This window comes from Microcystis sp. M_QC_C_20170808_M9Col, from assembly GCF_007095495.1.
In the GTDB taxonomy this organism is placed as follows: Bacteria; Cyanobacteriota; Cyanobacteriia; order Cyanobacteriales; family Microcystaceae; genus Microcystis; species Microcystis aeruginosa.
Genome location: NZ_SFBZ01000268.1, coordinates 1 through 57,671, shown reverse-complemented (window position 1 = coordinate 57,671; position 57,671 = coordinate 1). Strand labels below are relative to the sequence as shown.

Here is a 57,671-nt window from a genome sequence, read left to right as displayed (position 1 = left end):
TTGGTGGTCATGGCGGCATTAGTGGCAAATCCCTCTAAACCTATCCCCGGTTTTAATAGCAACGCCGTGGCCATGCCGATTAACAGAGCAAGTGTACTGGTTAGCAGATAGCCAGTCATCAATCTGAGTAAATATCTACCGATCCGCGCCGCATTCTGTACCCGGGTTAATCCTAAAATAAGGGAAGAAAAAACGATCGGAACCACCACAAATTGAATTAAGCGCAGAAAAACCTGTCCCACCGGCGCGAGAATATAGTCATCTAAAGGTAGGATTAGGGCGGGAAAAAAACCATTGAGCAGCGCACCGAAAACAATTCCCGCACCCAGGGCGACTAAGATCAGAGTAGATAAATTCATGGCGTTAAGTTGAGAATTCCGAGACCAATTTGGGGCAGTATAGCACTAGGCTAATCTCATCGAACCCTTCTGTCATTTTTTGCCACAAAAGGGAGAGATGAGCCAATAAAAGCCCATCTCTTGCTAATTTATCGCTCTACTTTAGTGACAGCCAAGAAGACTTTACTTGTTACCATTACCCTGCATAGCTAAAACCGCATCGCGCAGTTTATCCGGCACTTCTTGCAGGTGATCCTCATCCCACTGGAAGAAACCGACACCCATAGTCAAAGAACGCAATTCAACGATAAAATCGTGCATTTCCGCTTGGGGGAGATGGGCCGTTACCTGATCCCAACCTTTCCACTCCGCAGAAGCTTCAAAACCCTGAATTTGACCGCGTTTACCACTGATTAACTGCAAAACCTTGGCGGTGTATTCTGAGGGAGCGAGAACTGTCACCGATAGAATTGGTTCTAATAAGACCGGATGACATTTAGGCAGTCCTTCCGTCATCGCTAGACGGGCCGCTTGTTTAAAAGCTTGTTCGGAACTATCGACACTGTGATAGGAACCATCGGTGAGAGTAACATCGATATCCACCACGGGGAAACCCAAAGGACCATGACCGAGATATTCCCGCACTCCCGTTTCCACCCCAGGGATATACTGTTTGGGGACGACACCACCGACGATGGTTTCATGGAAGTGGAAACCTTCCCCCCGAGCCAAGGGTTTAATATCGAGATACACATCACCAAAAGCACCGTGGCCGCCGGTTTGGTGTTTATAACGTCCGTGGGATTTGGTGCTGGCCTTGATCGTTTCCTTGTAGGGAACTTGGGGTAAATGGGTGGTCATCGGTAAATTATACTTGCGTGCTAGGCGATCGAGAGCCACTTGCAGATGAATTTCTCCCTGTCCCCAAAGAATCACTTCTTTAGTATCACCGTGTTGTTCCCAGTAGAGGGAAGGATCTTCTTCGATCAGTTTTGTCAAAGCTGAACTTAATTTCACTTCATCCTTGCGATTGGCGGCAGCAATGGCCAAGGCAAAGACGGGTTTGAGTTGTAAACCTTTGGGAAGATCGGGTTTTTGACTGCCGCTGCTCACCACGTCTCCGGTGGCGATTCCCTCCAAACGACCGAGAGCGACAATTTCCCCCGCTTGGGCCTGCTGTAAGGGTTGTTGTTGTTGTCCCATGAGACGATAGATACCACCAATCCGCACACCGTTCAAGGCCATGCCATCGTTAAGGGTTCCCTGCCAGATTCGCGCTAGGGACAGGCGACCGCCCTGGGGAGTAAAATAGGTTTTGAGGATTTGTACCACTGCATCTCCATCCGCACTGGGATCGAGACCGCGACGGTTGGCAGTAATTGTCGGGGCCGGTGTTTCTTCCACTAAAGCGGTGAGGAGATGACGCACACCATAGTCCCGTTCCGCCATACCGAAGAACACAGGTACTATCTGATCGGCTCCCAGTTCTTGTTTTAAGTCTTGGAGAATTTCTTCCCGGGAGGGGTTAATATCTTCGAGGAGTTCTTCTAAAAGATGATCATCAAATTCGGCGATCGTTTCCAGCATTTCTTGTCGAGCGATCTGTTCTTCTTCCTTGAGGTGGTCGGGTAAAGCTACAGGGTCGGCGGGACTGTTAGCATGGTAATGATAAGCCTGTTCGTTGATTAAATCGATAAATCCGATAATTTCGTTGTTCTGACGGATAGGATATTGCTGGGGAACGAGGGGACGACTAGAAACGGATTTGAGAGCTTGTAGGACTTCGTTAAAGTGACTATTACAGCGATCCATCTTGTTGATGAAGATTAGATGCGGAATTTCCCAATCATCGAGGAATTTTAGCAAGGGAGCCAGGGTGAGAACTCGATCGACCACCGGTTCACAAACGATAATAGCAGCACCGGCCCCGACGAGGGCATTATAGGTTTCACTGGCAAATTCGATCGAACCGGGGCAATCGAGAAAGGTAAAATTTAGGTCTTGGTATTGACTATGGGCAACGGAAACTTCTACACTCATCTGTCGATCCCGCGCTTGCGTGGAACTATCACCGACGGTATTGCGATCGCTAATTTTACCTTTTCTGGTGATGGCTCCTGTTACGAAAAGTAAACTTTCCAGTAAGGAGGTTTTTCCACTGGAGTAGGGGCCGACAAGGGCCACATTACGGGTGTTTGCTCCGATACTTTGATTCATACAGATACCCCCAAGAATGATTTAGTGATTAGTTGCGGCGATTGGGCGATATTTACACTCGATCGCCCTAGGAAATATACTGTCATAGCACTGAAAATTACTCTCAGGACGTAGTTAGAAGCGAAAGGCCTGTCTTGCCATAATTTTGCCCAGTGCTACCAGTGTATTCTTTCTTACTCTTCACCCTAACTCAGTCTCAAGCATCACATCCCATTCTCGCAATCTCTTGTAAAGTCTCGCCTACTTTTAGTTAAGGAACTTGAATAAATGTTAACTAGGGTTTGCTAAATAAGTTTTTCGTGGGTGTGGGGTGTGGGGTGTGGGGTGTGGGGTGTGGGGAAATGGGGAAATGGGGAAATGGGGAAATGGGGAAATGGGGAGAATAAATAAAAATAATCTCCTGTCTCCTGAATCGGAGTCTCCTGAATCGGAGTCTCCTACCTCCAGGAAAAATTTTTTCAGCAAATGTTAACTAAGCTGTTGACTATCGAGAGTCTTTCTCATCAACCGGATTCACAAAAACGAGATGCAGCCTGATATAGTGAGAGGTCGGGATGATGTTTATCAAGCAATTTTTATGTTAAAAGCTGGAATCGTGGGACTGCCAAATGTGGGTAAATCGACCCTATTTAACGCTCTGGTGGCTAATGCCAAGGCCGAGGCCGCTAATTTCCCCTTTTGTACCATTGAACCGAATGTGGGTGTGGTATCCGTCCCCGATGAACGTCTGGAGGTTTTGGCTAAAATCTCTAATTCTGAGAAAATCGTGCCGACGCGGATTGAATTTGTCGATATCGCCGGATTAGTCAAGGGTGCGAGTCGCGGGGAAGGATTGGGTAATCAATTTTTGGCTAATATCCGGGAAGTGGACGCGATCGTTCATGTGGTGCGCTGTTTTGATAATGATGATATTATTCATGTTTCTGGGTCCGTGGATCCGGCCCGGGATATCGAGGTCATTAATCTAGAGTTAGCTCTAGCGGATTTGGGACAGGTGGAGAAGCGGGTGGAACGTTTACGCAAACAGGCGAAAAATAGCAAGGAAGCCGCCGAAGAATTGGCTATCCTTGAAAAAATCCTAATTTGTCTTAATGACGGTATTTCGGTGCGAAAAGTGGATTTAAGCAAAGAGGAAGAAGAATTAATTAAAAATCTCGGTTTATTGAGTCGTAAACCGATTATTTATGCCGCTAATGTGAGCGAAGATGATCTGGCCACGGGTAATGATTGGGTAGAAAGTGTCCGTCAAATTGCCCAAGAGGAACAGGCAAAAGTTGTGATCGTTTCTGCTCAAGTAGAATCGGAATTAGTGGAATTGTCGGAGGAAGAAAGAAAAGATTTTCTCGGTTCTTTAGGAGTAGAAGAAGGGGGATTAAAATCTTTAATTAAAGCTACCTACGAGTTATTAGGACTGCGTACCTATCTCACCACTGGACCCCAAGAAACCCGCGCATGGACGATTATTTCTGGGATGAAAGCACCCCAGGCAGCCGGAGTTATTCACTCGGATTTTGAACGGGGTTTTATTCGTGCGGAAACTGTGTCTTATCAGGATTTAGTTAATAGTGGCACGATGAGCGCTGCTAAAGAAAAAGGTTTAGTCAGAAGTGAAGGCAAGGAATACATTGTTCAAGAGGGTGATGTTTTACTATTCCGTTTTAATGTATAGCTAAAAATAAATCAGGTGAGCGCCGCCACCTGATCAAAAAGCTAAACAATCTTACTAAAATAACAGGAGAGCATGACTGAATTTATTCAGTCATGCTCAATGTTTTGATATAATCCCTCAAGATTTCTGCCCTAAACAATCTCTCAGCTTTTTTTACTCACTTTGGTTAACATTAAACTGAATTTTTTATCTCTTGACATCCTCTAATTTATATTCTATAATTAGAGTATAGGGGCAAGTTCTTGTTTAATCAAGATGGCGATGATCCCTGTCCACTAAAAGACTGGTTTGCTAGGAATGCAGTCAAGGCTAAAAATATTCTATCTATTCAACAACCCGCAACAGAAAACATTCAAATCAAGCGCAGTAAATGAAAGAGCAAGGATTGTTATTTTCTGAAGACAGCCTGTTACCTGAAAAACTCCCGCAAATTCAGGAATTACGACCTTCTAACAATCTTTCCGCAGTTTTTGAAGAGTGCCATAATTATATTTACGCCAACGAAGGAATGCTCAAAGACAAGATTTTTCACGAGATGGTTAAACTAATCATCATCAAACTTCATGATGAAAAATCTGCCAAGCAATCTGTAAATTTTGGCGTTACAGCAAGTGAATATAAAGCCATCGTAGCAAATAAGTACGATGAATTTATGTTGCGTCTCTGTCAATTATTTACCTCAATCAAGAATCATTATCGGGGATTTTTCACCGATGACACATTCAAGTTAAAACCTTTGACTCTTGCTTATATTGTAGGCAGGTTACAGTACATTAATTTAACTAAAACATCTGGCGATATAAAAGGGGAAGCCTTTCAGACTTTTGTAAATAGACACCAGCGTGGAGATAGGGGAGAATTTTTTACCCCTCACCCAATTGTACGCCTTGCGGTTGAAATGATAGACCCCAAACCAAACGAAAAAATTATAGATCCTGCTTGCGGAAGTGGTGGTTTTTTAATTCAAGCAATAAACCATGTTCGACAAAATAATCCAGAGTTCAATATAGCAAGTTTTGTGCAAGAAAGTATTACAGGAATTGAATTTAATCCTGATGTCGCCCTTTCGGGAATGATTCGTTTAGTTTTTGAAGGTGGCACAGGTTCAGAAATTATCTGCACTAATGCGCTTATCGAAGATGAAAAATTAAATAATTCTTTTGATGTTATCTTGACCAATCCTCCTTTCGGAAATAAAGGCAAAGTAGAAGACCAGAAAATTCTTAAATCATATCTTCTTGCCCGGAAATGGCATAAATCAGCGTCCAATGGTTGGGAAGTTTCCCCAACCGTTTTAGCGGGTCAGTCGCCCGATATTTTATTTATTGAGAAATCTATAAAATTATTGCGCGCAGGTGGGCGCATGGCGATTATTCTGCCCGATGGTTTATTACAAAATATCTCTAATGGACCGATTCGGCATTGGTTGCGCTCCCAAACAAAAATATTAGGTGTTGTTTCCATACCGCCGGAAGCCTTTGTACCCTACGGCACTGGAATCAAAACATCACTTTTAGTAGTTCAAAAATTACCAGCAAACCATGATTCTTGTTTTATGGCACAAATCAAAAAAATAGGCTATGACGTTAAAGGACAAACAATATATAAGCGCAACGAGTCGGGAGTTATAGCCCGAACAAAATCAGGTTTGCCAATAGTTGACGATGATATATAGCAGTTCTCGCATCTGTGCGGCACGCTTAAACCTTTGCTGATTAAGCTGTTCAGGATCGGGAATGTACCTCTTGTGAATCAGAAACGCTATAGATGATATTTCTCACTCTTTTAGGTCATTTATCAATGGCGAATTTGCACAAAACAGCGATTGTATTTATACAGTTAAGAATACCCTGCTCAATTCGAGACTGGATGCCGAACATTATTTACCCAATGACCAAAAATTATTAGAACATCTAAAATCTATTGGAGCGAAACCTTTAGGTGAAATTGCCGATATTTTGAGAGATGCGGCTGATTTTCGTTTAGCTAGGGACAGTGAAATTAGATATATCGCTATTTCCGATGTTGATTATCGTACAATGCAAGTTGTTTCTCAACAAATAATTAAGGCACACGAGGCCCCATCTCGCGCAACTTATAGATTGTACAAAGGTGATATTATTACAGCAATTTCAGGAGCAAGCACGGGAAGTCCACGCCAAGCAACAGCCCTAATCACAGAAGATGAAGACGGGGCAATTTGCTCAAATGGATTTTCAGTATTAAGAAATATTCAGGGAGTCGAGCCTTTGTTTTTATTAGTATATATGCGAACAGACTTTTTTTTGCGTCAGGTTAAAAGGTACATGACAGGTCATGCTATTCCTACTATTTTAGTAGATGATTTGTCTAAAGTTTTAGTGCCTATTCCACCCCAATCTGAACAGCAGAGAATAGCAAAAAGTATGACCGAAATTCAAGCAATTAGAAAAGAAGCGTTAAAGGCAAGTGAGAATGTTGTTAACGAAATGAGTCTTCTACTTGGCCAATTTGAGTAAGGCAAAAAGCAGGTTAAGCTTAGAAAAAGTCTTAATACTAAATCCGGTTATTAAAAACTGATTATCTATTCCCCCTTTTGCCTGTCCTGATATGTAGCCTATACTCAACGGATTTAGTATCAGTCGCTAGTCGGGGAGAAGAATGTAAAGAATTATTAAATTGTAACTTTTGATACAATCGTGCTTCAAAACCTTGCGTCTTCATCGGCCCGCGTCCTGTAGGGGCGAAGCATTCGAGCAATAACCTATCGGTGAAACCGTAGATTTTCTATCCGAATGCTTCGCCCGTACTTTTTCAGCAAGCCCTATTTATTGATTTTTTTGATCGAATGGCAACTTTTACATCAATAGAGTCAAATTCAATGAGTATGGTGATTTTGTGCTACAATAGAGGTCTGTTAAAAGTAAAAAGAACAATCAATTAAGTAGGTAGGCGTTAAAAATTATCAGACACCCCCCTTATCAAGGGGGGCAGGGGGGATCGACACCCCCCTTATCAAGGGGGGATTAAGGGGGGATCGAACCTAAAATCGATTTTTAATTTAATTATAACCAGCTACTTACCATGAATAGCAAGACAGAAATCACTATTCAAGTTCCTTTAGAAATTGCTAGATATTACGCTAAAATTAAACCCAATGACCGAGGGAACATAGAAAACAAATTAACTGAAACTATTCAATTAGAATTAGAAAAATATCGTCAAAAAGCAGTGGCAAGATTATCACCAATTATGGATCAAGCTAGTGATGAAGCAGAAGCTAACGGATTAACTCCAGATATTTTAGCCTCTATTTTAGAACAAATTGAGAGTTAATCACACTATTAAAAACGGATTTGGTATAAGGTGGTTGATTTATCCCAACCTTAAGACAGGACTAGGATACTTGGGATAAATCAACAGAGATTCTCAATTTGCTCGGGAAATGTGCGTCACCAGGGCCGCCGATTGTAGGATGGGGGTAGTGGTGACGGAATCCGTCGCTAGGGTAAAGAGAGGATTGGAGAGGATACCGGCCAGGGAAGTCGCCACTAGGGAGAGGACAATACCCACCTGTAGGGGACGCATCCCGGTAAGGGTCCAATTGATAACGGGGTAATTTTTCACCGCATCGGACATCTCTTGGGGTTCCTTAACTACCATCATTTTGACCACACGGATATAGTAGTAAATCGAGGCCACACTGGTGACTAAACCAACGAGGACGAGGGCATAAAGTCCCGCTTGCCAACCGGCCCAGAATAGATAAATCTTGCCAAAGAAGCCCGCTAGAGGCGGAATTCCCCCCAAAGAGAGCAGACAGATGCTTAAACAGAGGGTTAGGAGCGGATCTTTCTGGTAGAGTCCCGAATATTCAGCGATCTGATCGGTTCCCGTTCTCAGAGCAAAGAGAATCACACAGGCAAAAGCCCCTAGGTTCATGAACAGGTAAATTAACAGATAGAAAATCATGCTAGAGTAACCCGCGTCAGTACCGGCGGTTAAACCAATCATGACAAAACCCGCCTGACCGATCGAGGAATAGGCTAACATCCGTTTCATGCTAGTTTGGGCCAAGGCGACCACGTTGCCGAGGATCATGCTCAAAATTGCTAGAGCGATAAAGATAAACCGCCATTGTTCGCTCACTAGACCGAAAACCGTCACTAATAGGCGAATTGCTAGGGCAAAACCGGCCGCTTTGGAACCCACCGAGAGGAAAGCCACCACGGGAGTGGGTGAACCTTCGTACACATCAGGAGTCCACTGGTGAAAGGGAACCGCCGAAATTTTGAAGGCGATACCGGCAATCACAAACACTAATGCGATCGCTAAGGCCAGGGACTGACCACCGTTAACAGCGGTTAATTTTTGGGCAATGGCACTTAAACTGGTTTCACCTCCGGATAAACCGTAGAGAAGGGAAACACCATAGAGGAAAATCGCCGAACTAGAAGCTCCAATTAACAGGTATTTTAAGGCGGCCTCGTTCGATCGAGGATCCCGCTTCATGTAACCGGTCATTAGATAGGAGGAAATACTGAGCATTTCTAGGGAGATGAAGATCATCACCAATTCACTAGCGCCAGATAGGAACATTCCCCCGAGGGTCGCGGTGAGCATAATGGCTAAAAATTCCGCTAGGGAGGTTCCCGCTTGTTCCACATAACGGATAGACATCAGCACTGTGGAGGCGGTAGAAAGAGCAATAATCCCCCTAAAGACGATACTGAGATTATCCCCCTCAAAAGCCCCTAAAAAGGCCAATGGTTTCGGATTGTCCCAGGCAAAATAGAGAGCAGCCACAGCAGCGAGCAGACCAGCGATCGCAACGTAGGGCAGCCAACTTCTGGCACTCCGTCCCACGATTAAATCGCCGATTAAAATCACCATCAGGGTAATAATCAGGATTCCTTCGGGCCAGATAACGCCGGCGTTTAGCTGACTGGCAACAAGACTAGAAAAATCCATATTGATTGAGGTTAAAGGAATTTGAAGTTAAAAAAGGCTTAATACAAGCTTAGGGCATTTCATCAGTGATTCAGTGATCAGTTATCAGTTATCAGTGATCAGGTGTGAGTTTTCAGTTCACTGATCGCAGCTATCGGGTCAAAATATCTAAAAACCCAGATAAATTTGACATAATCTTAGCTTTTATGGGTAGGATGATTATCTATTGTCTTTTTACTCCTCCTGTCTCCTCGTCTCCCCAGCTAAGGGAAAATCTTTGATTTTTGCAGCAGAGCTAATTTCTGATTTTGAGAAGTTGTCACCGAGATGTATCCAAGTTAACAGGGAAAAAGTGAAACATCAGGAAATCATGACATAGACTGGCATCGTTAGTTGTCATTGAAGGATTCTGGTAAAATCAGGCTAGGGAAACCCCCGAAAAATCAGTTGTTTGTGAGCCATCCGCTTGATTTTGTTGTTGAAAAACTTTCTAGTTCGCTCAATCCTTTTCCTTTAGCGATCGCTTGAATGAGTAACGAAACCTATCTCAATCATCCCACTTTCGGTCTATTATACAGAGTGTGTCTATTAGAAGAACATCAGGAATTATTCACCACTCTTTATGCCCAACGTCTTTTTTTTCTGGTGACGGTGGGACCCAAAAAAGTCTCGTTCGATCCGATTAGTCGTTCCGATGCTCGTCTTTTAGTGGAAAACCGGCTGCGGAATTTGCGACGGCGCAGTAATATGCAAGAATTTAACAGTCTCAACCAAACTTATCAACAAACCTTTTCAGTCTAGTTCATGACGATCGCTAGTCGTATCGAGTCAATCCGTCTTACCCTACCCCCCTCCACGCGCCTGATTGCCGTCAGTAAACAGGTATCGAGCGATTATATCCGTCAAGCTTACCGGGCAGGAGTGAGAGATTTTGCTGAAAGTAAGCTACAGGAAGCAATCTCGAAGCAGCAAGAACTAAAAGACCTCCCAGATATTTATTGGCACTTTATCGGGCATCTACAGGCAAATAAAGCCCGCAAAGTCCTAGAATCTTTTGATTTAATCCATTCCCTCGATAGTTTAAAATTAGCCCAAAGACTCGATCGCCTAGCGGCGGAATTAGAGATTAATCCCCAAGTTTTGCTACAGGTGAAAGTTGTCCCCGATCCCGATAAGTTCGGTTGGGACACAGACGAATTACTAGCAGATATTCCCGCTTTAGTCAACTGTCAACAGCTAAAAATTCAAGGTTTGATGACAATTCTGCCCCAGGGATTATCCGCCGGGGAAAAGTTAGCCGCCTTTGAAAAAACCAGCGATTTAGCCCAAATAATCGAGAATAGTTCTAGTTTATGCCTGCCTCATCTATCCATGGGGATGTCTAACGATTATCCTCTGGCTATCAAGGCCGGAGCCACTTTGATCCGGGTGGGAACTGGCATCTTCGGCGATCGCATTTACTGAACCATCTCCGTAAATTTACAGAAAAAAACCCTAGAAATTTTAATAATCGGTGACAATATATCTTAAAATTACAGCGTCTAGTCTAGAAAATGGTGGTTAGAAATGAGGAATTGACTTTTTCCCAATCCCTGAAAACTATCCCCTGATAACTGATACCTGAAAAGAGGGAACTAACCGCTGCCTCCAGACGACTAGAATGAGGAACCCTTAACAAAACAGTTCTCCTGTACCAAGTGAGAGCAAAAGTTGCTAAAGGCCACTAAAATAACCCCGATTCTAGACAAGACCACCCAAAAAAAATCTTTTGAAGGACCTTAGACTGTGAACAACATTTTTACCAAACTCAAAGATTTTGTCGGCATCTCCGAACAACCAGAAGACGAAGACGAAACCGACTACGAAGAAATGAACTGGGAAAAGTCTTCCCCCCAAGATAGGGATCAAAACGAAGAAGAAGATCCCCTCAATCGTCGTCAACGCGAACCTTTAAATCTCAGTACAGCCACATCTATGGGACTCAACAGAAGCAACGTGATCGGTATGCCAGGTATTAACAACAACAATGCAGAAGTAGTCGTGATCGAGCCCCATTCCTTCGAGGAAATGCCCCAAGTTATCCAAACCCTGAGAGAACGCAAATCGGTGGTTTTAAACCTCAACGTCATGGATCCCGAAGAAGCACAAAGAGCCGTGGATTTTGTCGCCGGTGGCACTTACGCGATTGATGGTCATCAAGAACGCATCGGTGAGAGTATTTTCCTATTTACCCCCAGCTGCGTTAAAGTTAGCACCCTTTCCGGAACTATTCACGATATCACCGACAACCCGAAAATGGCTCGTCCCGTTTCCCCCGCAGCTGCTTGGGGAGCCGAAAGCAGTCGATTAGCTCAATGAATCCTCCCATAGTCCTCTCGTTAAGTTTGTCGAAGCTAGAAATCGATCGATTCTCGAGAGGATGCGTTTTTTTGGGGGTAAGACCTCTAAATCTGCCTTTTTTTCTGTTTACTTTTTACTTTAAATAATACTGTGTCTATTCGTTTAGGAATTATTGGCGGTGGAGTGATGGCCGAGGCCATTCTCAGCCGTTTATTAAAAAAAAATATTTATAGTCCCGAAACGGTGTTAGTCAGTGAACCCCAATCCCAACGGCGCAACTTTTGGGTTAATACCTACGGAGTACAAGTCAGTGAGGATAACCGGGAAGCCGCTAGAGCAACTGAGGTGTTAATCTTAGCGATAAAACCGCAAATTTTAGAGCAAGTAGTGAATAGTTTGCTGGGAATACCCGAAAAACCCTTGATTATCTCGATTTTAGCAGGAGTTACCCTCAATCGCTTAGAAATGGGCTTTCCCGATCGCCCTGTGATCCGGACGATGCCCAATACCCCCGCCACGGTGGGACAAGGGGTTACAGCGATCGCACCTGGTCGTCATGCGGAACCGGAACATCTGGCCGTAGCCAGAGATATTTTTGCTGCGGTCGGTACGGTGGTGGAAGTTCCCGAAGCTTTGATGGACGCGGTAACGGGATTATCGGGATCGGGCCCGGCATTTGTGGCCTTGATGGTGGAAGCTTTAAGCGATGGTGGTGTGGCGGCCGGATTACCGCGAGTGATCGCGTCTCAATTGGCCCTAGAAACAGTTTTGGGGACGGCAACCCTATTAAAAGAATCGGCCATACATCCGGGAGAATTAAAGGATCGCGTCACTAGCCCCGGGGGAACGACGATTGCCGGGGTGAGACAATTAGAAAAAGGCTCTTTTCGATCGACTATTATCGAAGCAGTGGTGGCGGCCTATCATAGATCTAAAGATTTAGGGCGTAGTTCTGAAAAGTAATCTTTGTATCTTTTTTAATCCATAATTAGGTAGGGGTTAAAAATTATCAGACACCCCCCTTATCAAGGGGGATCCCCCCGCCTATCGGCACCCCCCTTATCAAGGGGGGCAGGGGGGATCGAACCTAAAATCCATTTTTAATTTAATTATAACCATCTACTTAACTGGTGTCTCAATCTGTGATAAGATACGCAGCAATTCTTGTCCAGAAAAAGTTATGAATAAGAAATCTTATCGTTTTGATTTAATGGCATTAATTGCCATTGCTGTTTTTTTCCTAGGAATTGTTTTCTGGAAAGTCCCGCTTCATTATCCCTATATCCTTAATTTTGATGAAGCGGTGGCCATGGTACTTGCCTACGTCACTAAACAAGGTTATCATCTCTACGAACAAGTTTGGCACGATCATTTATCGGGTTTATCTCTTTTACTAAATGGTTGGTTAAGCGTGACAGGATTTACTCTCTATGCCGCCCGCCTTATGGTGCTTTCTTTGTCCACAATTATGTTAGTAATTTTTTATCTAATTCTGAGAGTTAATTGCGGAATATTGGCCTCTTGTTTATCAGTATTCATTCTCTCAACCTCTCCAGTGTATATTAACCTGTCAACGACAATGTTGCGGGAATTACCCTCACTTTTTTTTACAATCTTAAGTATTTTTATTATCTTTAAAGCCCTTCAATTCACGGGTAAGCTTAAGTATGGGCTGTATTTACTCAGCGCCATTGCTTTCGTTTTTTCCCTGCAAATTAAACTTGCAGGCATTACTATTATCCCAACTGTAGCTTTAATTATTTTTCTTAATCAACAGAATAGTTTTATTAAAAGAATCATTGATATTGTTATTTGGTCAGTCGCTGTCGTTTTAGTCTTTGTCTTGGGTTCCCTGACTATTTTTCCTTTTTCCTACGCAAATATCATTAAATCTCATGTCAGTGTTGCCGCTAGTTTCGCTCAAGAAAATCTCACCTTATGGACTCTCTTACAAAGCGCCCTAAAGTACGAACCAATTTATCTGATCGTCACAGTAATCGCTATTATAGCGATGGTTTTTACCCGCAATATAATACCACTTTTACCGCCGTTGGTCTGGTTAGGTTCTAATCTATTTAGATTTGCCACAGTTGCCCCAATTTGGACTCATTATTATGTCCACTTAATTATTCCTGCCGTTTGGATAATTGCCTTATTTGTCGAACAGTTAAAGATTAGTGGTAGTCTCGGGGAATTTAGGCAAAATCGAAAAATAACCCAGGAATTAGTTCTCAAAATGCTAATTTTTCTACCCCTGTCTGGTCAATTTCTCTTTAATACCTTAAGAATAATCACCAATCGTGATCCAGGAATTAATGCCTACATTCAAGCTAATAAAAGGTATCAACCTCTTTTAGCAGAAGCTGTGTTTGAAAAATTTAAAAACTCCGATAAACTTCTGTTAACCGATAATCCTCACTACATATATAAATATTTCTTGAACACACCCCCAGAAACTGCTGTAATCACCAGAAAGAGATTTATCAATCAGAATCTTGATGGGAATTTTATCCTAGAAGTTATCGAAAAAAGACAGCCCGATTTGGTTTTTCTCTATCGATTTGAAAAGGAATTTCTGCAATCACCAAAACTCAAGGATTATTTAGAGAAAAATTATATCCAGTTTCCCGACAAGCAAGAAAAAGGAACTCTCTTTATCAGTCCGAAAACTTGGCAAGAATATAAAAGTAAGGCTAATTAGGGCTTGCTGAATAAATCTAAAAACCTTGTTGGGTAAGACTTTTAGACTTTTTGTCAATCAAAAAGTACCAGATCTGGGAGTGATCGGCTTCAGGTACTTTTTCCCTGAAAATTAGGTAATTGACCCCCTCAAAATCGCTAAAACCCTACACCCTACACCCCACACCCCACACCCCACACCCTGCCCCCACGAACAACTTTTTGCCGCAAACCCTAATGAGAAATTGTGGACGGGGACTATTAACGTTTTTTCTTTTTTACCGGTTTTTGAGCCACTTTTCGAGAACGTTTGTAGGCCGATCCGATCCAATCACTACAACTATGACTCATCGCCCCTAATTCTAAACCTAGGAAAATAGCGATCGCTACCCGGGGATACTGTTGCCATAATGCGATCGCTTGCTGCGGCCACAGTCGCCAATCCCAGTCTATACCCCAGAAACTTTGCAGGATCGGAATGATGACGATCGCCGCTAGTAAAAGAAAACTACCGAAGTAAAATAACCGAAAAATTGTGCCGATCAATAAACCGTGGGATAACCAACCGCGATGACGGATCATGGAACGGTAGGGTAGCCACAACCAGCGCAGATAACCCCAACGTTTGTATTGTACCGAGTGGATGTCAAGATCCGGTCCAAACAGAAATCCGCTAAACAAATAACTGGCCAACAGTAATAGGGTTAATTTTCCACTGCCACTGACCAAAAAACTCGCCCCCGCAATCGGTGGCAGCAGAATTAGGGTAATGCGATCGTGAGTTCGACCAGAGGGCATCGGAAAAAAATTAACTCGCTCAAAAAAATAATATACTTTTTTGAAAATATATGTTATACTGAGAAAGTACGAAATTGATTCGGGCGTTTAGCTCAGTGGTAGAGCGCCTGCCTTACAAGCAGGATGCCGTAAGTTCGACCCTTACAACGCCCATTTTATTCGATCCTTGCCTAGTCAAGCTCTCACTCCCGATCGCCCGCCGGTTTAGATTAAAACTATTGAGGGTAATTGCTGCTGGAAGGCAAAATTGCGACTATTTGCTAGTAAGCTAGTCAGTAGGTACTAGGATTAATTCATCGTGGCACACCAGTTATAGCGTTTCCTAAGCTAGTGAGGTACACCTGTTTTTCTTCCCCTTTGCCTTTTGCCTCTTGCCTTTTGCCTAAAACCCATAACTTTTGTACCTCAGCAGACTGAAAAACGCTATATATGGCCAATTGGAAATGTATTAAAAATTGTGGAGCTTGTTGTCAACTAAATCCCGATGAGCGTCCTGACTTAGAAGAATATCTGACTCCCGCACAATTAAGTCAATATCTCAGCATGGTGGGGGAAGAAGGTTGGTGTATAAACTTTGATCGCCAAACCCGTCTCTGTACCATTTATGACCAGAGACCAGAATTTTGTCGTGTTCAACCCGATATTTTTGCCAAAATGTATCAAATTGAACCGGGAGAATTTGAGCAATTTGCGATCGATTGTTGTCATGAACACATTGAGGATCTTTATGGGGAAGATAGCCTAGAAATGAATAGCTATCGTCAGCAAGTAGGCTAAGATTTACCCCTATCCCAGAAATAACTCAGACGGGGAACAAAATAAGTGGTCTGGTTATTTTCCCTAGCTTCTCAATGGCTAAACCAGTAAAATTACGGAATTGATTGTTTCCCTGTTGAGGAGAAGTCTATAGGAAACTCGAAACCTCTACTAGAGGTGCAGAGTTTGAGTTCAGGACAGGGAAAAACTATCATGGAAAAACTGGAAAAACAGCGCCGCAGACGCGGGGTTATCCTCACCACCACGGGACTAGAAAAATTACTTACTGCTAAACAAGAAGCGGAATATCGGCATAATCGCGGTCATCGTTTCACCCTAGAAGTCCTCAGCGAGAAAACTCTTTTAGGGGTAGATACTCTGATGAAGGTATTTGCTTGTGAATCGGGAGTGGATAAACAAACCCTGAAACATTGTTTTCAAGCTTTTAATTTAACTTTAGAAAATAGCGATTATTATCGTCCTAACCTACCAGAAACTAACACTATTAATCCTCAACTATTGGCTGAATTACCAGAGGGACAAGTCCCCCTCGATTCCCCCTTGTATATCAACAGAAATAATCTAGAACAGACTTGTTATCAAGAGATATTGCGCGGGGGGAGTCTTATCCGGATTAACGCACCCAGAAAAATGGGAAAAACCTCCCTGATGGCCAGAATTATTAATTATGCTCAACAACAGCAATACCATACCCTTTATTTCAGTTTTCGGTTAGCAGAAAGCTCAATTTTTCAAGATTTAAATCACTGGCTGCGTTGGCTTTGTGTTAGTATTAGTCGCCAGTTAGATTTAGACAATCATCTCCCAGAGGATTGGGATGACTTCCTGGGGGGTAAAATTAACTGTAAAATCTATCTAGAAAAGCATATTCTCTCCCATCTCGATCGCCCTTTAGTGATTGCCTTTGATGATCTTGAATATCTTTTACCCTATCCACAGCTAAGGGAAGAATTTTTTAGTATTCTGCACCTCTGGCACGAGGAAGGCAAAAACAAACCTCTCTGGCAAAAATTACGTTTAATTGTTGCCTATTCCCCTGCACAGGAGCTTGATAAAACCTCAGATATCTATCAATCTCCTTTTAGTCTTGGTTTACCGATCGAATTGCCTAATTTTACCAGCGCACAAGTACGAGAATTAAGTCAAAGACAGGGATTAGATCAGAATTTTGACTGCGAAAAATTACGGATATTTCTAGGGGGTAATCCCTATTTAATTCGTCTTGCTTGCTATCATCTTGCTCGGGGTAATTGTAGCCTAGAAAGCATTTTGGCTACTTCTATCGGCGAGGAAAATAATATTTTTGCTGGCCATCTTAAACGTTTACTTTGGCATCTGCAATACTTAAAGGGCAATTTAGCGGCTATCTTTGCTAAGGTGGTGATGGCGGAAAAAGACATACAAATCGATTTAATGGCGGCTTTTCACCTAGAAAGTCTCGGACTGATTCACCGACAAGGTAAGTTTTGCCGAGTCAGTTGTCCTCTCTACCGTCAATATTTTGGCGAATATTTCCGGCAACGTTCTGTTTTTTTGCCTCGAAAAACTTCTATCCTCGCCAAAAAAATTACGCTTGCTCACTTTGATACTTCCGAAAAAAGTCGCTATGCTATCTAGTTTATCGAATGTCATTATGAGGGAGTGATACTAAATCCTGTTTAAAAAGTATAGGAGAGTGGCAAGGGGGTTTTTAAAGTTCGAGTGGAATAGGCTTGTAGTTCCTCTGTTTTACGAATAAAACTTTTCGTACTCATCATGATCGCCAATCCAAAACCAGTTCACTGTATCCCCTGACAGCACTCCCAAAGCTCGATGACTCTTCGTTACACGCACTGACCAAATATCTTCGTCGCTGTCAATACACTTAAAATGTCACGATGGATGAAACGGATTCTCTACCCATAACCGATATGCTTTCCTGGCTCCGGCTTTGACTGCTGGTTTCAAGTCGCGATACTTCTGCCAAAATGAGGGCAATGTCGCGGAATTCATAGCTGCTCATAATCCATCGGTGCGGACAATCCTGCCGCAATCTCTTCTTTGGCTTTCCGTGCTGCTGCGACTAGATTATTCTTCGTCTGTTTAAACGACTGATCCCATCGTTTTTCTTCTTCAATTTCTGCAATATAAGCTCGAACATACTCTACTAACTGCTCTTGAAGCTCATCAGGCAGAGACTCAACCATCTTGATGATCGTGGTAATAGCAGGAGAGGGCATAGCATCTATCAGCGCATTAGGTTTTCTCTATTCTACAACGTCCACCGCAAACCCAAAATGATATGATCTTTGTTTCCTCTGTGTCTGGAGTGGTTTTTATTAATGAGCCTTGCTCAAAACCAAACAATTCATAATTGAAGAGCGAGGTATTTATGGGTAAAGAAGAAGAAATACTTAAACAATGGCGAGAACTGACACCGGAAAAGCAACAAAAAGTTTTACAATTTGTTCAAACACTGAAATCTAAGTCAGAAACAACAGCACCAATTAATTAGGAGTCTAACCCATGAGCGGCCTCACCATCGAAACCGATTTAGGAAAAATCCTAGACCAGATTAATCAGAATCTTAAAGAGACCAATCAGAAGCTAGACGCGCTCCAGAAAGATGTCACAGAGATCAGGATTGTTCAAGTCAGATTCGAGGCCGAAGTCAAGGGAGATCTCAAGGCATTACAGGGAGAATTCAACACCTTACAAGGTGATCTAAAAGAGATTAAAGGCTCCCAGAAAGCCCAAATTTGGGCATTAATCACCATCTTGGCAACAGCAGTTATCGGAACTGTCATCCGCTTTGTCATCACTGTTCCCCCTGTTAGCAACCCCTAACTCCCACTGCCGCGGAACAGGCTTCTAGTTGCTGTTTGATATTCAGGTAGAATTAATGATAGAATTGGTGCGTTACGGCGGATTGTTAATTTTGGTTTTTTGACGGGATTTGTGACCGCTTAAGGGAGCCTACACATCTTCTCTCAATGAGATCATCAATTTTTTTTAGGTACTTAATCAAATTTCTCCAGATGATTTATGAGTATCCTCTACTGTCTCAATCCCGAATGTTCCCATCCTCAAAATCCGACTCATTATAGCTATTGTCAAGGATGTGGCGGAAATTTAAGCCAAACTAGCCAATCATATTCTTTTCATAGCCGTTATCTCATTGTCGGAGTATTAGGCGAAGGCGCATTCGGTAGAACTTATCAAGCTAAGGACTTGAATTTTAATCGCAAACCCCGGGTTATTAAAAAATTTATTGCTCAAATGCAGGGAGCTGCTCTGGAGAAGTCTAAGGAGTTATTTCAAAGAGAAGCGGAAAAATTAGACGAATTAAAACACGAACAAATTCCCACCGTTTATGATTATTTCTCTCAGGGGAACTCCCTCTATTTAGTGCAGGAGTTTATTGAAGGAGAAACCCTGCTTCAAGAGTATCAAAGAGAAGGAAGATTTAGTGAACAGAAAATCAAGGAAATATTACAGCAATTATTACCAGTCCTTGTCTATCTCCATTCTAAAGGATTGATCCATCGTGACATCAAACCGGATAATCTGATGCGTCGTCGGAGTGACGGTAAATTGATGTTAATTGATTTTGGGGGAATTAAAGAGCAAACCTCCCAAATGGGGACAGGTTTATATACTCCGGGTTATGCTGCTTATGAACATATCATGGGCAGTGCAGTCGCCGCTAGTGATTTATATAGTTTAGCCGCTACCTGTGTCCGTTTATTAACAGGATGTTTCCCCCAAAGTAACAGTAATTTGCCTGATTCGGTCTATGATGTGAATCAGCGGCGATGGTTATGGCAATCGGTATTAAAATCTCAAAAAAGATCAATTAGTGATTTTTTAGCGAATCTCCTCAACAAGATGTTAGAAGATAAGTCTAGTCAGCGCTATCAATCAGCTTCAGAAGTTCTGACAGTGTTGAATAATCCTCCTTCAAGTAGAACTGTAGTACAACCTCCCCCCGTTTCACCTCCTCCTCAGAGAAAAATTAAGAATCCATCAGGAATAACTAGACGTAAATGGCTATATAACGGCATTGGGATGATTGTATTTGGGGGGGTGATCGGACTAGCAATTTACAGTATAGGCAATTATAATTTAGGAGATAATCAAGGGGCGATTGCGGATCAAAATCAAGCGATCAAACCCAATTCTGACGATGCTGTAGCCTACTATAATAATGGAGTTGATAAGTATAATTTAGGAGATAATCAAGGGGCTATCAAGGACTTTAATCAAGCAATTCAAATCAATCCTGACTATGCTAATGCCTACTATGATCGCGGAAGTGCTAAGTCTAATTTAGGAGATAAACTAGGAGCGATCAAGGACTACAATCAAGCAATTCAAATCAATCCTGATGATGCTGATTTCTACAATAATCGCGGATGGGCTAAGTATAATTTAGGAGATAAACAAGGGGCGATTGCGGACTACAATCAAGCGATAAAACTCAATCCCAACTTTGCTTTTCCCTACAATAATCGCGGATGGGCTAAGTATAATTTAGGAGATAAACAAGGGGCGATTGCCGACTACAATCAAGCAATTAAACTCAATCCTGACTTTGCTGTTCCCTACTATAATCGCGGTTTAATATACAAAGAATTAAATGACAATGAAAAGGCAATTAAGGATTTTCGCCAAGCATCCCAACTTCATCGACAACAAAATAATCAAACCTGGTATCAAAACTCTCTGGATAGACTAAAAGAATTAGGTGTTTCCAATTAAATTCTTGTAGGGAGTTAACACCGTTAAGTAGCTTGTAGGGTGCGTTAGGCGCGTACTTAAAGGAAATTTGTTAATAATTAAACTATGATCGCGCCGTAACGCACCATCTTAAGAAAATTGGTGCGTTACGCTATCACTAACGCACCCTACTGGACTGTTTCAGCTAATTTGGTGTATTAGAAAAATGCTATAAATTCTATAATCTAAGACTTTAAGCCGAAATCTATTGCCCTATTTTAGTTGAAACAGTCCACTACAAGAGCCGCTACTGTGTCTGGAGTGGTTTTTATTATGATTATTTAACTGCTACCGAATATCCCCCCGCAGTAATCTCTCCCTAGTAACAGGTTTCTAGTTCCTGTTTGATATTCAGGCAGAATGAATGATAGAATTGGTGCGTGGGGTGTGGCTCTTTCGTGTAAAAGCTTGTAACCTGTAGAATATAACGATCTCAGGTTTTTTGTCAAGTCTAATTTGAGGGATTTTGCTCCCGTAAACATCAGCTTTTGGGGAACTCGATACTTAACGATGTTGATGTCTATTATCGCGGAATTTCTAAGTTTAATTTAGGGGATAAACAAGGGGCGATCGCATAATTCTTTTCAACGAGGTTATGAGCTATCCAGCAATTCGATACCCATCACCATCACCTGATTACATTTATTGATTTTTCATCGCATACTATTTCAAAAGAAACGTGCCAAAGACAAAAATCATCTTTTATCAAGAAGCAGAAGGCATCTCACCCGTTGTTGAGTGGCTTCAGAAATTACTCAAAACTGATAAAAAAGGATTTGCCAAATGTATAACCAAAATCGAACAACTTGCCGCACAAGGTCATGAACTGCGCCGCCCTGCTGCCGATTATCTCAGAAATGATATCTGGGAGCTTAGAGCCAAACAGGGAACCATACAATATCGAATCCTCTATTTTTATCATGGTCAAAATATAGCAATTATTGGTCATGCTCTTATCAAAAAAACTTCCGCCGTTCCCTCACAAGACATCGAGAGAATTATCCAAAGAAAAGCACAATTTAAACAAAATCCAGAACTTCATACTTATCAAGGAGAAATAAACAATGCCTAAAACCACAGATGCCGTAAAAATCATTCACCAAATGATTGCAGACGATCCCACAATCAAAGAACAAATTGCCCTAGAATCCCTCAACTCAGAAATCGCACAATTGATTTATGACGCTCGTATGAATGCTGGATTAACTCAACAACAACTAGCCGACCTAATCCATGTTGAGCAATCCGTTATTGAAGATCTAGAAGACGCTGACTATCAAGACAATCCCCTAATAATGCTACAAAAAATTGCCACTGCCCTTAATCAACGAGTCAAAATGAGCCTTGTTAGTAGCTTGTAGGGTGCGTGTTTGCGCGTATTTAAAGGAGATTTGTTAATAATTAAACTATTACCGCGCCGTAACGCACCATCTTAAGAAAATTGGTGTGTTACGCTATCACTAACGCACCCGACAAGAGCCGCCACTGTGTCCTCTGTGGTTTTTATTATGATTATTTAACTGCTACCGAATATCCCCCCGCAGTAATCTCTCCCTAGTAACAGGTTTCTAGTTCTTGTTTGATATTCAGGTAGAATGAATGATATAATTGGTGCGTGGGGCGTGGCTCTCTCGTTTAAAAGCTTGTTACCTGTAGAATATAACGATCTCAGGTCTTTTGTCAAGTCTAATTTTAGGAGTTTTGCTCACGGAAACATCAGCTTTTGGGGAACTCGATACTTGACACTATTTAATTTATCATTTGTTAGAAAACTCACATATATAAAAGCTTTAATATGCCAAAAATACAACTTATTTTTTACCAAGATGAAAGAGGTAATATACCAATTATAGAATGGCTTGATAGTCTTCTTGGCAAAGCTCACAACAAATGCTTTATCAAATTACAAAGACTGGCAGAACTAGGATATGAATTACGCAGACCAGAAGCATACTTTTTGCGGGACAAAATTTATGAATTGAGAGTTAATTTTAAAGGAATAAATTATAGAATTCTTTATTTCTTTTATAAAAACAAAGCTGTGGTCATTTCTCATGGTATAATTAAATAAAAAGAAGTTCTACCACTGGAAATCGAGCAAGCAATTAAAAACAAAGCTAAATTTGAAAAAAATCCCGAATTACACACCTATTTTCAGGAGTTGATATGAATACACACCAAACGACAGCCGATGGCTTACAAATTCTTTACCAACGTTATTATGCTAATAATCCAGAACGTCAATTAGAATTAGAAAAGGCTCGTATTGATGACGAAGTAGCCAGAAAAATATTTAAGATTAAGGAAACACATCATCTTTCAACAAAAGCTTTAGCAGAATTAATTAATACTGATGAATCTATTATTGAAGCCTTAGAAAATGCTGACTATGAAGGAAACTCTTTTTTGTTGCTAAATCTCATCGCTACAGCCCTAAAAATAAAGGTTAAATTTGAATTAGTTTCAGCCTAATTGTTTCAGTAATTTGCTACAATGAGAATAAGCTGTCGCGCATTTAAACAATGACAATGATAAACCTAGAAACAATTGAAGAAGATATTGCGTCCCTTCCCCCCGACGCACAACAGACTATTCTTGAACTTGTAGATATTCTCAAAAAACGATATTCTCCCAACCCACAGGAAATGAAAGAGCAGCGAACAGAAGATTGGTCTGACTTTATCGGTTGTATAGAGGCTGAACCAGACCTTTCTTTTGAATTATGAATTATGAATTATCAAAAAGAATAGAAGAAACAAATAGATATTCGGGAACGTTGTTTTGAGTATGCACTGCGAGCAATTAAACTTTATCAATAAACAATAATTTGAGAAAATGAACCAAAAAACTTACCAACTAACCTTAAACTTTGACCAGATTTTAGATTTGGTTAAACAACTCCCAGAAAGTGACAAAATAAAACTCAGTAAAGAACTCGAAAAAGAAACTTTAAATCAAAAATTAACCCAACTTCTAGAAACCTTTAAAACTGATGAGCTTTCCCTAGAGACAATTACCGAAGAAGTGGAGGAAGTTAGGGCTGAAATTTATGGACAACAAGCCACCGATTAAAGTTATTATTGATACTAACCTTTGGATTAGCTTTCTTATTGGTAAACAGTTAGCTGGTTTAAAATATCTACTGATTGAAAAAACTCTTGTGCCGATTTTTTCTCCACAGCTACTTAATGAAATTAACCTTGTTACCAAAAGACCAAAATTACAAAAGCATTTTCCCCAAAGTAAAGTTCAAGAATTACTTGAGCTTTTAAGCATAATTGGGTTATGTATTGAGACTAAATCAAAAATTAATATCTGTAGAAACGCTAAAGATAACTACCTTTTAGCCTTAGCCAAAGATAGTCAAGCTGACTTTTTAATTACAGGCGATCAACATTTATTAATTTTGCAACAATTTGGAATAACTAAAATTGTTACTTATCAACAATTTTTAGTAATCTGTAGATTGGGTTGAGGAACGAAACCTAACTCAATTATTTAAAAGTGTTGGGTTTCACTATCGTTTAACCCAACCTACGATAATACTTTATTGATGATCGCTGTCAATTTAATTGATGCCCGTAATATGTTGTAAAATCGTATCTAATTTTTGGTTAATCTCATCACGAAACTCTTCAAAATTCGATTGAAGCCGATCAACTTTATCTTCAAGATGATCAATTTCCTCATAGACTCGATCAAAACTCCGGTTTAGCTCTCTTCCTGTCACTTGGGTATCTTCCAGACGCTCCAGGCACCGATTAAGACTCCTCAATTGACGCTCCACTTCATAATTTTTATCGTTCGGTTCCTGAGCTTGTGCCATAGGGAAAATTGTTGAATGAGAATGTCTTAACTCAATTATATGTTAACTTATTGACTAAATAAAGGATTCTACTTCTCTTAAATCAGCTTGTAGGGTGTGTGTTTGCGCGTATTTAAAGGAAATTTGTTAATAATTAAATTATGATCGCGCCGTAACGCACCATCTTAAGAAAATTGGTGCGTTACGCTATCACTAACGCACCCTACTGGACTGTTTCAGTTAATTTGGTGTATTAGAAAAATGCTATAAATTCTATAATCTAAGACTTTAAGCCGAAATCTATTGCCCTATTTTAATTGAAACAGTCCACTACAAGAGCGTACTACGAAGCGGTCTTTTCCGACCAAGGTTGGGACGGTCTACCACCTCTCTCAATATACAAGGATGGGTTAGCGGTAGCGTAACCCATGCAGGAGTTAGGTTTCATGCTTCAACCCAACCTACGTTCATCTTATATTTGACTCCACCCACCCACTTAATGAGAGTAGATGAACTCGGAAACTTGAAGGCATAACTGCTTACATAGTATTCTGAGGTAGAAGAATAATGCCAAATAATTTTTCGACGAAAAAAAAAATTCAGGAAAGATGACTGCTCAATCTCTGTGGAAACCCCAAAAAGTTCACGTAAACCTACTAAGCCGCCTATCTGTGCTTCCCACATCATTAACTTGGTTTCAGACAAACTTTACTGGAATTTGGTTTGGCTGTTTCGAGTCTGACCATGAAATCCAGGATCATCCAGTAACAATGCTGACTCGATTCTATCCCGGTGGTTTTTTCCCGCTGCATGGACATCCCGGTGGTGAAGAGATTTTGGTGCTTGAAGGCAATTTTGTAGATGAAACAGGGGTCGGACGTAGCGCCAAAAAAGACAGGCAGGGAGCCTGTCTAGAAAACCAAACAAATTTATCTATCAGTTGGCCACAAATAGGGAGTTTTTTGCGTCAAATTTCCAAGCAATACCATCGGGATCTCTGATGCGACTCCAATCGGCAAATTCTGCTTCCGATTTATTTTTTTTGTTTCTACCCAAAACGGCTGGGGTAACTCCTAAACGTTTAGCCAAATCCGCCAAACTCATCGATGAGATGGTTTCAGATACAGTGGTTAGAGATTCTTCCCTAACTTCTGATTCTGATTGGGATAAAGAACTGTCAGGACTGTTCAAACTAGGATTAATTATCTCCTCCGGTTCTTGAATTACCGTTTCTTGAACAGCGATCGCTGCGGTATTTTCTTCCTCTTTTTCCTCAAATAATTTACCTAAATTAGTCAGAGGTTGGGAGGAGGAAATAACAGGAACCTCTGGGACGGAATTTTCGCTCTTCTCTGCGACAATCAGGGGGGATTTAGTCTCCTGCGATTGCTCTAAATTGGTCCGAGGGAATCTCGATGCAGTAATCGCAGGAATTTGTTTTTCCCCTATTTGTTCTAAAGAGGGGTCACTCTCATCAAAAATACTACCCAAGGTACTGGCGGTGATAAAGTAATAGGCCATACCCTGATCGCCTACAGCTTTTTTTTGCGCCCCAAATTCCTCAGCTTTTTTGTCTAAAAATTGTCTGGCTAATTTGGCCGTGAGATTGGCTTTTGCCGATAGGTCAATCGGGGTGAGACAACCTTGATTGTCCTGTAAAAGTTGATTGAAATAGGGGTTAATCACCGTCGATAATTTTGACCAGCGATAGTCTTGCCACACCTTGACTGCCAGAGTTAAGAAGAAGACAAGTAGGATCAATGGCCAAGCGGTAAAAACAAGGATGATTAGCACCGCTAGGGGAATGATGAGGACGAGAAACCCCGCCGTTTGACGATCGATAATTTTTCCAGTCATAATTTCATAAGCTGCCACAATTAAAATTCTTAATGGCTAGTTTGACTATCTCCTGCCATAAGTGTATATGACCAGTTTAGGCTTTATTGGTCACGCCGGTTAGTTCTAGTCGTTCAAACATGGCAAATCGTGCCTTCAAGGCCAGAGAATCATCAAGTTTTGTTAAAAAAATCGGTTTTTGATACTTTTGTTCTAAAGCTTTTTGGATTAACCAATCAGCTAAAAAGGGATTTTTGGGTAGTAAGGGACCGTGGGCATAGGTAGCGATCGCATTGTGGTAAAATGCCCCTTCATAACCATCCTCTCCGTTATTTCCGTAGCCAGTAATCACCTTTCCCAAGGGAGAAACGGTCTGTAAATAGGTACGACCCCCGTGATTTTCAAAGCCAATTACTAGCGGTTTTTCCCCAGTCATAGCTTTAATTTCCTCCGCTAAAGGAGAGGCAGTAATTTCAAAAACCACGTTACCGATACAGCGTTTTGCATTGGGACCAGGATGTTTACTTACTAGGTCTAATAATCCTAATCCTTCGATTCTTTGACCGAAAGCCGGTTCGTAATAATGACCTAATAATTGTGGGGAACCACAGGTAAAAACTCCCGGTATTCCTGTCGATAATTGTTCTTTCATTGCCGCCGCTTTTTTCCCCTGTAAATCGCGCATAACGATCTCCTGTTGCCGATCCTGCGCCCCACCCCCAACAATTATATCTACTTGATAAAATGTCTCGGCTTCTGTTTGAGCATCTAGGGGAATAATTGTCACAGGAATATCACGCCATTGACATCTTCTTTGAATAGTAATAACATTACCTCGATCGCCGTAGGTACTCATTAAGGTCGGATATAACCAGCCGATTTTTAGTTCTAGTTCTTGCATAATTTCTTAGGGGAAATGGGGAAATGGGGGAATGGGGAAGTGGGGAAGTGGGGAAGTGGGGAAGTGGGGAAGTGGGGAAGTGGGGAATTTCAACTAAAACCCTAACACCCTAAAACCCCCCGCAAGGCGCACGCAGTGACCACACCAACACCTAACACCAATCTTCACTCTTTTCTAATTTCTACAAAATCTTTCGTCCCGTGAGAATCTCTCGTACTTCTAACATAGCAGAATAGGTGGGTAAAATATGTAAAGTTTCCTCATTTTTGGTGTTATTAAGGGCAATTTGGAGCGCTTTTTTTAGCTCGGATTCAACAATTAAATTAACGGGATAAGCGAGACTATCCTGACTATATTGTAAGCGTAAAGCCATGTCATAAAGTCGATCGCCCGTTACTACTAAAGTTGTTCCCAAACGGGTTAATTTTTCCGTATCCACATCCCAAATCCAAGAAACATCCGTCCCGTCGGGGATGCGATCATTGAGAACTAAGAGAGTAGTCGAGGACTTTTCTTTCTGTAAAATATCAGCCACTGCGCGAATTGTTTCATTCATACCCACGGGATTTTTAGATAGTAAAATCCTAACTTTTTTACCCTCAATTTCTAATTCTTCCGCTCGACCAAAAGCCGCTTTAAAACCCTGAACTGTCTCAAAAATTTCTCGATCTTTAATCCCCAATTCCTGGGCTACTAAACCCGCCGCCAAAGTATTATATTTATTATAAACACCGATTAATATCTGCGGCCAATCGTGACTATGAAAAGCAGGATTACTCTTTTTAAAGCCGCAACTAGGACAACTAAAATCCCCTAAATGGGAGAGATAAACCCCGCGATAATCCAAAGAAGCACCACATTTAGGACAGTAAATAGAATCGACAGCGTGGGGAATTTCTTCTAGATATAATTCCGGCTCACTTAAGCCAAAATATACAACTCTTTGGGGCAGTTGTTGACCCAAATGGGAAAGAGTCGGATCATCAGCATTGAGAATCACTAAAGTATCGGTGGGTAGGGGAGATATGGCCCCTTGCCAACGGCGACTAATTGTATCCACTTCCCCATAGCGATCGAGTTGATCGCGAAACAAATTGAGAGCTAAAATAGCGCGAGGACGACAATCTTTTAAAACCAAAGGGAGAATATTTTCATCCACTTCTAAAATGGCATAATCAGCCTTTAAAGTGCCGAATAAATTAGCATCGGCTAATAAAGCAGTGATTAAACCATTAATTAAATTTGCCCCGGTGGTATTATGGGTGACTTTTGCCCCCTGACGCTCTAGAATAGTTCTTAGGAGTAGGGAAGTGGTAGTTTTTCCATTCGTGCCAACCACCAAGATTACCCCCCCTCGGACTTGCCCACAGAGTAGGGGTAACAAACGGGGATGGAGACGACGGGCAATTTCCCCCGGCAAGACGCTGGCAGCCCCTAAACGGAGTCCTTTAACCACAGCAGTAACGGTTTTAGCCACCGCTACGGCTATCCCTAAACGGATGCGATCAAACAATTGCATGAACTGAGATTCTCATAGCTGTTTCGTGATTTTACCCCTAAAAGAAGACCGGTAAACGGGGTAAGTTCCCTAATTCCTCTCGCAGTTGAGGTAAATCTCAGTTTATTCTGGCGTTTTTTCTCCCCTAACAAGTTTTTTAATTGTAGTTCTTATCGGAAATTTTCTGCGTAATTCACTATAAGTAATTGTTGATTTTTCCTGAATCATAAACAGGAAAGCTTCTTGTGTAGAATTGTATTTTTGAGGATAGCGAGGACTGCTAGGGTGAATGGCAATTAAATTATAAAAATAAGAACCTTGGTTAAGAGAATGAAGGCGACGTAGATCGCTAGTGAGAAAAGGCGCAGGAGCGAAATAACGAAAGAAATGGTAGCCAATTTCTGCTAAAAATTCTTGCAATTGCTCGATTTTAAATCCATATTTTTCGTAATGGGGTAAACAAACTTCAATATATAAAATGGGGTGATACTGTTTTAAGGTCTTCCTGGCTCCCTGAAGAACTTTAATCTCCATTCCTTCCACATCTATTTTAATAAAATCACATTGTTTCAGATGCAAATTATTTTCTATCCAAAAATCTAAGGTTGTGGAAGTAAATAGTTCTCCCTCGACCTCTGATGATTCAATAAAGCGGGTAGCTCCCATGTTTTTAGGGGCTTTTTTTATAGAAAAATTTTTTTGAGTATCACTAATAACATCAGTTTGTACTTGTACTAAATGTGAAACATTATTCAATCGCAGGTTTTCCAAGAGAATTTGATGAGTTTCTGGACAAGGCTCAAAGGCAAATACTCGGCCTTGAGGGGATGATAAACGGGCTGCCAAAGTTGAAAAAGTGCCAATATTGGCACCAATATCAAAGCAAACATCCCCCGGATGAATCATTTTATCGTCGATTCCGGGATAAGCACTCGCCAAATCTCGCAGATTTTCCAATAAGTTAGCCATCTTCTGATCGAGACAATAAAATTTACCTTCAGGTGTATTAACCAGCTTTAAATTATCATTCATAAACTCAGCCTTGAAATATTTGAAAACATCATATTACGCTTCGAGAATTTTGTCAATATTTAAAGCCAATAGATTTCCAGAAAATGTAGCATCTGAGTTAAGTTTTAGCCACTTGATTACAGGGAAGTATTCTTACAGCGGTTATCCTAATAGTAGAATACGAAATTTTCCTTTTGGGGAGTAAGCAGACCAGAGCGCGGAGACGATGCCAAATATAGGTTACACTTCACCTTTAGGAGAAAAGCTTAATCAAAGTGATTGCCACTGCCATCAAATATAAAAAGCCTTTATCTGCCCCAGGGGTTCGTCTTTGAAAAAGACAGCCTATAATTGTAGGTAAGTTTGGCGCCGATTCTACCGCACACGACATTTTAGGGCTAGAGCTTATGGGTTTATTGACAAGATTGGGGATTTCACTGGGATTACTCGCCCTAGGCGGTACTGTGGGTGTACTAGGAAATCAGTATTTAAGCAGAAAAGAGCCCCTAGAGGTAAATAAACCGCCGGCAATCCTCCCCGCTTCCCTCTCTCTCCCTGTTATTCCCCAAACCGACGGCAATGTCAATTTTATCGCCCAGGCCGTGCAGAAAGTCGGGCCGGCGGTGGTGCGGATTGACTCGGCCCGGGAAGTGGCCGACCAAATTCCCGAAGAATTTAAACAGCCCTTTTTTCGGCGCTTTTTTGGCAATGAAGTGCCGATTCCCAGGGAGCATTTGGAACGGGGAACCGGTTCCGGGTTTATTATTAGTACATATGGACTACTTTTAACTAATGCCCATGTGGTGGAAGGGACAACCCAAGTAAAAGTGACTCTGAAAAACGGTCAAACCTATCAGGGTAAAGTCCTGGGGGTTGACAATATGACCGATGTGGCCTTGGTGAAAATCGAGGCGAAAAATTTACCGACGGTGACTTTTGGCAAGGCCGAAACTTTAACCCCCGGGGAGTGGGCGATCGCTATTGGCAATCCCCTGGGCTTAGATAATACGGTTACGGTGGGCATTATTAGTGCCTTGGGCCGGACTAGCAGCGAAGTGGGGGTTCCCGATAAACGGGTTCGTTTTATCCAAACCGATGCCGCTATTAACCCCGGCAATTCCGGCGGCCCGTTGCTAAACGCCAAGGGGGAAGTTATCGGCATTAATACGGCAATTCGGGCCGATGCCCAGGGTTTAGGGTTTGCCATTCCCATCGAAACCGCCCAAAAAGTGGCGGGACAGTTATCTAGCAAGGGTAAAGCGGAACATCCCTACATCGGTATCCACATGGTGACGCTAAACCCAGAATTACGGCAGCAATTGAACGAAACTAAAGAATTAAACTTTAATATTGACCAAAATGAAGGGGTAATCGTCCTGCGAGTGGTGGAAAATTCCCCCGCTCAAAAAGCCGGAATGCAAGCGGGTGATATCATCGAAACTGTGGCAGGAAACCCCGTTAAAACCGCCGCCGATGTGCAGCAAGGTGTAGAAACCAGTGCGATCGGTGGTAATCTGGAAATCGAGATTAACCGCAGGGGTAAACAACAAACTCTCACCGTTCAACCGGGGGTTTTTCCCAGCAAAACTAGCGAGTGAACTACTTTCAACCGGTCAAGGGGCGACCCCTTACCCTACACTGGGAGGAGAGAAAATAGCAGCGGAGCGATCGAAATTGAGGCAGCGGTTACAATTAAAATTATCAATTGGGCGCGGGGCTGCCCTTCTAATCGGTTTGCTGGGATTAACGGCCTGTCAACCTCCCGATCCGCCGAAAATTTCGCCGACAGAATCGCCTAAAATTGAAGAAACTGGCCGCTTAATTCTCAATAATGCCACCTTAGAACAGGCTAACCCCTCCGGACAACCCCTCTGGAAAATTCAGGTCAAAAAAGCTACCTACACCCAAGACCAAAAAATCGCCCGTCTGGAAAATATCAAGGGTAATATCTATCAAGATGGGAAAGTGGTTTTACAGGTTAGTGCTGACCGCGGTGAAGTTTACAAGGAAGGCCAGGAAATTCTCCTCAAAGATAATATTGTGGCTGTAGATCCCCGCAATAAGGCCATTATTAACGCGCCGGAATTGCGTTGGCTACCTAAGGAGGGTATTTTAATCTCCTCCAAAGGGATCAAAGGTAGTCATCTACAACTAGAAGCTAAGGCGCGCCAAGGACGCTACGACACGCGCCAAGAAAAACTAGAATTACAAGGTCAAGTGGTGGCTACCGCCAAGGAATCCCGTGTTGTCCTGCAAACCGAGCGCCTGTACTGGGAAATTCCTCAACAGGTCATTAGTACCGATCAAAAAGTCGCTTTTGATCGCTATATTGATAAAACTATTATCGATCGCCTTACTGCTATCGGCGGTCGTTGGGAAAGAAAAAATAATCAGGTTATCCTGCAAGAAAACCTCGAATATCGCTCTTTAGAACCACCTTTACAGATTTCTGGTTCTCAGGCAATTTGGAACTATCAAAATCGTACCTTAACTTCCGATCGCCCCACGGAAATTTTTCAATATCAAGATCAAATCACTATTACTGGTAATCGTGTGGTGGTGGAATTAGGCAATCGTATCGCTTATCTCAAGGATGGGGTTAAGGGAATTAATCAGAAAACTGGGGCGCAATTGTATAGTCAGATCTTAACTTGGAAAATGTCGGAAAAAATTGTCGAGGCCGAGGGGAATATTATCTATGAACAACAGGAGCCAAAATTTAATCTTACTGGCGATAAAGCGATCGGCACTTTAGAAGATAATAACATTGTTGTTACCAGTAGCTCCCCCGATCGAGTTGTTACTGAGATTTATCCTCGTTAACAGGGAAAAATTAACCAAAAAAAACTCTCCCCAGAAAAGGGAGAGAGGGGGGGTAAATATTTAGGGTTTGCTGAAAAAGTTTTTCGTGGGGACAGGGTGTGGGGTGTGGGGTGTGGGGTTCACCCCAATGGTCGGCAATTTTTGAGGGAAAAAAAGTTTAAAAACCTTATCCAACAAGGTTTTTAGATTTATTCAGCAAACCCTATTTAAAAGCTTACCATTTGAGCAGATTAAACTGTTCCATATCGATCGTGTCGCGGTTACGATAGATAGTCAGGATAATCGCTAAACCCACGGCTGCCTCGGCTGCCGCTACGGTAATCACGAAAATAGTAAAAATTTGGCCTCGGATATTAGCGGGGTCAAGATAGTTGGAAAAACCCATTAAGTTAATGTTAACGGAATTGAGCATCAATTCGATCGACATTAAAACCCGGACGGCATTGCGACTGGTGACTAAACCGTAAATTCCGATACAAAACAAAGCCGCCGCTAATAACAAATAATACTCTAACTGAATCTGCATGATACCTCTTTCTTTTGTCCTATTTAGGGGCGGTTAATTCTCTAGGTCGTTCGGGTAATGTTAAAGCTGTGGCCGTAGGTTCTTCAGCTTTTAGGGTGGGGATAAGGTCACGACGAGCTAAAATAATTGCTCCGACCATGGCCATTAATAATAGCACGGAAGCTAATTCAAAGGGTAGCAAGAAATCACTAAAGAAATGCTTACCGATTTCTACTAAAGTATTAGTCACTACTGCGGGAGAAGTGCTAGAAATTGACCAAGGCGTGATTAAAACCATGGTCGATAACAGCACAAATAAACCCACACAAACTAAAGCTGTAGATGCCTGACGAATCCAACGTTTAGGAATATCAGAAAAGTCCTCTTGCTTGTTAACAAGCATAATGGCAAAGAGAATTAAAACGTTAATTGCACCCACATAAATTAGAATTTGTGCCGCCGCTACAAAATCAGCATTTAGTAAGAGATATAAACCGGAAATGCTGATAAAAACACCGCCCAATAAAAAGGCGGAATAAACGATATTAGATAATAGTACCACGCCTAAAGCTGTCCCGATTACTAGGGCTGCTAAAATGCCAAAAGATACTATTTGAACGCCCTCGGCTAAATTCACAGTAGTTTCATCTCCTTTTATGTTTGAGAGTTATTAATTATTAGTTATCAGCTTCTGAAGGCAAGAGGCAACAGGCAAGAGGCAAAAGACAGAATCTGGCAATTCTCCTACCTAAAAACCGTGACGGCTGATAGCTAACTGCTAATTAATCGGTAATTTCTTCCGGACGTTTACCGGCGCGTTGACTACCGGCGGGTAAATCGTGGGGTTCGATGACACCTTTAGGCAGATAACCTAATTCCCTCAGAGGTGTTACCATCGGATCTTGGGTGACTTTGTAGGGTAAACGGCCTAGGGCGACGTTATCATAGTTTAATTCATGACGATCATAGGTCGCTAGTTCGTATTCTTCGGTCATCGATAGGCAATTAGTCGGACAGTATTCCACACAATTGCCGCAGAAAATACAGACCCCAAAATCGATACTGTAGTGTTTGAGTTCTTTCTTTTTAATTTCCTTGTTAAAAGTCCAATCCACTACTGGTAAATTAATCGGACAAACTCGCACACAGACTTCACAAGCGATACATTTATCGAACTCAAAGTGAATTCTACCCCGATAACGTTCCGAGGGAATTAACTTTTCGTAGGGATACTGGACGGTAATCGGACGACGACGCATATGATCAAAGGTAACGGATAAACCTTCGCCGATGTATTTCGCCGCTTGAATGCTACCTTTGGCGTAATCGCTGACTTGTTTGAGGATGTTAAACATGATGGTCAGAGGGGTAGTAGGTTAACAGGGCAAAAACGGGAATTAACCGCCAAAAGCAAAGGGAAAAGCTAGTTTTAGGGCGGCGGTAAGTAGTAAGTTAACTAAAGATACCGGTAAGAGGAATTTCCAGCCTAAATCGAGTAATTGGTCAATGCGAACCCGGGGTACAGTCCAACGCAAGAGAATAGCGATGAAGATGAGGAAATAGGCCTTTAATACTGTCATCGTAATCCCTAGGGAAGCGGTGATAATTTGTAGCCAAGGATTGGTTTCACTAACTCCCAACCAGCCGGCCAAAGCATTGACGGGGATAGGAAATTCCCAACCACCAAGATAGAGGACTGCGAAAACTAGGGCCGACAGCACGAGGTTAACGTAGGAACCCACATAAAAGAGAGCGAATTTCATCCCCGCGTATTCGGTTTGATAACCGGCGACTAATTCCTCCTCCGCTTCTGGTAAATCGAAAGGCAGACGTTCACACTCAGCTAAAGCGGCAATCCAGAAAATCAGAAAACCCACCGGTTGGCGCCAGATATTCCAGCCTAAAATGCCATAACCGGATTGTTGTTCGACAATATCAATGGTACTGAGACTATTAGACATCATCGCGATCGCTAATACCGATAAAGCCAAAGGAATTTCATAACTAATCGATTGCGCCGCCGCCCGCAGGCCTCCCAGCAAGGAATACTTATTATTGGAGGCATAACCCGCCATTAATAAACCAATGGGGGCAATACTGGACAAGGAAATCCATAAAAAGATTCCCACGTTTAGGTCAGTAATCACCAGATTTTGACCGAAGGGGACGATGAGGTAGGAGACAAACACCGGCATCACCACCAAAATCGGCCCGAAGAGGAATAACCAAGGGTCAGCCTTAGCGGGGACGACATCTTCTTTAAAGACTAATTTCAGACCGTCGGCGACCGGTTGTAAAACGCCCAAGGGGCCTGCGTATTCCGGCCCGATACGCTGTTGGACGGCGGCGGAAATTTTTCTTTCTAACCAGACGCAGACTAAAACCCCCACTGTGGCGGCTATAATCATCAGGAACATGGGTAAAGGCATCCAAATCGCTTTAGCCAGTCCTCCACTTAATCCCAGGTCTGTTAGGGATTTAATGAAACTTTCTTGTAAATCTATGCCTTGATTCATATTTGGCGATCGCTGTACTGTCGATAGTTCGGCATGGTCTGAAGATTTTTAAGCAAATCTTATAGCCTAGTATACAGTTAGTCGGTCTGAGGGTTATCAGTAAAGTGACAAAGGCTTCAACTCATTAGCAGCCAAGAGAGTCAAGCAATCTTGATTCCCCGTCCGAGAATAGGTATTAGTCAATAGTTAGACTCTGAATCTATCAATGTTCTCATCTGTTTCTTAGCGCCGACAACCTCAGTTAGTTACCAATTATTCACAGGAAAAAAATCTAGATAACTTACCGTTTAGGCAGTTAAAGCCGCTCTCTGGTCTTTTGTCCGATAAGTTTTACCGACTTTTAAAACCCGGTTATCGAGCGTTTCTGGCCACTCCCCGCTATTTAGGGTAGGCTGAAAAAATCTAAAAACCTTGTTGGGTAAGACTTTTAGACTTTTTGTCAATCAAAAAGTACCAGGCATGGGAGTGATCAGGGGGAAAATCCCTGGACTTTTCCCTGAAAATTAGGTAATTGGCCACCTCAAAACTGGTAAAACCCCACACCCCACACCCCACACCCCACACCCTGCCACCAGGAAAAACTTTTTGCCGCAAACCCTATTTATTATGATAAGCCGCCTGTAGATCCCGAATCGAAAACAAAGCTTGAAACTTTATTCCCTGAGATTGGTAAAATTCCGCCCCTCCTTGCTCTCTATCCACCAAAGCAATGATTAAATCTACTTGATAACCGGCATCCCGTAATCTTTCTACCGCTACCATGGCACTTTTGCCCGTTGTCACCACGTCTTCGAGGACAACCACCGCGGCACCGGGGTTTAAAGTCGGCCCCTCGATATAAGCCATAGTACCGTGACCTTTTGCCTCTTTGCGGACGATTAAAGCTGGAATTGGGCGATTTTCGTAGGCAGATACCACAATAACGGCGCTGACAATCGGATCCGCCCCTAGGGTTAATCCTGCCACCGCTTGGGTATCTGGAGGCAGTAGCGACAGCAATAAACGCCCCACGGCTAAAGCTCCCTCAGCAGTGAGGGTAACTTGTTTGCCGTTGATATAGTAGCTGCTTTTTTGTCCTGAAGACAGGGTGAAATCCCCCTCTCCATAGGCAAGACGGACAAGAGCATCGAGGAGAAATTGACGCAGGGAAGCAGTATCGAGATTCGCTACCGAGGAATTAGCCATATTTTCAGGATTGGGAGCCTGACTGACTCCAAAATTTCGGTTACAATTGAGCCAAAAGTCATTATATATTGACTCGATCGCTAGTATTGATTTCTTTCTCATCCCATTGACGCGATTTTTTAATTAACCCTATCCCTGTGAGGAGATGTTTAGCCATGCGCGCTCAATTTTTACTTCCTTCCCTGTTTTGTTTAACCGGTTTAGTCTGGTTGAGTCCGCCTAGCGCGATCGCCGAAAGTTCACCCGACACCAATCCTGCACCGGTAAAAACCCAACAATTGCAACTTGTCCCCTCTCCCGATACGGCGGTGGGATTTAATAATATTCCCGGTTTGTTTAACCGCGCTGTTAATAACAATACGGGTCGTTTCTACGACTACACCAACATTTTAGGACAGTTCAACTCTCTTTTTGGTTGGCGTACTTTTATGCAAGGTTCCTATTTCGATAATATGATTACCCGGGATGCCAAATTAACCGAAACTTTATACTATGATGTCATGCAACAGCAACAGTCTGGGCCTTTAATTCGCACCCAAGATTTACCCAATCCCTTCGATACTTCCCTACAGGAAAATCCCAGTTATTTAAGTCCTGGCGGCTTTTAATTCGCCAATTCAACTCGGAATTGGCGAACAATGTAATGGGTCGAGAATCTTCTTTGAAGGTTCCCGAACTGCGGCAAGATGCCTTTTTAAGTTCGATCGAAGCTCCTTGAGAAGCTAAACTCTCACCCATTTGGCAATATCAAGAGTTTTGTCATAACGATAGCTCATGCCATCATTGGCAACAATCGTTTGACCTCGACGGGCTTTGTTTTTGATGGTACTTAAGCTATAGTTGGTCAGTTTTTGCATTTCTTGATGGGTAAAATTGTCTTGATTGTTTATTTCAGAGACAATTTCTATCGTTTCATCAACGGTTTGCTCATTGTTGGTATGAGTTGCAATCGCTGCTGATGGATGATAGTCTGCCATCCTCATTAAACGCCAAGTAGAATCCTCGGAAAGTTCCAAAACCTTTTGATGGTAGTTAAACAAACTTTCTCGATGTCCGACACTAATAAAGGTCTTTCCAGTTTGTTGTAACTGTTTATATAAATGATCTTCATTTTTTAAATCTAAAGCACTGGTGGCTTCATCTAAAATCACAAAATCTGGCTGATTAACGAATAGTCGCGCAAAGGCTAGACGTTGTTGTTCTCCTAAAGATAAAATATTTTCCCAATCCACTTCCTCATCAAAATTTTTGATGCGATTAAGAACATCTTGCAGGTTAACTTCTTGTAAGATTTCTTTTAATTGGGATTCACTCATCTCCGTTGTCGTTTGAGGATAAATTAGCTGTTCGCGCAGGTTTCCCAAAATGATGTAAGGACGTTGGGGTAAAAATAATAAATCGTCGAGGGGAGGTCGCACCAAATGACCTGTACCTGTATTCCATAACCCAGAAATAGCGCGTAAAAGAGAACTTTTTCCTCGACCACTTGGCCCAACAATTAATAAACCTTTCCCTGGTTCAACGGATAGGGATAAATGTTCGACAATCACTTTAGCGGCATCGGGAGTTTGTAAGGTGACATCATCAAAAGCTAGATTGTTATCTTCAATGACTTTAATGGTATTAACTGGGTTGGTTTGTTCGCTTACACCCTCTAAAGCTTGGTAAAACTCTTCTAAACGTTCAATATAATTAATAAACTCACCGGAGCGTCCAAATTCATCCACTAACACGGATAAGGCTGTGGAAAAGAAATAGCAACAATAGCTGGCTTGGTTAACTTGTCCAAACTCAATTTCACCACTAATATATAATGGGGAAACAATTAAGAAGGGGAAGATTTGAACAATGGATTCATAGCCTCGGTTAAAAAATTCTTGGTTTCTTTCCCAATTAATTTTTTCCATGATAATTTTAATCACCTGATTGAACTTCCTTTGAATAATATTTAACTCTTTTTCTTCCCCTCTAAAAAATGCAATTGATTCGGCGTGAGTCCGAACATGAGTAATGGCGTATTTATAGTTTCCTTCGGTTTCTAATTGTTGTTTACTGACTTTATTTAATTGTTGAGTAATATAGGTAGCCAGAATATTTCCAATAATCGTATAAACCATAAGCACTATAGAAATGGTTTTAGAAATTGACCAAAGGATGACAATAAAAACCAGCATCTCCATGAGTTTTTCGACGCAGGTTGTTAAAAAGTCCATCGTTGTTCTGGTGATGGGTTGAATTTCTTGGGATAAACGTTGATCTGGATTTTCAATATCTCCTTTAAAATTGATTTGATAATAAGCACGATTTTTAAAATATTTTTGCAAGATACTATTATTTATCCATTGATACCAATCCAGCGCAATTAGTTTTTTAAGAAACCTAGACAATCCTCCGAAAAACGTCATGCTGCCTAGGGTAATCCCATAAATGATGACAAAATGAGTTAATTGTTCTGCATCTCTAGCTTCTGTGACGCTAATTAAGTCTCTAAAAACGAAACTATTAAACGCATTAAGACTTACTACTCCCACTAATAAGAAAAACAATAAAACGAGCATTCCCCAGGAACGAATAATCTGCGAAAAAGCTCTATCCTGGTGTTCTTTTGGATACCAATAAACTTGAATAAATCTTAAAAATTCTTGAAGAGATTGATTGAAAGTTCGGGTATCTTCTTTGAGATTTATAGTATCTGAGGCTTTTTCTGCAACATTCATAGGATTCTCCTTGATCTAAAATGGGGGACATTAGAACTTTTAATGTCTATCTCTTGAGTTAGACATCAATTCAGCATACCATAAAAATCTGCATTATTATCACAAATTCTATTAATACTATTTTCTAGATTTTTTACATATCAGGAATCAATATTAACCTATTGTTTAGGCATTGGAGCAGATTCATAATCGTTTGATAATTTTGGCAGGATTACCTGCAACGATTGTAAAAGGTTCTACATCTTTTGTTACAACAGAACCTGCTCCAATAATTGCCCCTTTCCCAATCGTAACCCCTTTAAGAATCGCAACATTAAATCCAATCCAAACATGATCTTCTATCACCACGGGTGCAGATTGTATATCAACATCCTCAGCATCCTTAATCAGATTATTCAAAATGAGTACTTCCATAAATTCTTTCTGTCTTAAAACATAATTTAATGAATGAGCATCGGTATCATAAATACTGACATCATCGGAAATTATAACTTCGTTTCCAATTTTGATAGAAGTAGCTGATCTAATTCGAGTTCCTTCACCAATATAACAATTTCTCCCTATTTCTATTTTTCCACCATAAGGAAATATAGCTAATTCTCCGAGAATTACTCTATTTTCTCCAATTTTAATTAAACTTTTATCATTCTGATGATTTACACAATTTCCGTAAAATTTTACGGAACTATCGAACGTTGCACTTTCAGCCAGTTTTTGGAGTTTTTCGATTTTTTGTTGTTCTTCTAAGAATTTGGAAATTAATAAATATAATTTATGGTTTAAGTTAAACATAATATTTTCCTCGTGGAATTGATGATCTGACTTTTTTGAATCTAGGGATGAGATAAGCTGCGCAATTCAGCTTATGGGGTCTGATTAAATCGATCATTTATTTTGTTAAAAACCCACTTTTAGTAAAATATTCAAAATAAGTTGTTAACAATTTTTGATCAATCGGGGGAAAATTAAACGCTGTACCCTTTAACCCCATCATCGTATTTTGAGCATCAAACTGGGGGGGATAACCTGCGGATAAATTTTCATCTGAAAAATTATCTAACACCGGAGATAAAGCATTATCTGTATTAATTTTACATTGTTCTGTTAAATGTGATCGCCATTTTTCAAAAGAAACCAACTGCAACGGATAACCCATTTCCCGAACACAATCAAATAAGTCACGATTTAAGGTTGGGTGAGAATTCAACAAATGAAATGCTTTCCCTAAAGAGCTTTCTTGACTGGCTAAATGTATAATTGCACCACTCACATAATCCACAGGAGTGAGGTCTTCTGTACTATCGCCAAAATCAGGAATCATTCCTAATTGAATACAGCCTTTAATCATACGACAAAACAAATCTTCTCTATTACAAATTCCAGTTTTACTATGTCCAATAATTCGAGATGCTCTGAAAATTGTCATCGGAAGTCCCCGTTTTCCAGCTTCCATGATTAATTTTTCAGCGACCCATTTACTTTGAGTATAACCGGCATTGAGTCCATGATTTATACCCAGGGGATCAGATTCTTGAATTAAGTTTCCTTGAGCATAACTGGGGGAAAAAACAGAAATCGTCGAGACAAAATGAACAGGTTTAGTTTTAATTAAGCACGCTAATCTCAAGATTTCTTCTGTTCCTAAAACATTAGTGGGTTTCAGTATTGAATAGGGATAAATAGCATTCACCCAAGCTCCATTATGATAAATCAGATCAATTTGATTGGCTAATTCCAGAAAATCAGGTTGACACATTCCTAAACGTTTTTGGGATAAATCACCAATAACAGGAATAATACGAGAGCTTTTCTGTTCATCCCATAATTGAAAGGTTTTTAATTTCTGGTAAATTTTCGCTTGAGCTTGTTCTAAACTTTTGTCTCGAATTAAACAATGAATATTAGCTTCTGTTTTGTCCAACAATTCAGCTAATAAATGAATTCCGAGAAAACCCGTAGCTCCTGTTAGCAAAATATCAGCAGGTTTTTGAGGAAAGGGAGCCACAAGATTCGGCGGTTGAATGGAGGGGTCTAAGGTAATTTCGACTTGCCAATCTGGGATTTGATTGCTCTCAATTTCATCAGATAAATTCAAGTCTAAATTAGAGGATAATCCTGCTACCGTCGGTTCTGCAAAGAGATAGTTTAAAGGAATATTAATAGCTAATTGTTCTCGCAGTCGAGAAATCACTTGGGCAGCTTTTAAAGAATGGCCACCTAAGTCAAAGAAATTATCGAAAATACTAACTTGCTTTAACCCTAAAACATCTTGCCAAATCTCAGCAACAATTTTTTCCGTAGCTGTTCGGGGTGTAATCATCGTTTTTTGCTCCCGAATTTCGGTGGGTGCGGGTAAAGCGTTACGATCAATTTTCCCACTGCTCATTAAGGGCAATTCTTGAAGCTGTACAAAGAAAGCTGGAATCATATAATCTGGTAATTTCTGTTTAAGAAAACTCCGCAATTTTGCAGGATCAATGGATGGATATTTTGGCACAATATAAGCCACTAATTGTTTATTATTTGTTTGATCTTCTCGAACAATTACCGCCGTCGCTCGGACATCTGGGTATTCAGTTAATACGGCTTCAATTTCGCCAATTTCAATACGAAACCCTCGAATTTTAACTTGATTATCAATGCGTCCTAAAAACTCTATATTTCCATCGGGTAAATAACGAGCTAAATCTCCAGTTTTATAGAAACGTTGATATTCTGATGAATTAAAAGCATGAGTAATAAATTTTTCACGGGTTAAATCATCGCGATTGAGATAACCTTTGGCCAAACCTAAACCTCCAATTAACAGTTCTCCTGGTATTCCAATGGGGACTTGTTGCAAATAGGGATCACAAATATAAACCTGTGTATTTGTAATCGGTTTACCAATGGCAACAGAATGAATTTGAGCAATTTTATGAATGAAATTGGGATTAAAAACTGTGCTGGTTATCGTCGCTTCTGTCGGACCATAAGCATTCAACCAAGTGATATCTTCTCGTTGACTATTTGATAGTATTTTTTGCCATAATATTAATCGCTCTGGTAATACTTCTTCACTTCCTGTAATCACTAAGCGTAGGGTTTCAGGTAAGGTTATTAAAGTTTGAGATAAATCTAATACCCATTCATGCCAATAAGTAGCCGGAAGATTAATGACTGTTAAACACTTTTGCTGAATAAATTGAGTAAAATCAGCTAAAGAAGGGAACATTAATGCAGGACGCATAACTAAAGTTGCACCCGTTAAAAAAGTTGGATAAATTTCTTCAGCAGCTACATCAAAGGTAAAAGAAGCAAATTGTAAAATTCGATCACGATTTGTTAAATCATAGAATTTAATGATTCCTAAACTATGATTAACTAAACTTTGATGTTCAATCATAACCCCTTTAGGAGTGCCTGTTGAACCAGAGGTATAAATAATATAAGCTAAATTATTTGGCTGAATAGGGTTAACTAAATTGTTTTGGCTTTGACTAATAATTAAGTTTTCTTCAGTATCCAGACAAACCACTTCTGCTTGATGATCACGGAATAAATTAACCAAGGTATTTTGAGTAATTAATACCGAGACTTGAGCATCATTTAAGATATAGTTTAAACGCTCTTGGGGATAATTGGGAGCTAGAACAAGATAAGCAGCACCAGTTTTAAGAATTGCCAAAAAACTGATAATAATAGATACAGATTGTTCTAAACAAATTCCCACTAACGATTCAACTTTAACCCCCTTAGATTGGAGATAATGAGCTAATTGATTGGCACGATGATTTAAGTCTTGATAGGTGATTTTTTCCCTGCCCCATTCTATTGCGATCCCATTTGGATTTTTTAAAACTTGATGTTCAAATAATTCATGAATACAAACCTTTGGATTTTCAGCAATATTAGTCTGATTCCATTGAGCTAATAACTTTTGTTCTGATAAAGGTAAAATAGGTAATAATTCAATCGATTGTTCAGGATTAATGGCAATTCCTTCTAATAAAGTTTTAAAGTGGGTAATCATGCGCTCAATTGTGTCTTGATTAAACAACGCGCAATTATAATCAAACGAGCCAACTAAACCCTCAGTCGTTTCTTGCATGGCTAAGGTTAAATCAAATTGAGCAATTAAAGCATTCATCGTGACGGGAGTTAATTTTAAATCCGCCATCGAAAAATGATTAATGTGCAGCATATCTTCCCAAGAAAACATCACTTGGAATAAAGGACTATAACTTATGTTTCGTTGAGGATTTACCGCTTCTACCACCTTTTCTAAGGGTAAATCTTGGTATTCATAAGCTTCTAAAACTACTTGTTTAACTTGATTTAATAAAGCTTTAAATGAGATATTTTCTTTAAACTGAGTGCGAATAGGTAAGGTATTAATAAAGCAACCAATTAAGGGTTCAATTTCAGGAAACTGTCGGTTTCCACTGGGAATTCCAATCACAATATCTTCTTGACGGCTATAACGATATAATAAAACATTAAACGCCGTTAACAGTGTCATATTCAAAGTAGCGGTTGACGTTTGGCTAATATTTTTCAGGTGTTGGCTTAATTCTGGACTTAGTTTAAATGTACAATTATTGCCTTTAAACGTTTGTATGGGAGGACGAGGATGATCAGTGGGAATTTCCAATAAGGGTGGAATTCCGGTTAATTGTTGTTGCCAATAATTAACTTCTTGGGTGAGTTTATCTCCTTGTAACTGTTGTCTTTGCCAAACGGCAAAATCACCATATTGAATAGGTAAATCGGGTAAAGGATTAGATTGTTTTTGTAAAAAAGCTTGATATAAACGAGAAAGTTCTTGTAGTAAAACTTTCATTGACCAGCCATCAAAAATAGAATGGTGTAAACTCAAAAATAAAAGATAAGAATCAGCTTTTAATTTAACCAAAAAAGTCCGCATTAAGGGAGCTTGGGTTAAGTCAAAGGGAGTATAAATTTCTTGTTCGGTTAATCGCTCTAATTCTTGGGTTTGTTCCGTAGAAGATAAGGACTGTAAATCCAACAAAGGCAAATTTAAATCAATTTTCTGGTTAATAATTTGTCGGGGAATTTCGTCAACTTCTTGAAAACAAGTTCGCAACAATTCATGACGTTGCATAATAGTTTCCAAAGCTTTTCTAAAGAACTCAATATCTAAATTGCCTTCAATTTGAAAGCGAAACGGCATATTATAGGTATAGCCTTGAGCTTCTAATTGGTACAAAAACCAAAGTCGTTCTTGAGAAAAAGAAAGCGGTACAAGTTGAGATGGATACCTAGGAGGTATCGTATTTGTTTTTACACCGATTCCTTTTTTTTGTAGTAACAGCTTGAGTAATTTCTGTTTTTCTTGAGAGTTATGGTTCATTTTTGACATGAGTTAATAGGATTTATTTAATTTAGTGATTTTAGGTTGGTTTGATGGATATAAATCAACCTAAAAATTGTTTAATTATTGATGCTAAATAGCAGTATAACCTCCATCTACCATTAAAATTGCTCCAGTTACATAAGAGGAAGCTTCGGACGCTAAAAACACGACAGGGCCAATTAACTCTTCTAAATCTCCAGTTCGTTTCATGGGAATTCTAGTATATAATTCGTCCATTTCATCGGAAGTTGAACGTAAACCTTCTGTTCCTTCCATCATATTATTCATATAGCCCGGTGCAAAAGCATTGACTCGAATTTTGTGACTAGCTAATTCGACCGCTAGGGATTTTACTAATTGATTGACACCACCTTTTGCGGCGCTATATGCTCCTGAAGATTTGGGAACAGCAACGAAAGCACAGATAGAAGAATTCATAATAATTGAACCTGCTGTTCCTTGTTTGATCATTTGTTTGGTTGCGAGTTGAGCGCAATTAAAATAACCTTTTAAGTCAACATTAATAACCTGATCCCATTCAAATTCCTCTAATTCATCAGTGTTTTTGAGAATTTCAACTCCTGCATTACAGACCATAATATCGAGTTGACCATAATGAGCAACCGCCTGGTTAATTAAATTCTGACAAGCTTGACGTTGACGAACATCGGTCTCAATTGCCATGGCTTCGCCTCCTGCTTCTTGAATCAGTTGAACCGTTTGTTCAGCACCAACTTGATTAATATCACCAATTACCACCTTAGCTCCAGCTTGTGCTAATCCTTGGGCTAATACCCGACCAATTCCTCGGGCAGCACCCGTGATAATTGCAACTTTACCTGTTAAATCAAAGAGATGATTTGTCATTTTTTTCCTTCAGTTTAAATCAATGTCCACTATAGAAAGTTTAATTCATTTAGGTTCAGCTTTGAGATAATAAAGCTTGAACTTCTTCTGGTGAAAGTCTAGAAATTTCTTGAACTGTTACGGCAATTTCATTCAGTAAACCTTCATTACCCACTAATTCAATCATGACTTGAGTTAATTGGCTGATAGTTGAGTGATTAAAAAGTTGGCGCACAGAAATTTCAATTTCTAAGGTTTGACGGATTTTACTAATCAGTTGAATCGCTTTTAAAGAATGCCCACCTAACAGAAAGAAATCGTCTTCAATCCCAACTCGTTCGACTTCTAAAATTTCTGCCCAAATTTCTGCTAAAACTTCTTCAATTGCAGTTCGAGGAGCGACATAATTTTGAGTTAACGATAAGGGGTTTTTATCGGGTATTGGTAAGACTTTTCGATCAACTTTACCGTTAGGACTGAGTTGAAAAGATTCCATCACCACAAAAGCAGAGGGAATCATATAATCGGGTAGCCAGTTTTCAAGAAAATGACGTAATTCAACTTGGTTTACGGTTTCACCTGGACGGGGAATAAAATAAGCGGCTAAATATTTTTCTCTGGCGGTTTCTCCCTGAACTGTAGCAATGGCTTGGGCAATTTGAGGATGTTGATTTAAAATAGTTTCTACTTCCCCTAATTCAATTCTATAACCTCTAACTTTGACCACATCATCAATTCTTCCTAAATATTCAATGTCTCCATTGGGTAAATAACGAGCTAAATCTCCAGTTTTATACAGCAATGAATTATCGCTAAAGGGATTAGCAATAAATTTTTCTTTGGTTAATTGGGGATTGTTGAAATAACCCCGCGCTAAACCGCCACCCGCAACATATAACTCGCCAGTGACTCCGATGGGTACAGGTTGAAGATGGGAATTTAAAATATAAACTTGCACATTAATCGCGGGTTTACCAATGGGAATATACTTCGGCCAAAGCTCAGGATTAGGGTCAAAGGTATAACTGGTAACGATATCCGCTTCTGTCGGGCCATAAAAATTGTAAAGCGTACAATGTTCGAGTTTCTTGAATGCAGAAATCATCGCTGGAGTAATTTGTAATTGCTCTCCAGCTGAAATAATTTCACGCAAGTTAGCAAATAAGTAGGTTTCCTCACTATAGGTTTCAATTAATTGTTGTAACAAAGTAACGGGCAAAATCGCTTTATGAATAGGGTTATTTGCCAATAATTGACTTATTTTAGCAAGGTCTAAGCGGGCATCTTCTGGAACAATAAATAAGCTTCCCCCTAAACACCAGGCTGCAAACATTTCGTGATAGCTAACATCGAAATTGAAGGGAGCAAATTGTAAGAAATTTCTCTCCAGTGACATTTTCGCCTGATGATGCTCAATAATATTGGTTAAGGATTGATGCAGGATCATAATCCCTTTTGGCACACCCGTAGAGCCTGAACTATAAATAATATAGGCCAAATCCTTTAAACTCACGGGGTTGTCAAGATTAGTCTTGGTTTCTAAGGCAATTTCTGACCCTTGTTCATCCAATAAAATCCGTTGAGAAATCGTTTCACTGTTTAACAGGGATTGACACTCTTTTTGAGTTAATAAGAATTTAAGTTGGGTGTCTTGCAGGATGTAAGAAAGTCTTTCTTGAGGATAGGTTGGATCTAGGGGAACACAAACACAGCCTACTTTTAACACTGCTAAAACGGCAATTACCATATTAAGAGATCGTTCTAAACAAATCCCGACCAAAGATTGAGAACTCACCCCAATTTTTTGTAAATAATGGGCGAGTTGATTGGCAGACTCATTGAGTTCTTGATAGGTTAATTGTTGCTCTTGAACAACAACGGCGATGGCTGAAGGGGTTTTGAGGGTTTGTTGTTCAAATAATTCATGAACGCAGTGTTTAAGAGGCTTTTGGGGTGCAGTTTGATTCCATTCAATTAATAATAATTGACGTTCAGCTTCCGTTAATAAAGGTAAGTCTTGAATCCGACGATGGGGATTAATAGCGATTCCTTCTAATAAGGTTTTAAAATGACCTAATATCCTTTCAATGGTGTCATTTTCAAATCGTTCTTGAGGATAAATAATTTTAATACTTAAGGCTTCTCCAGGGGTGACAATAACCGTTAAGGGATAATCAGCATTGCCATAATCTTGCATTTCACCGACTTGTAAACCGCCTAAATTCTGACTATCATTGTCGCTAAAGGGTAAATTTTCAAAGACAACAAAACTTTCAAAAACTGAATGAGGGGACGGAATTTCACTCCATTTTTGAATATCAATTAAAGAACTATAACTATATTGCTCTCGTTCTAAATGCTCTTGTTGTAATTGTTGAAACCAAGTTAATAATTCAAGTTGAGACTCAATTTGGAGGCGAACGGGTAAGGTATTTAAAAACATCCCTACCATCGATTCAATCCCAGTAAAATTGGGCGATCGTCCCGAAACGGTTGCCCCAAATACAATATCAGATTCACTACTATAATGATGTAATAATAAAGCCCAAGCTCCTTGAATTAGGGTAGAAAGAGTAAGGCGATATTCTTGGGCGAGTAATTTCAGACGACTGGTAATTTCTGGAGAAAGTTTTGATTTTTGATGAAGATAATTTTTACTTTGAGTAACAAGAGGATTTAACGGTTTATCAACGACTAATGGAGTTGGAGAGGTAAAACCTTGAAGATTTTGTCGCCAAAATCGTTCGGCTTCAGTTTGATCTTGCTGTTGTACCCAATTAATATAGTCTTGGTAAGGGCGGGGTGTCGGTAAATTGACGGGTCGATAGTTGATGAGTCCAGCGTAAAACTCGAAAACTTCTTTCAACAGAATTGCTGTTGCCCAACCATCTAATAAAATATGATGTCCAGTATGGATAAATTCATATTTTTGATCTTCGACTTGAATTAAATGACATCGAAGTAAGGGGACTTTATCTAATTCAAAATATTGCTCTTTATCAGAGGTTAATAATTCCTGAAATTTAGTTTCTTGTTCGGCGAGAGAATGCGCTCGCCAATCATAATTAAACCAAGGTAAGGTGACATTTTTTCTAACCACTTGTAAAGGCTGTTTGGTTTTTTTCCAAGCAAAACAAGTCCGTAAAATACTATGTCTATCTACTACTTTTTGCCAAGCTTGTTGGAACGCATTAATATCTAAATTGCCTTGCAAGGTGATTTGAATTTGTGATAAATACGTCTTTGATTCTGGATTATATAAAGAATGAAACAGCATCCCCTGCTGCATGGGAGAAAGGGGATAAATGGATTCAATATCTTTTTTACTAACCCTAGATTGTTGAGGTGTTACCATTGTTTTTCCCAATAGATTAAATAAAAATATGCGTGAGTTTCTTGAATAAAATTTGATTCAAGAAACCTGATAAAATTAGAACGAATTACCTTTAACGTTGACTAGACCACTTGAGTTTAAATTTGTTAATTTCTTCATCGGTGTAAAAATGACGCACTAATGGTTGATCATAAATCTCTTCTAAATATTTATCACTAAAGGTCAGACTCTTTTTTAAATTATCATAGATGAGATAGTCATCCGCTTCTAAAAAGTCTGCTCGGTCAAGTCGTTCACAATCTAAATTTTCAACACCTAAAAAAGTTTCTAGGGCTTCTTTTAAGCAAGAATCAAGTTTTTCTAATTTTAAGACTAATAAGTCAATATTTCTGTCTGGGAAATTTGCAATCGCATAACCTTTTTCTTTCGGAAAATCAATGGAAGCGATATCAATGCCGAAAACTGGTTGCAATTCTTCTTCAAACCAGTCAAACTGCTTTCCATAAACAAATTTTTGAGACCAAAATTTTTTAATAATTTCATCCATTGTGATTAATCCTTCTTGATATTTTATGAAAAATTCAGGAAAAACAGATTGAGAATGAATGACTTGAAAAAACCAAGAAATATTACGGGCGATGGGTTCTCGGACTCCAGTAATAATTTTAATATTTTTTTGATTTTTAATTTCCTCAATGTGTTCGCTTAAATATTTGGTCATACAGGAATGCCCAAAGGTAAAAGCATGATAATGTTTCTCCAGTTGCATTGTTTCCCAAATTTTTGAGAAATGTTCTGAATTCAGATTATGGATATGATAAATAGCTTGATTTTGCAGATGTTTTTTTAGGGTCAAATAGGTACTCATTGAACCGACTTTCCCCATTTGATAAACAAATATGACTGAAGAATTATTGAGAAGTTCTTGTTTTAATTTTCTTTCTGTATTCCACATATTAATCCTATTATTCATATAGGAATACACGGGAAAAAACTGTTTATCTGCGATGGGATAATAGTTAAGAGCTTGGTTTGAGAGTTTAGTTTGTGTGTTCATGATGCTTGTTGATGATGCTGGAGGGTTGAATTTAAAATGCTGACGAGGATAAACCACCATCGATGGGAATAGTAATTCCCGTTATATAACTCGCACATTCTGAAGCTAAAAATACAACGAGATTAGCAAATTCTTCAGTCGTACCAATTCGATTCATGGGAATTGTTTTTAGAATTCCTTCTCGGATTAAATCTGGGGTTGTTCCTTGCTTTTTGGCATAAATTTCTAAATATTCTCGATGTCTAGGGGTATCAATAACGCCGGGGTTAACACTATTAATTAAAACATTATAGGGGGCGGTTTGTCTAGCTACTGATTTGGTAAAATTCATTAAAGCTGCATTGACAACACCCGATTTAACTAAACGAGGAGATGGCTCTTTTCCCGATGTCCCAATGATATTAACAATTCTTCCCCAATGTTGTTTTTTCATAATCGGTAACACTAAATTGGTTAAGCGAATATAACCCATTAATTTTCCTTGAAAAACGTTTAACCAATCTTCATCGGAAAGGTTTTCAATTAAATTATCAGCAAAGTTAGCTCCTTCAGAATTATTTACTAAAATGTCAATTTTGCCATATTGATTTAAAGAGTCCTGTATTAATTGTTCAGAATCTTGAGCTTGATGGACATCAGCCACTAAACGCAGAATTTCTTGGACAGGATAAGCTTGAGCCAGAGATTGATAAGCTTGTTCTAAGCGTTGGGAATTGCGACCACAAATAATTAAGTGACAGCCTTCTTCTGCTAATTTTTCAGCAATGGTAAACCCAATTCCTGCACTACTTCCCGTAATCAAAGCCACTTTATCTTTTAATCCTAAATCCATAAACTTTGTCCTAGCATTTTGAGGTTAAACTTAAAATCATAAAACGAACTAAATTAAAATTTTAATCAAATTAATATCTTGTTTCGATGAATTATATCCCTTTTTTAAAACTTTTGAAGGAGCATAATAAATTTGACCATATTCTAAAAACTGTCCTTCATTTTCTATGGAGATTTCTAATTTTCCATTCAAAATAAATCCGATTTCTTCTTGCTCACCTTGATGTGGGGGAATGGAATAACCAGAAGGGATTTTCATCATGACAATTTCAAACCAAGAACCCTTAACAGATTGACAAGGTAAATGAGTGATTTTATCTTGGTTGTTGGATAGTGTTAATAAAACATCTTCTGACGGTAAAGCAGAGGTAATCCGTTTAAGATCAAATCCAATCATCGGTTCTGATAAAGGATTAAAAGCACCATGAGGAATATTGCCATCAGCTATATAAACATCTTGCAAAGGTCTTAAGGGTTTAATCAAATCTTTAATATACAGTTCTAGTTCTGCTGAGAATACCATGCCAATTTGACTTTCAGGATGTTGGTGGGATTCAAGTTTAGCATTAGGAGCTATAACGTATAATTGAAAAATGGTATCTTGGCATTGAAAAACCTCTAATTCTACATGATGATTGAGTTTAAGAGGATCGGGAATTGGGAAAAATTCAGACATGATTTTAGGGTACAGGTTCAAAATGAAATTGAGAGGTTAAATCTCAATTATTTTTATGTGATGAAGGCAACTATTTTGAGCGGATAGGTAGCTTTTTTAGGTATGCACTGGTAAATAAATACTTTGAATCATGGTGTTTTCCTTTTTGTGAAATAAAGACCAACTCATCTCAATTTTACCATATTGTGAAATAAATTCTAAATCATATTCTCGGAGGGCATTTTCATTGGTAATGGCTAAATCTGCCAACCCTTGTTTAACTTGAATAGCGGCCACACTGGTAGAATTGACAAATTTGATTTTAATCTTATTTTGATTCAGGTCGCCAGGTAATAAATAAGGAAGTAAAGGAAGAGGAGCGGGATGAGTGACCAGGGTACAATTTTCTAAAACGATTTCTTCATTTTTTCGCTTGGCTAATCCGTAAACGGGTGTGGGATAGGTGAAGATAAAACCTAGTTTAAACCTCGGTTCCATATAGAAATCATTAATTTTTTCATAGGCATGGGGGACTAACGCCAAATCTATCTGATTTTCGAGTAAAGATTCTTTTAAATCTGTAAAGCTATCAAATAAATGACTATTAACCGAAATCTGTTGTAATTTCCATTGAGAAATTAGATAATTTAAGGTTTGTTCACTACTGGTTTCTTTTGGACCCAAAGTGCCAACGCTTAAGGTTTTGACATCAAGCTGGGGATAACACAATTCCATTGAAAACTTTAACATGGTTTTAAGGCTCCTGAATTTTTAAGGGTGGATAAATTAGGATTTCCGGTACAAAATAAAACAATTTCAAGTTCAGCAATTAAAAATTTTACCAACTCATCAACGGCGGCTTCTGATTCAATCGCTGCTACGAGAAACGGACGAGCCAACCCTCCTAAATCGGCTCCTAGAGCGATAGATTTGGCAAGATCTAAGCCATTTTTTAAGCCCCCAGAAGCAATTAAAGGAATGGTTGAATTCATCGACCGAATGGCGGTAATACATTCAGCCGTAGGTAAACCCCAATCGGCAAAAACTTGTCCGAGATGCCTTTGTCTGTTGTCTTTGGCTCTTTGGCTTTCGACTTTGGCCCAGGACGTGCCTCCGGCTCCCGCCACATCAATCGCGGCGACTCCGGCTTCAATTAATTGTTTGGCCATCACCGCAGAGATGCCATTTCCGACTTCTTTGGCGATGACAGGAACGGGTAATTGAGCGCAAATTTGCTGAATTTTAGCGAGTAACCCTTTAAAATTAGAATCGCCTCCCGATTGCACCCATTCTTGTAAAGGATTGAGATGCAGAATTAAGGCATCAGCTTCTAATAATTCCACCAATTTTAAACAGTCTTCTAAACCGCAGCCGTAATTTAACTGTACAGCCCCTAAATTCGCTAACAGGAGAATATCCGGCGCCAGAGAACGGACTGCAAAGGTCGGCGCTAATTCCGGTTGTTCGAGTGCAATGCGTTGAGAACCCACCCCCATCGCTAAACCATAGCGTTGAGCGACCGTTGCCAATCGAGTATTGACTAAATGGGCTAATTCTGTTCCTCCGGTCATGGAAGAGATGAGAATTGGAGCTTTTAAAGATTTCCCTAAAAAGGTTGTCCCCAGTTCAATATCGCTACGGTCAAGTTCAGGAAGACAACAATGGGTAAAACAATATTTTTCTAAACCGCTTGTAAGTTGTTGAAATTCTACATCTTTTTCGATACAAACTCGCAGATGTTCACTTTTACGATTTTCAATTTCACTGGGAAGATTAGGTGATGGCATAGTTGTTATCAAGCAGGAGGGTTAAACATTAAGTTGAGGTTAAAAATCAAGTTCTGAAAGCAGTTCATCTAATTCTGCCTGATTAAGATCCGCATCGGGAAAATCCGATGGAGTATAGCCTCCTTCTACCGATAAACAATGGTTAATCAGGCTTTCTAAAGAATCTCGATAGGCAGCGGCTAAATTTTTGATCGTTGTTTGATGATGAAAATTTTCACTATATTGCCATTCCATATCAAGTTGCCCATCAACCACAATTCCATGAATCGCAATTAAATGGGAACGTTGTCCCAAAGGACTATGAATGGAACCAGTGGATTCTTGAGATAATTTCCAGCCTATCTCGCCGATTTGATGGCTGGTAAATTGACCTAAATAATTAAAGCTGACTTGAGCTTTAGGGTAATTTTTTAACGGGGATTGAATCGTTAAATCTGAATTCAGATAATATCCAATTCCATAATCAAATCCCCGATTCGGAATTTGTCGTAATTGCTCTTTAATGGACTTGAGACATTCACCGGGATGGTAGAGATTTTCTAAGGTCAAAAAGACGGGAAAAATACTGGTAAACCAACCGACAGTTCGAGACAAATTTAGGGACTCGATTACATTTTCTCTTCCATGACCTTCCATGTCAAGTAAAAGCTGATCACTTCCTGTCCAACGGCTAAAAGCTTGGACTAAAGCGGTTAATAAAATATCATTAATTTGGGTGTTATAAGCTTGCGGAACCTCCTGTAATAGTAAGCGGGTTTGTTCTTCGGTTAAGGTGAAAGAAACCGTTTTGGCATGGGCAACAATGTTGGACTGAGCTTCACCTTGACAGTCCAAAGGAAGAGGAGAAATTGAGGGAAAATCACGGTTTAGCCAATACTTGAATTGAGCGTGAAATTCTGGGGTTTTCGCATAGTTTTGCAGTTCCTCAGCCCAAGTTTTAAAAGAACTGGTTTTAGGAGTAAGTTGCAGGGGCTTTTGGGTTTCTAATTGGTGGTAAATAGTGACGAAATCTTCGAGGATAATCCGCCAAGAAATTCCATCTACTGCTAAATGATGAATTACAATTAACATTTTTTCCCTCTCACCCAAGGCGAAGAAAACCACCGCCATTAAGGGGCCTTCCTCTAAATTCAGTACCCGTTGTTGAACCTCGGAAATTTCTGCGATCTTGGTCAATTGTTTATCGCAAGATAGACGGGATAAATCCACCTTTTCAAAAGCAAAATTATTGCAATCATCGCTGTGATTTTGTTGCCATTGTTCCCCTTTTTGCACAAACCGTAACCGCAAGGCATCATGGTGATAGAGTAATTTAGAAATAGTTTGTTTTAATAAATCTGGTTGTAGATTATTGGGAACCTCTAACAAGATAGATTGATTAAAGTGATGACGTTCGGGCCAATTTTGTTCAAAAAACCATTTTTGAATCGGCGTTAACGGGACTTCACCTGTAACTAATCCCTGGTCAATTTCAGTGATAGCAGTTGTCTCCGCTACGGTGGCTAATTGAGCGATAGTTTGATGACTAAATAATTGTTTAGGAGTAATTTGTAATCCCACTTGATTAGCTTTAGCGACAATTTGAATGGCGATAATTGAATCGCCTCCTAATTCAAAGAAATTCTCATTAATACTAATTTGATTTTGACCTAAAACTTCCTGCCAAATTTGGGCTAGAATTGTTTCTTTCTCGGTACTAGGAAGAAGATAATTTTCTAATTCATTAACATCAATTTCTGGTCTAGGTAAAACACTGCGATCAATTTTTCCATTCTGATTAAGAGTAAAAGCATCTAAGAAAATCAAGAAAGCAGGAATCATATAATTGGGCAGCTTTTCTTGGAGAAAAATTCGTAATTCTGGCTGAGTGAGTTGTTTATCTTTCGGAACAACATAAGCATACAAACGCTTGATTCCAAGTAGATCTTCTCTGGCGATAACAATTCCATCTTTGACTTGAGGATGCTGAAATAAAACGGCTTCTATTTCGCCTAATTCAATTCTAAAACCTCTGATTTTTACCTGATGATCAATCCGTCCAATAAATTCAATATTCCCATCGGCTAAATAGCGTACTATATCACCTGTTTTATACAGACGTGCTGACGAATCTTGACTAAAAGGATTGGGAATAAATTTTTGTTCAGTTAAGTCAGGACGATTGAGATAACAACGGGCTAAACCATCACCACCAATATGCAATTCGCCTTTAACACCAATAGGAACAGGTTGCAAATAGGGATCAAGAATATAAATTTCTGTATTAGCTAAAGGACGACCAATTGGAATAGTTGTAGCTTCTGAAGGAATATTTTTAATTAAATACCAAGAGGTAAAAGTTGTGCTTTCTGTTGGCCCATAAACATGAAGTAAATTTTGAGCGGTTCCTTTATTAAGGGACTCTTTGACCCATTGAGGATCAACTGCTTCGCCACCAAAAAGTAAATATCTTAAGCTTTGAAAAGCATGGGGAATAGTCTGAACTAACTGATTAAATAACGCTGTCGTTAAGAATAAAATAGTAATTTGATATTTTTGGAGAAAATGAACAAATTTTTCAGGAGAAAGAACTGTATCTTTATCTACTCCTATTAACTGTGCGCCATGTATCAGCGCCCCCCAAATTTCAAAAGTAGCGGCATCAAAAGAAGGATTAGAAACCTGAGCCATTCTATCAGTTGGTTTTAAATATATATAGTTAGTATTACAGACTAAACGAGTCACTCCTCGATGGGGAATAGCAACTCCTTTAGGTTTACCTGTAGAACCTGAAGTATAGATGACGTAGGCTAAATTCTCAGCGTTAACATGACTGAGAGGATTCTGTTTACTTTGTTGTTTAATTGGGTCTTCATCTTGTTCTAAACAAATCAATTGATTGACTGTTGTTGGTAGTTTTTTGATGAGGTGCTGTTGCGTTAATAAAATTTTGATTTCAGCATCATTTATGATAGATTCAAGTCGTTCTTCGGGATAGCTTGTGTCCAGTGGTACATAAGCTCCTCCAGCTTTTAAGATTCCTAAAAATCCAATAATCATTAAGGGCAATCGCTCGACACAAATCCCAATTAATTGATCTGGTTTAACCCCTAATTTTTGTAAATAACGGGCAATCTGATTGGCTTTTTGATTTAACTGTTCATAGGTGAGGGATTGTTCTCCATCGATGACCGCTATAGCATCAGGTGTTTTAACAACCTGTTCTTCAAATAACTGATGAATACAGTAATGATCAGGATAAGACGTTTGAGTTTGATTCCATTCTACTAATAATTGCTGTTTTTCCGATTCAGTCAGTAACGGTAATTCCCCGATGGTTTGCTGAGGATTGGCTACAATCCCCTTTAATAAAGTTTGGAAATGACCCACCATGCGGTTAATTCTTTCAGGAGTAAATAGGTCGCTATCATATTCCCAAAAACCTTCTAAATAAGCTCCTTTTTCGGTTTCGATTTCCTCTAAAACTAAGCTGAGATCAAATTTAATTCTCTGGTTTTCAACGGCTAGATATTGAGCTTTTAAATTGGGTAATTCTAAAGTATTGAGGGGGGCATTTTGCAGCGCAAACATTACCTGAAATAAGGGATTATAACTTAAACTTCGTTCTATTTCTAACCCATCAACCACTTGCTCAAAGGGTACATCTTGATTGGCATAAGCTTCTAAAACAACATTGCGAGCTTGCTGTAATAATCCTGAAAAAGTCGGATTTCCTTCTAGGGAATTCCGCAGCACTAAAGTATTGACAAAAAAACCAATCAAAGGTTCAATTTCTTGTCGGTTTCGGTTGGCGGTGGGTGTCCCGATTAAAATATCATCTTGGCCACTATAACGGAAGAGTAAAGTGTTTAAAGCAGCCAGTAAGGTCATAAATAAAGTCACCCCCGACTTTTGGCTCAAAAGTTTCAGTTTTTCGGTGAGTTCTGAGTTAATTTGAAACGAGATACTATGACCTCGAAAATTGGGATTAGCCGGACGGTGTTTATCGGTTGGAAGTTCTAATAAAGGAGGAGCGCCCGTTAATTGTTTTTTCCAATAATTTAACTGATTTTCTAAGATTTCACCTTGTAACCATTGTCTTTGCCATACCGCAAAATCCGCATATTGTATAGGTAATTCGGGTAAATCTACGGTTGAATTGGATAAAAATGCTTGATAAAATTTAGATAATTCTTTAAATAAAATGCTTTTTGACCAACCATCGATAATAATATGATGGAAGACGTTGACTAAAATATAATTTTCATATCCCAGATCAAACAGAGTACATCGTAATAGGGGAGATTGAGTTAAATCAAAGGGTTTTTGTAGTTCTTTAATAATCTGTTTGTCAATTTGCTCTTGGGGGATATCTTTTAAATTAACAACTAATAATTTAATCTTCAGAGATGGAGCAATTTTTTGAATAGGTTTTCCTTCAACCATTGGAAAGCTTGTGCGTAAGCTCTCATGCCGTTGAATAATAGCATTAATCGTTTGCTCTAAAATATCAATGTTTAAGCG

At 39.9% G+C, this 57,671-nt stretch carries 50 protein-coding genes, 1 tRNA gene and 1 pseudogene (1 of these 52 running past the window's edge); 25 read left to right on the top strand and 27 right to left on the bottom strand.

Annotated elements, in window-relative coordinates; all coding sequences use genetic code 11:
- Nucleotides 1–359: the 5' end (the start) of a dicarboxylate/amino acid:cation symporter gene (locus EWV68_RS16615; protein ID WP_061432392.1), read on the bottom strand. 868 nt of this gene lie to the left of the window's left edge; 359 of the gene's 1,227 nt are visible here — the first part of the coding sequence; its start codon is at nt 357–359; the stop codon falls past the left edge of the window.
- A 162-nt stretch (nt 360–521) separates the two neighbouring features.
- Nucleotides 522–2,555 carry an elongation factor G gene (locus EWV68_RS16610; protein WP_287170450.1) on the bottom strand — a complete coding sequence of 678 codons (2,034 nt, stop codon included), beginning with the start codon at nt 2,553–2,555 and terminating at the stop codon, nt 522–524.
- Nucleotides 2,556–3,132: 577 nt separating this feature from the next.
- Here EWV68_RS16610 and ychF point away from each other — a divergent pair.
- The 3 genes and pseudogenes from ychF to EWV68_RS16595 all read left to right on the top strand — a co-directional run bounded on the left by ychF (nt 3,133) and on the right by EWV68_RS16595 (nt 7,539).
- Nucleotides 3,133–4,224, top strand: coding sequence for a redox-regulated ATPase YchF (ychF, locus tag EWV68_RS16605; protein WP_287170461.1), 1,092 nt, complete (start codon nt 3,133–3,135; stop codon nt 4,222–4,224).
- Between the two features lie 370 nt (nt 4,225–4,594).
- Nucleotides 4,595–6,722, top strand: a pseudogene (locus EWV68_RS16600) (N-6 DNA methylase).
- A gap of 565 nt (nt 6,723–7,287) precedes the next feature.
- Complete coding sequence (locus tag EWV68_RS16595; RefSeq protein ID WP_287170449.1) at nt 7,288–7,539, top strand: hypothetical protein; 252 nt, start codon at nt 7,288–7,290, stop codon at nt 7,537–7,539.
- A 93-nt stretch (nt 7,540–7,632) separates the two neighbouring features.
- Here EWV68_RS16595 and EWV68_RS16590 read toward each other — a convergent pair whose 3' ends face one another.
- Nucleotides 7,633–9,174, bottom strand: coding sequence for an NAD(P)H-quinone oxidoreductase subunit N (locus tag EWV68_RS16590; RefSeq protein ID WP_287170448.1), 1,542 nt, complete (start codon nt 9,172–9,174; stop codon nt 7,633–7,635).
- A gap of 507 nt (nt 9,175–9,681) precedes the next feature.
- On the opposite strand from EWV68_RS16590, the gene pipX reads away from it, so the two are divergent.
- The 5 genes from pipX to EWV68_RS16565 all read left to right on the top strand — a co-directional run bounded on the left by pipX (nt 9,682) and on the right by EWV68_RS16565 (nt 14,194).
- The gene (gene pipX, locus EWV68_RS16585) at nt 9,682–9,954 is read left to right on the top strand and encodes a transcriptional coactivator PipX (protein WP_002796317.1); all 273 of its coding nucleotides are present in this window, start codon (nt 9,682–9,684) and stop codon (nt 9,952–9,954) included.
- A gap of 3 nt (nt 9,955–9,957) precedes the next feature.
- Entirely contained in the window at nt 9,958–10,617 is a 660-nt protein-coding gene (locus EWV68_RS16580; protein ID WP_061432397.1) for a YggS family pyridoxal phosphate-dependent enzyme, read from the top strand.
- 321 nt (nt 10,618–10,938) lie between these two features.
- The gene (locus EWV68_RS16575) at nt 10,939–11,511 is read left to right on the top strand and encodes a cell division protein SepF (protein WP_061432398.1); all 573 of its coding nucleotides are present in this window, start codon (nt 10,939–10,941) and stop codon (nt 11,509–11,511) included.
- A gap of 132 nt (nt 11,512–11,643) precedes the next feature.
- Nucleotides 11,644–12,456 carry a pyrroline-5-carboxylate reductase gene (gene proC, locus EWV68_RS16570; protein ID WP_287170447.1) on the top strand — a complete coding sequence of 271 codons (813 nt, stop codon included), beginning with the start codon at nt 11,644–11,646 and terminating at the stop codon, nt 12,454–12,456.
- Between the two features lie 217 nt (nt 12,457–12,673).
- A complete protein-coding gene (locus EWV68_RS16565) occupies nt 12,674–14,194 on the top strand; it encodes an ArnT family glycosyltransferase (protein ID WP_061432400.1) in 1,521 nt (506 codons plus the stop codon).
- A gap of 239 nt (nt 14,195–14,433) precedes the next feature.
- Here EWV68_RS16565 and EWV68_RS16560 read toward each other — a convergent pair whose 3' ends face one another.
- A complete protein-coding gene (locus tag EWV68_RS16560) occupies nt 14,434–14,970 on the bottom strand; it encodes a metal-binding protein (RefSeq protein ID WP_061432401.1) in 537 nt (178 codons plus the stop codon).
- A gap of 81 nt (nt 14,971–15,051) precedes the next feature.
- On the opposite strand from EWV68_RS16560, the gene EWV68_RS16555 reads away from it, so the two are divergent.
- The 3 genes from EWV68_RS16555 to EWV68_RS16545 all read left to right on the top strand — a co-directional run bounded on the left by EWV68_RS16555 (nt 15,052) and on the right by EWV68_RS16545 (nt 17,364).
- A tRNA-Val gene (locus tag EWV68_RS16555) sits at nt 15,052–15,123 on the top strand.
- A gap of 276 nt (nt 15,124–15,399) precedes the next feature.
- Nucleotides 15,400–15,747: a YkgJ family cysteine cluster protein gene (locus EWV68_RS16550; RefSeq protein ID WP_046662392.1), complete on the top strand. Its 348-nt coding sequence runs from the start codon at nt 15,400–15,402 to the stop codon at nt 15,745–15,747.
- 192 nt (nt 15,748–15,939) lie between these two features.
- Nucleotides 15,940–17,364, top strand: a complete 1,425-nt coding sequence (locus EWV68_RS16545; RefSeq protein ID WP_287170445.1) for an AAA-like domain-containing protein — start codon at nt 15,940–15,942, stop codon at nt 17,362–17,364.
- A gap of 111 nt (nt 17,365–17,475) precedes the next feature.
- Here EWV68_RS16545 and EWV68_RS22125 read toward each other — a convergent pair whose 3' ends face one another.
- Nucleotides 17,476–17,607 carry a ParE family toxin-like protein gene (locus EWV68_RS22125; RefSeq protein WP_425184091.1) on the bottom strand — a complete coding sequence of 44 codons (132 nt, stop codon included), beginning with the start codon at nt 17,605–17,607 and terminating at the stop codon, nt 17,476–17,478.
- A gap of 128 nt (nt 17,608–17,735) precedes the next feature.
- Nucleotides 17,736–17,966 (bottom strand): hypothetical protein, encoded by a 231-nt coding sequence (locus EWV68_RS16535; protein ID WP_002775250.1) that lies wholly within the window; start codon nt 17,964–17,966, stop codon nt 17,736–17,738.
- Nucleotides 17,967–18,118: 152 nt separating this feature from the next.
- On the opposite strand from EWV68_RS16535, the gene EWV68_RS16530 reads away from it, so the two are divergent.
- The 10 genes from EWV68_RS16530 to EWV68_RS16485 all read left to right on the top strand — a co-directional run bounded on the left by EWV68_RS16530 (nt 18,119) and on the right by EWV68_RS16485 (nt 23,980).
- A complete protein-coding gene (locus EWV68_RS16530) occupies nt 18,119–18,241 on the top strand; it encodes a hypothetical protein (RefSeq protein WP_002793566.1) in 123 nt (40 codons plus the stop codon).
- An 11-nt stretch (nt 18,242–18,252) separates the two neighbouring features.
- Nucleotides 18,253–18,573, top strand: a complete 321-nt coding sequence (locus tag EWV68_RS16525) for a hypothetical protein (protein WP_002796305.1) — start codon at nt 18,253–18,255, stop codon at nt 18,571–18,573.
- A gap of 198 nt (nt 18,574–18,771) precedes the next feature.
- Nucleotides 18,772–20,487 carry a serine/threonine-protein kinase gene (locus EWV68_RS16520; RefSeq protein ID WP_287170444.1) on the top strand — a complete coding sequence of 572 codons (1,716 nt, stop codon included), beginning with the start codon at nt 18,772–18,774 and terminating at the stop codon, nt 20,485–20,487.
- Nucleotides 20,488–21,184: 697 nt separating this feature from the next.
- Nucleotides 21,185–21,577, top strand: coding sequence for a type II toxin-antitoxin system RelE/ParE family toxin (locus EWV68_RS16515; protein ID WP_002775262.1), 393 nt, complete (start codon nt 21,185–21,187; stop codon nt 21,575–21,577).
- On the top strand, nt 21,570–21,866 hold the full coding sequence (locus EWV68_RS16510) for a helix-turn-helix domain-containing protein (RefSeq protein ID WP_002731911.1): 297 nt from the start codon (nt 21,570–21,572) through the stop codon (nt 21,864–21,866). The genes EWV68_RS16515 and EWV68_RS16510 overlap by 8 nt, the downstream gene beginning before the upstream one ends.
- Nucleotides 21,867–22,300: 434 nt before the next feature.
- Nucleotides 22,301–22,576 carry a type II toxin-antitoxin system RelE/ParE family toxin gene (locus tag EWV68_RS16505; RefSeq protein WP_287170443.1) on the top strand — a complete coding sequence of 92 codons (276 nt, stop codon included), beginning with the start codon at nt 22,301–22,303 and terminating at the stop codon, nt 22,574–22,576.
- Nucleotides 22,577–22,671: 95 nt separating this feature from the next.
- Entirely contained in the window at nt 22,672–22,977 is a 306-nt protein-coding gene (locus EWV68_RS16500; protein ID WP_002732780.1) for a helix-turn-helix domain-containing protein, read from the top strand.
- A gap of 56 nt (nt 22,978–23,033) precedes the next feature.
- Complete coding sequence (locus EWV68_RS16495; protein WP_249267830.1) at nt 23,034–23,231, top strand: hypothetical protein; 198 nt, start codon at nt 23,034–23,036, stop codon at nt 23,229–23,231.
- Between the two features lie 109 nt (nt 23,232–23,340).
- The gene (gene vap15, locus EWV68_RS16490; protein WP_002762933.1) at nt 23,341–23,577 is read left to right on the top strand and encodes a type II toxin-antitoxin system VapB15 family antitoxin; all 237 of its coding nucleotides are present in this window, start codon (nt 23,341–23,343) and stop codon (nt 23,575–23,577) included.
- On the top strand, nt 23,555–23,980 hold the full coding sequence (locus EWV68_RS16485) for a putative toxin-antitoxin system toxin component, PIN family (RefSeq protein ID WP_287170442.1): 426 nt from the start codon (nt 23,555–23,557) through the stop codon (nt 23,978–23,980). The genes vap15 and EWV68_RS16485 overlap by 23 nt, the downstream gene beginning before the upstream one ends.
- Before the next feature lie 93 nt (nt 23,981–24,073).
- Here EWV68_RS16485 and EWV68_RS16480 read toward each other — a convergent pair whose 3' ends face one another.
- On the bottom strand, nt 24,074–24,331 hold the full coding sequence (locus tag EWV68_RS16480) for a hypothetical protein (RefSeq protein ID WP_159294073.1): 258 nt from the start codon (nt 24,329–24,331) through the stop codon (nt 24,074–24,076).
- 587 nt (nt 24,332–24,918) lie between these two features.
- Here EWV68_RS16480 and EWV68_RS16475 point away from each other — a divergent pair.
- Nucleotides 24,919–25,311 carry a cupin domain-containing protein gene (locus EWV68_RS16475; RefSeq protein ID WP_287170441.1) on the top strand — a complete coding sequence of 131 codons (393 nt, stop codon included), beginning with the start codon at nt 24,919–24,921 and terminating at the stop codon, nt 25,309–25,311.
- Here EWV68_RS16475 and EWV68_RS16470 read toward each other — a convergent pair.
- From EWV68_RS16470 to EWV68_RS16455, 4 genes are all read right to left on the bottom strand, one after another.
- Complete coding sequence (locus EWV68_RS16470; RefSeq protein ID WP_061432515.1) at nt 25,247–26,167, bottom strand: hypothetical protein; 921 nt, start codon at nt 26,165–26,167, stop codon at nt 25,247–25,249. The genes EWV68_RS16475 and EWV68_RS16470 overlap by 65 nt on opposite strands.
- A gap of 76 nt (nt 26,168–26,243) precedes the next feature.
- Entirely contained in the window at nt 26,244–27,047 is an 804-nt protein-coding gene (locus EWV68_RS16465) for a type 1 glutamine amidotransferase (RefSeq protein WP_287170440.1), read from the bottom strand.
- A gap of 181 nt (nt 27,048–27,228) precedes the next feature.
- Nucleotides 27,229–28,566, bottom strand: a complete 1,338-nt coding sequence (locus tag EWV68_RS16460) for a Mur ligase family protein (protein ID WP_287170439.1) — start codon at nt 28,564–28,566, stop codon at nt 27,229–27,231.
- 102 nt (nt 28,567–28,668) lie between these two features.
- The gene (locus EWV68_RS16455; RefSeq protein ID WP_147068703.1) at nt 28,669–29,577 is read right to left on the bottom strand and encodes an FkbM family methyltransferase; all 909 of its coding nucleotides are present in this window, start codon (nt 29,575–29,577) and stop codon (nt 28,669–28,671) included.
- Between the two features lie 386 nt (nt 29,578–29,963).
- On the opposite strand from EWV68_RS16455, the gene EWV68_RS16450 reads away from it, so the two are divergent.
- Both EWV68_RS16450 and lptC read left to right on the top strand, forming a co-directional pair.
- On the top strand, nt 29,964–31,154 hold the full coding sequence (locus EWV68_RS16450) for an HhoA/HhoB/HtrA family serine endopeptidase (RefSeq protein WP_287170438.1): 1,191 nt from the start codon (nt 29,964–29,966) through the stop codon (nt 31,152–31,154).
- A gap of 76 nt (nt 31,155–31,230) precedes the next feature.
- Nucleotides 31,231–32,379 carry an LPS export ABC transporter periplasmic protein LptC gene (gene lptC / locus EWV68_RS16445; RefSeq protein ID WP_061432410.1) on the top strand — a complete coding sequence of 383 codons (1,149 nt, stop codon included), beginning with the start codon at nt 31,231–31,233 and terminating at the stop codon, nt 32,377–32,379.
- 214 nt (nt 32,380–32,593) lie between these two features.
- On the opposite strand, the gene nuoK is transcribed toward lptC, so the two are convergent.
- The 5 genes from nuoK to pyrE all read right to left on the bottom strand — a co-directional run bounded on the left by nuoK (nt 32,594) and on the right by pyrE (nt 36,687).
- Nucleotides 32,594–32,899, bottom strand: a complete 306-nt coding sequence (nuoK, locus tag EWV68_RS16440; protein ID WP_197533180.1) for an NADH-quinone oxidoreductase subunit NuoK — start codon at nt 32,897–32,899, stop codon at nt 32,594–32,596.
- Nucleotides 32,900–32,924: 25 nt separating this feature from the next.
- Entirely contained in the window at nt 32,925–33,521 is a 597-nt protein-coding gene (locus tag EWV68_RS16435) for an NADH-quinone oxidoreductase subunit J (RefSeq protein ID WP_002734810.1), read from the bottom strand.
- Nucleotides 33,522–33,666: 145 nt separating this feature from the next.
- Nucleotides 33,667–34,239, bottom strand: coding sequence for an NAD(P)H-quinone oxidoreductase subunit I (ndhI, locus tag EWV68_RS16430; protein ID WP_002733194.1), 573 nt, complete (start codon nt 34,237–34,239; stop codon nt 33,667–33,669).
- A gap of 42 nt (nt 34,240–34,281) precedes the next feature.
- The gene (nuoH, locus tag EWV68_RS16425) at nt 34,282–35,400 is read right to left on the bottom strand and encodes an NADH-quinone oxidoreductase subunit NuoH (protein ID WP_002762098.1); all 1,119 of its coding nucleotides are present in this window, start codon (nt 35,398–35,400) and stop codon (nt 34,282–34,284) included.
- 597 nt (nt 35,401–35,997) lie between these two features.
- Nucleotides 35,998–36,687, bottom strand: coding sequence for an orotate phosphoribosyltransferase (pyrE, locus tag EWV68_RS16420; protein WP_002796350.1), 690 nt, complete (start codon nt 36,685–36,687; stop codon nt 35,998–36,000).
- A 53-nt stretch (nt 36,688–36,740) separates the two neighbouring features.
- On the opposite strand from pyrE, the gene EWV68_RS16415 reads away from it, so the two are divergent.
- Entirely contained in the window at nt 36,741–37,193 is a 453-nt protein-coding gene (locus tag EWV68_RS16415; protein WP_287170437.1) for a porin, read from the top strand.
- A gap of 114 nt (nt 37,194–37,307) precedes the next feature.
- On the opposite strand, the gene EWV68_RS16410 is transcribed toward EWV68_RS16415, so the two are convergent.
- The 11 genes from EWV68_RS16410 to EWV68_RS16360 form a co-directional block, all read right to left on the bottom strand.
- Complete coding sequence (locus EWV68_RS16410; RefSeq protein ID WP_287170436.1) at nt 37,308–39,302, bottom strand: ABC transporter ATP-binding protein/permease; 1,995 nt, start codon at nt 39,300–39,302, stop codon at nt 37,308–37,310.
- A 183-nt stretch (nt 39,303–39,485) separates the two neighbouring features.
- Nucleotides 39,486–40,094 carry an acyltransferase gene (locus EWV68_RS16405; protein WP_287170435.1) on the bottom strand — a complete coding sequence of 203 codons (609 nt, stop codon included), beginning with the start codon at nt 40,092–40,094 and terminating at the stop codon, nt 39,486–39,488.
- Nucleotides 40,095–40,191: 97 nt separating this feature from the next.
- Nucleotides 40,192–44,664 carry a non-ribosomal peptide synthetase family protein gene (locus EWV68_RS16400; protein WP_287873614.1) on the bottom strand — a complete coding sequence of 1,491 codons (4,473 nt, stop codon included), beginning with the start codon at nt 44,662–44,664 and terminating at the stop codon, nt 40,192–40,194.
- 84 nt (nt 44,665–44,748) lie between these two features.
- Nucleotides 44,749–45,525 carry an SDR family NAD(P)-dependent oxidoreductase gene (locus EWV68_RS16395; protein ID WP_012267917.1) on the bottom strand — a complete coding sequence of 259 codons (777 nt, stop codon included), beginning with the start codon at nt 45,523–45,525 and terminating at the stop codon, nt 44,749–44,751.
- Nucleotides 45,526–45,580: 55 nt separating this feature from the next.
- Nucleotides 45,581–48,859: a non-ribosomal peptide synthetase gene (locus tag EWV68_RS16390; protein ID WP_287170433.1), complete on the bottom strand. Its 3,279-nt coding sequence runs from the start codon at nt 48,857–48,859 to the stop codon at nt 45,581–45,583.
- Between the two features lie 91 nt (nt 48,860–48,950).
- Nucleotides 48,951–49,895: a putative capsular polysaccharide synthesis family protein gene (locus EWV68_RS16385; protein ID WP_287170432.1), complete on the bottom strand. Its 945-nt coding sequence runs from the start codon at nt 49,893–49,895 to the stop codon at nt 48,951–48,953.
- Between the two features lie 31 nt (nt 49,896–49,926).
- Complete coding sequence (locus EWV68_RS16380) at nt 49,927–50,727, bottom strand: SDR family oxidoreductase (RefSeq protein ID WP_002796359.1); 801 nt, start codon at nt 50,725–50,727, stop codon at nt 49,927–49,929.
- A gap of 48 nt (nt 50,728–50,775) precedes the next feature.
- Nucleotides 50,776–51,402, bottom strand: coding sequence for a cupin domain-containing protein (locus EWV68_RS16375; protein ID WP_147068694.1), 627 nt, complete (start codon nt 51,400–51,402; stop codon nt 50,776–50,778).
- Nucleotides 51,403–51,498: 96 nt separating this feature from the next.
- Nucleotides 51,499–52,131: a LysR family transcriptional regulator gene (locus EWV68_RS16370; RefSeq protein WP_012267922.1), complete on the bottom strand. Its 633-nt coding sequence runs from the start codon at nt 52,129–52,131 to the stop codon at nt 51,499–51,501.
- Nucleotides 52,125–53,168 (bottom strand): type 2 isopentenyl-diphosphate Delta-isomerase, encoded by a 1,044-nt coding sequence (gene fni / locus EWV68_RS16365; RefSeq protein ID WP_287170431.1) that lies wholly within the window; start codon nt 53,166–53,168, stop codon nt 52,125–52,127. Before fni ends, EWV68_RS16370 begins: the two co-directional genes overlap by 7 nt.
- Nucleotides 53,169–53,207: 39 nt before the next feature.
- A partial coding sequence (locus tag EWV68_RS16360) for a non-ribosomal peptide synthetase (protein WP_353806750.1) occupies nt 53,208–57,671 on the bottom strand: 4,464 nt, incomplete at its 5' end.

Excerpts from the sequence above, each read along its gene's own strand:
- EWV68_RS16610 (WP_287170450.1), bottom strand. The coding sequence starts at position 2,555 with ATGAATCAAAGTATCGGAGCAAACACCCGTAATGTGGCCCTTGTCGGC.
- ychF (WP_287170461.1), top strand. The coding sequence starts at position 3,133 with ATGTTAAAAGCTGGAATCGTGGGACTGCCAAATGTGGGTAAATCGACC.
- EWV68_RS16595 (WP_287170449.1), top strand. The coding sequence starts at position 7,288 with ATGAATAGCAAGACAGAAATCACTATTCAAGTTCCTTTAGAAATTGCT.
- EWV68_RS16590 (WP_287170448.1), bottom strand. The coding sequence starts at position 9,174 with ATGGATTTTTCTAGTCTTGTTGCCAGTCAGCTAAACGCCGGCGTTATC.
- pipX (WP_002796317.1), top strand. The coding sequence starts at position 9,682 with ATGAGTAACGAAACCTATCTCAATCATCCCACTTTCGGTCTATTATAC.
- EWV68_RS16580 (WP_061432397.1), top strand. The coding sequence starts at position 9,958 with ATGACGATCGCTAGTCGTATCGAGTCAATCCGTCTTACCCTACCCCCC.
- EWV68_RS16565 (WP_061432400.1), top strand. The coding sequence starts at position 12,674 with ATGAATAAGAAATCTTATCGTTTTGATTTAATGGCATTAATTGCCATT.
- EWV68_RS16560 (WP_061432401.1), bottom strand. The coding sequence starts at position 14,970 with ATGCCCTCTGGTCGAACTCACGATCGCATTACCCTAATTCTGCTGCCA.
- EWV68_RS16550 (WP_046662392.1), top strand. The coding sequence starts at position 15,400 with ATGGCCAATTGGAAATGTATTAAAAATTGTGGAGCTTGTTGTCAACTA.
- EWV68_RS16545 (WP_287170445.1), top strand. The coding sequence starts at position 15,940 with ATGGAAAAACTGGAAAAACAGCGCCGCAGACGCGGGGTTATCCTCACC.
- EWV68_RS16535 (WP_002775250.1), bottom strand. The coding sequence starts at position 17,966 with ATGCCCTCTCCTGCTATTACCACGATCATCAAGATGGTTGAGTCTCTG.
- EWV68_RS16530 (WP_002793566.1), top strand. The coding sequence starts at position 18,119 with ATGGGTAAAGAAGAAGAAATACTTAAACAATGGCGAGAACTGACACCG.
- EWV68_RS16525 (WP_002796305.1), top strand. The coding sequence starts at position 18,253 with ATGAGCGGCCTCACCATCGAAACCGATTTAGGAAAAATCCTAGACCAG.
- EWV68_RS16520 (WP_287170444.1), top strand. The coding sequence starts at position 18,772 with ATGAGTATCCTCTACTGTCTCAATCCCGAATGTTCCCATCCTCAAAAT.
- EWV68_RS16510 (WP_002731911.1), top strand. The coding sequence starts at position 21,570 with ATGCCTAAAACCACAGATGCCGTAAAAATCATTCACCAAATGATTGCA.
- EWV68_RS16505 (WP_287170443.1), top strand. The coding sequence starts at position 22,301 with ATGCCAAAAATACAACTTATTTTTTACCAAGATGAAAGAGGTAATATA.
- EWV68_RS16500 (WP_002732780.1), top strand. The coding sequence starts at position 22,672 with ATGAATACACACCAAACGACAGCCGATGGCTTACAAATTCTTTACCAA.
- EWV68_RS16495 (WP_249267830.1), top strand. The coding sequence starts at position 23,034 with ATGATAAACCTAGAAACAATTGAAGAAGATATTGCGTCCCTTCCCCCC.
- vap15 (WP_002762933.1), top strand. The coding sequence starts at position 23,341 with ATGAACCAAAAAACTTACCAACTAACCTTAAACTTTGACCAGATTTTA.
- EWV68_RS16485 (WP_287170442.1), top strand. The coding sequence starts at position 23,555 with ATGGACAACAAGCCACCGATTAAAGTTATTATTGATACTAACCTTTGG.
- EWV68_RS16480 (WP_159294073.1), bottom strand. The coding sequence starts at position 24,331 with ATGGCACAAGCTCAGGAACCGAACGATAAAAATTATGAAGTGGAGCGT.
- EWV68_RS16475 (WP_287170441.1), top strand. The coding sequence starts at position 24,919 with ATGACTGCTCAATCTCTGTGGAAACCCCAAAAAGTTCACGTAAACCTA.
- EWV68_RS16470 (WP_061432515.1), bottom strand. The coding sequence starts at position 26,167 with ATGACTGGAAAAATTATCGATCGTCAAACGGCGGGGTTTCTCGTCCTC.
- EWV68_RS16465 (WP_287170440.1), bottom strand. The coding sequence starts at position 27,047 with ATGCAAGAACTAGAACTAAAAATCGGCTGGTTATATCCGACCTTAATG.
- EWV68_RS16460 (WP_287170439.1), bottom strand. The coding sequence starts at position 28,566 with ATGCAATTGTTTGATCGCATCCGTTTAGGGATAGCCGTAGCGGTGGCT.
- EWV68_RS16455 (WP_147068703.1), bottom strand. The coding sequence starts at position 29,577 with ATGAATGATAATTTAAAGCTGGTTAATACACCTGAAGGTAAATTTTAT.
- EWV68_RS16450 (WP_287170438.1), top strand. The coding sequence starts at position 29,964 with ATGGGTTTATTGACAAGATTGGGGATTTCACTGGGATTACTCGCCCTA.
- ndhI (WP_002733194.1), bottom strand. The coding sequence starts at position 34,239 with ATGTTTAACATCCTCAAACAAGTCAGCGATTACGCCAAAGGTAGCATT.
- nuoH (WP_002762098.1), bottom strand. The coding sequence starts at position 35,400 with ATGAATCAAGGCATAGATTTACAAGAAAGTTTCATTAAATCCCTAACA.
- pyrE (WP_002796350.1), bottom strand. The coding sequence starts at position 36,687 with ATGAGAAAGAAATCAATACTAGCGATCGAGTCAATATATAATGACTTT.
- EWV68_RS16415 (WP_287170437.1), top strand. The coding sequence starts at position 36,741 with ATGCGCGCTCAATTTTTACTTCCTTCCCTGTTTTGTTTAACCGGTTTA.
- EWV68_RS16410 (WP_287170436.1), bottom strand. The coding sequence starts at position 39,302 with ATGAATGTTGCAGAAAAAGCCTCAGATACTATAAATCTCAAAGAAGAT.
- EWV68_RS16405 (WP_287170435.1), bottom strand. The coding sequence starts at position 40,094 with ATGTTTAACTTAAACCATAAATTATATTTATTAATTTCCAAATTCTTA.
- EWV68_RS16400 (WP_287873614.1), bottom strand. The coding sequence starts at position 44,664 with ATGTCAAAAATGAACCATAACTCTCAAGAAAAACAGAAATTACTCAAG.
- EWV68_RS16395 (WP_012267917.1), bottom strand. The coding sequence starts at position 45,525 with ATGACAAATCATCTCTTTGATTTAACAGGTAAAGTTGCAATTATCACG.
- EWV68_RS16390 (WP_287170433.1), bottom strand. The coding sequence starts at position 48,859 with ATGGTAACACCTCAACAATCTAGGGTTAGTAAAAAAGATATTGAATCC.
- EWV68_RS16385 (WP_287170432.1), bottom strand. The coding sequence starts at position 49,895 with ATGAACACACAAACTAAACTCTCAAACCAAGCTCTTAACTATTATCCC.
- EWV68_RS16380 (WP_002796359.1), bottom strand. The coding sequence starts at position 50,727 with ATGGATTTAGGATTAAAAGATAAAGTGGCTTTGATTACGGGAAGTAGT.
- EWV68_RS16375 (WP_147068694.1), bottom strand. The coding sequence starts at position 51,402 with ATGTCTGAATTTTTCCCAATTCCCGATCCTCTTAAACTCAATCATCAT.
- EWV68_RS16370 (WP_012267922.1), bottom strand. The coding sequence starts at position 52,131 with ATGTTAAAGTTTTCAATGGAATTGTGTTATCCCCAGCTTGATGTCAAA.
- fni (WP_287170431.1), bottom strand. The coding sequence starts at position 53,168 with ATGCCATCACCTAATCTTCCCAGTGAAATTGAAAATCGTAAAAGTGAA.